The following is a 56628-nucleotide window of genomic DNA, read 5'->3' as shown; positions in this document are numbered from 1 at the left end:
GCGGCCGGTAACGACGGCCGCCCAATATGCCGCAACCGGCTTCGGCTGGCCGCGATACGAGAATTGGTTGGCCGCCGTCCGGCGCCGCCGCGCTGATCGACGTGTGGCAGGGACCCGATCAGGCGAATCCTGAACTGCGACTATCGGTCTCGGTGAGCACACCGGGGCGGGTGGGTGACTCCGCTCCGTCAACTCCCGGCAGGTGCGCCTTCCGGTGAAACCGGTTCAATAGCAATGCCGCTGGGTCAACCGTGGTGGTAGTCGGACGCGCACCTTCGGCCGATGACTAGTCGGCCCATGCCGGAATATGGTGAGTAGGTGTGGTCGGTGGCAGTATCGAGACGGCGGCTCGCTGCGGCGCTGCCGCCGATCTGCGACATCGGCGGGCCATTGGTTTTCACTGCGGCCGTGATGCTAGCAGCCCATACCAACTACGCTACCGGACCCAAGCAGCTCGATCTGCTGGGCATTGTGCTGATTGTCGCCTCGAATTTTCCTGTGGTGCTACGGAATCGGGCTCCGTTAGCGACGTTCACGGTGTGTTGTGCCGGCTTGGCCGCGTTCGCGGCGGCAGGCTATTGGGAAGCGTTGAACGGCATCGGGTCGCTCCTGGCGCTGTACACGGTCGCTGGACGGTACCCGCCGAGTAGATCTGTCCCAGCGGCCGTGCTGCACTCGATCATTCAGGTCTTCGCCGCGCTGATCACCGGCGGGGCGGCGCTGTGGATGATTCTGATACTGGCACCGCAGTTCAGCTTGACCGCATGGACGCTGGGCAACCTCACGCGAGTGCTCGCAGCCCGCAATGCGGAGCTTGCGGCGCTAACCGAACGACTGGACCGGGATCGGACCGCGCGGGCCCGCCGCGCGGTCGTCGAGGAGCGCGTCCGCTTGGCGCGCGAGCTGCATGACGTTGTGGCTCACCACATGTCGGCGATATCGATCCAGGCAGGGCTGGCCCGCTATGTCTTTCGCAGCGATCCCGACACCGCCTATACGGCGGTCCGGGCCATCGGCGATGCCAGCGGCAGGGCGCTGGAAGACATGCGGCGGTTGCTGACCCTGCTCCGCCTCGATCCCGAGCATTCACCGGACGCGCAGCTGCTCGACGGCGGTCTCGATCAACTCCATGAGCTCGTCGAGCGAGTCTCCGCGGCCGGCGTCCCGAGCACCCTGGCGGTCACCGGGAAAGCGTGTCGGCTACCGCCGGGCGCCGAGCTGTGTATCTATCGAATCGTTCAGGAGTCGCTTACCAACGTGCTCAAACATGCGGGCGATGCCCGTGCCACCGTGATCGTGGACTACGGCGAGTCCGAAACCGCGGTCCAGGTGATCGACGACGGCATGGGCCCCGTGCGTACCAGGACCGCGACGGCCGAAGGACATGGGTTGATCGGGATGCGGGAACGAGCGAAGCTCTATGGCGGTACGCTAACGGCAGGTGCTCTGGCGCAGAAGGGATTTCGTGTCATGCTGACCCTGCCGATGACTGCGGAGACAGTGCCTGATGAGCCGCGTCCCGCACAGGGCATTCCGCGCGCGGGCGACGGACAGCCGGATGATCAACGTTCTGGTTGTTGACGACCAGCCACTAGTCCGAGGTGGGCTCGCCGCGTTGATTCGCACCAGCCCCGAGCTCGACGTGGTCGGCGAGGCCGCCACGGGTGACGAGGCGGTCGCCCTGGCCGCGACCCACCGGCCGGATGTGATTCTGATGGATATCCGGATGCCCGGCACAGACGGGATCACCGCCACGGAACGGATACTCGCGACCGGGAACCCACCGCCACGGGTGCTCATCTTGACCACCTACGACCTCGATGAATACGTTTACACCGCGTTGCGAATCGGAGCGTCCGGGTTCTTACTCAAAGATGCCTCGCCCGAACAAGTCCTGGCCGCCATCCACGCCGCCGCCACCGGTGACATCCTCATCGCGCCGACCGTGACTCGCCGCTTGATCGAGGAATTCGCGGGCAGCACCACCTCGCACGACAAACCACACCCGGACCTCGACATACTGACCGCCCGCGAGATAGAAGTGCTCAGATTGGTCGGTACCGGGATAACGAACACCGAAATCGCCGCCCGGCTGTTCCTGAGCAGCGGCACCGTCAAGACTCATCTCTACCGTGTCATGAATAAGCTAGGCCTGTCCAGCCGCGCCCAAGCCGTCGTCACCGCCTATGAATCCGGCTTGGTCACACCGGGCCGCGCCTGATGCCGACTGGACGTCAACGGGCAATGGTGTGCCCGCTCGGTTTGGGTCGCCGGCTGCCGGCGAGCAGTACAGCGGCCACGCAGACCATGAGCACAGTGACCGAGAAACCGCGCCACACACCCCACTGATCGGCGAGTGCACCGAGACCGAGCGGAGCCGACCCGATCGCCAAACCGACCAGTAGTTGGCTGCGTGCGGCCGCGCGATCGGTCTGGCCTTCTGCGGCCGCGACCGCGAGTGCCAGCGACAGCGGAAACAAGTTGGCCAGCCCGAGGCCGGCCGCCGACAGCGAAACCAGCGCGAACCATGGTGTGCTGGCAAGCCAAATGCCGAGCACGCCAAGGCCGGTGAGCGCCAGTGAGCCGACGAGCAGCCACCATTCCCGGCCCGACCGACGAGTGAGTCCGCTACCGGCCACCCGGCCGATCAGTTCCCCCACGTAGAACAGCGCCATCGCGGTGGCCGCCTCGACCGTGCTTATCCCGGTAGTGACGGGCAACAGTTGGGCACCGTAGAAAACGACACAAAACTCCACTCCCACAACGACACTGACCAGAATGCAGCGCAGCACGCACAGTCGTGGCAGTTTTGCCGCGATGCCGGTGGCTTGCTTCGTGTCGGCGCGCGCCGCCAACCGCTGGCTGCCGAACAGCATTCGCAGCGCCCCGAATGCCAGCACCGGCAACAACATTGCCGCCCGCCAGCCCAGCGGCCCGTGCGCCAGCCAGCCCAATGCCAGCGGCGCCAGCACCGCCGCGGCACTGGCGATGGTGTTGGCTTCGACCAGTGCCCGGTCTCGGTGGATGCCATGCTGGTCGGACAGCATCGCGAAGGTAGTTGTCTGCACCAGTGCACCTGCCGTCCCGAGTACCACCGCGGCAGACACGGTCACCGCGACCGTGTGCCCAGCCACGAACATCAGCGCACCAACGGCGGCGCCCACCGACGACAGCCAGAAGAGTTGATGGCGGCCCACATGCGCGGCCAGCCGGTGGTAGATGAGCCCGGTCACCACAGTGCCTGCCGCCCATGCCGTTGTGTGCAGGCTGACCATGGCGAAGGAAAATCCGAGCTCGGTCCGCAGCAGCGCGAGCAGTGGTCCGAGGGCATAGAGGCAGTAGGCGAAGGTGCCGAGCGCGGCGTAGCCGAGCACCGTGCCACGGTCACGGTGAAATGCCGTCATGCCGCGAGCATGTCGTGTACCAGCGAGCTCCAGCCGAACATCTGAGCTCCGTGTCCGGTTGCCGTCAGCGGGCCGTAGCACTCGCGCATTCCGGATTGCGCGGCCATTCTCGCCGTCCGCGATGCCAGTTCGGCAGCGATGTCGTTCCTGCCGTGCACGCGCAAGCCTCGGTGCAGGTACCAGTTCAGATTGACCCAACTCGAACCACGGAAGATCGCGCCGGTGGCGAAATCCGCGTCGAAGGACGGCTCGCTGGCCGCGACACTTGGCACGGGGTGGGGTAGCCAGAATTCGTTCTCGTCCAGCAGATGTGCCACCAGCCTGGTGGCGACCGGGCCGGGCAGGTCGGGCAGCACCAACGGGAAAAGGCTTGACGCCGTGAGCACCTTCGCCGGATCGCCCGTGAGAGCATCGATGTCCCAGAAGACGCCGCGCCGCTCATCCCAGCAGGTGTGCAATAGTGAACGCAGCACCTGGTCGGCGCGCCGCCTGAACCGCTGCCCATGGTCACCGGCGAGCTGGGCCAAGCAGCGCAATCCGTCGGCATAGATAGTGTTGACCAGTACATCGATCCACGCGAACCGACGGTGCCCGATCAGGTTCTGATCGGGCGTACGTACCGCCGGATAGCCGCTGATCAGCTCGCGCATGGCCTGGTGCCAGTCCTGGCCGGCCCGCGATGACGTCGTCGAAAGTCCTAGTGCACCATCGTATTTAGGGCTGCTGTCGAGGCCGGACTCGTCGGGCTGAAAGATCACGAGCAGCCCGTCGGGACCGGCTCGTCGCTCGGCCAGCCAGTCGAACAGCGCTACGACCGCGGGGAGCACCGAGGCCAGCCACCGCTCGTTACCTCGCTCGCTCGCGCCCGCGGCGTGGACCCGGTGTACCGCCCGGGCCAATACGGGCGGGGCTATCGTCGGTGTCCGCCACCTGCCCCACAGCGCGATCCGGAAGTCAGCGACGGCCCGCTCCCGCAAATCGTCCTGCCACAACAGCATGTGTGGCAGAAACCCGCCACGATCGGCGCCACGCAGCAACGATGTGATCTCGCTTCGTGCCCGCTCCGTATCCACCTGGGTCAGTGCGATCGCATGAAAGCAACTGTCCCAGTTCCATTGGAACGGATAGCTTTCCGGGGACGGGCAGGTGTAGTCGTAGTCGAGCGCCAGCTCCGACGAGCGCCCCTGCCTGCGGTTGCCCGCCAGCACGGATATGGCGGCCGACCGGGCCGACTCGGCGATGTCTGTGGTGAATGTGCTCATGTCAGCCTATGAAGCCTTGTCGGTTGATGTCGATAGCGCGTCCGCCAGCCGCAGTTCCTTGGCCATCAAGCGATGGTCGAACAGGACCGAGGTCTTCAAGCCTCCGGCTGCGCCGTAGTTCGCGAACGCGTCGTCGACATCGGCGACATCGGTAGACAGCACGGTCCGGGTGATCAGCGAATCGACGTCGACGACCCCGTCGTTGACCAAGGCCAGTGCGATCCGTGCGACATGCGCCGAGCGGCTCATGGGGAACAACCGCACATCGAACGGTGTCGCCTGCATCCGTAATCCTTTGGCGAGCAATAGCCAAGTGCTGATCGGCTGCGGAACCGCCGTCGCCCCATAGAGGACATACGTGCCGCCGGGGCGGAGCAATCCCATGGCTAGTTGCCGTACATCTTCTACGGGCCCGACAGCCGCGACATGTGGGAGCGCATCGAGGACGTAGTCGGCGTAGTGGTCGTGGTGCCGGCGGACGAAATCGGCGAGCTCACCGGATTGACAGACAACGTTGAAGCCGAGTTCGGCACCCATCCGTTCGGCCATGCTGATTCGTCGGGGATCCTTGTCCAGCACGATGATTCGGCCCGCGCCAAGCAGCCGATGCAGCACCTGCACGGCCAGCAGCGCGCTGGGGCCGCAGCCGAGGACCACGCAGACATCGCCGGGCTTGGGCGGGTTGACCAGCAGGCAGCGCAGGACTGAGGTCAGTGGCTCGATAAGGGTCGCGATTCTAGAGGGCAAGCGATCAGGGACGACCACCGCGGCAGCCTGGTCGGCGTCGTAGAAGTTGCGCTCGGTGTACCAGGAGGTTTCACCGCCCTGGTTGGGCAGTAGCGGCCGGATCGTACGGTACTCGGCAAGACCGCCGAAGTCGGACTGACCCCAATAGACGAGCCGGTCGCCGATCTCGACGCGACGCACACGGTTGCCGACATGTACTGCGCGACCGACGTATTCGTGGCCGGGCACGATCGGCCACGCGGGCGGGCTCAGATGCGCGCGATAGTAGGACACATCGGTCGAGCAGATGGTGACCGCTTCGGTGCGGAGCAGGACCTCGTCGGGGCCACAGTTCGGTATGGGCAGCTCGGCAGGTTCGATGACACCAGGTGCCATCATGGTGTAGGCATGCATGATTTCTCCAGAAATGTCTGACGGCCGCATTTGTCGGCGCGAGAGGGTGTTACGTGGTGGCTACGGCCCGTATCCGGTCCAGCGTCCTGGCCACGGCCAGTGACTCGTCCAGGGTGACGAGGTAGGCGTCCTCGCCTCGTACCGCGGCCGAAACCTGTTCGACCATCAACAGATACGGATTGATCGCAGGGAATTCGACACGACCCCCAGGTGTCATCAAGCTGCACGGCGAGGCGCCTGCGGTGAAAGCGGGCTGTTGCAGCTCGACTCTGCCGACCGCACCGTGGACCACGAAGTGTTCGGTCAACTCGCCGGTAAGGCCGGCTCGCACCGTCGCGGTACCGCTGGGAAAGGCCAACTCGGCGATGGTGAGCACGTCGGTGCCACGCGGCGTCAATTGACTGTGCGCCGTGAGCGAAATCGGTTGCCGCCAACTGAAAGCCAGCAGCACGGCGGCAACGGCGTAACAACCCACGTCATACAGCGCTCCGCCGCCCATTGTGGGATCGTCCCGGTAACCCCCGACCGGTGGCACTACGCCGAGGAACGAGGCCGACGCAGAACGGATTTCACCCAATTCGCCGCTTCCGATGGCTCGTTCCAACGAGCGGGTGCGTGGATGCCAGCGATTCCAAGACGCCTCGACCAGCAGGCGATTCGCGGCACGCGCCGTCGTGATCATCTGCTCGACCTCGTCGGCGTGTAGACCGAGTGGCTTCTCGCACACCACATGCTTGCCCGCGTTCAGTGCGCGCAGCGTCCAGGTGAGGTGACCGCTGTTATGCAGCGCCACATAGACGATGTCGACATCGGGATCCTCGACGAGAGTCGCGTAGTCCCGATGGATGCGGTGGGGATCCAGTAGTTCGGCTCGACGGTGATCACGGGAGGCGACCGCGTGCAGCCGCGCGGTCGGCTCGTCGTGTACCGCAGGTGCCAGTGCGGTCCGGGCGATTCCGCCCGCACCGAGAAACCCCCAGCTGACCATGCTATTTATTGCGTTGGACACTCTTCCCCCCTGCCCCGCCGAGAGTGTCGTCAGTCTTGACTGATCATCGATCTCGGTGGTGAATTCATAAGAACCTCGAACCATGGGGTTCGAGGCCGTCCCGAGCCCCGCGGTCCAGCCTTGCAGCGGCTCGTACGCTGCGCAACCGGCAGAAATCGGGGCTCCGTGCCTTATCGGGCCACCCTGAAAATTACGCGATCAGACGCGATAGGAAATCAGCCGAGCGTCGTGCATCGGTGAAACCAACTCGGTAGCAAGGCATTCTGGTCAACCACGGCCTCAAGCGAAGCACGACCGCCGGATAGCACTCGAGCTCGTTATGCCTGATGTATTGATCAGTCGAGTCCCATTACCGTGCGCAGGCTGAAGCCGCCGACAGGGTTCGAAGATCATTGGGGCAGAGAGCGTCTCCGGTAGCTCAGCGCAGACAGTGCCTACGAAGCAGGCGGTCGAAGGTTCAAATCCTTTCGGGCACAGCAACCTTGCGGACCGCCAATGGCTAACCGAGCAGGTCCCGGACGGCGGGCGCCCACCCGTGCAGCACCGCGATTTCAAACCAGATCCACAGTGCGACAGGGCCTCCTGAAGCCAGCGCCACGTCGGCTCGGTCGCTCCGCCGAAAGACACGCAGTAGCGAGTGCGGGGACATCACACGGCCTGCAGCGGGCCCGCGAACGACTTACGCAGCGAGGACGGCCCGACCAGCGGCAGCAACAACGCCAAGAGCTTGCCTTTGAACGCCTGCGGGGTCCGTGTCAGCTCGACCTCCACCCGGCTGCCGCTCGGCTCGGGTGTGGCGCGGAACACCCAGCCGCCGCCCGCGCCGAACAGCTTCGAATTCAGCGTCGTGACGGTGACGGTGGTACCGGCCGGACCCGACTGGTAGCTCGCCGCCCTGACCGTGCTGGCCGACGCGGCCGCCGATCGGCCGCTGCTGGTCGTCGCCGAAGACGCGCACTGGCTCGATCCCGCAAGCGCCGAAGTGTCCGCCTTCCTGGCCCGCCGCATCGATGCCGAACCGCTTGTGCTCGTCGCCACGCTGGCTGATTCCTAGTCGGACTCCTCCGGAGGTGGCTCGTCACCACCGCCGCGGATGGTCCACAGCAAACCATCCAGCTCGTCGGGCTTGATGAGGACGTCGCGGGCCTTGGAGCCCTCGCTGGGGCCGACGACGCCGCGGGTTTCCATCAGGTCCATCAGGCGGCCCGCTTTGGCGAAGCCGACGCGGAGTTTGCGTTGCAGCATCGAGGTGGAGCCGAATTGGGAGGTGACGACGAGTTCGACGGCTTGGATGAAGACGTCGAGGTCGTCGCCGATGTCGGGGTCGACGTCTTTTTTCTCGCCCTGCTTGGCTGCGGTGACGCCCTCTTGGTATTCGGGCTCGGCCTGGTTCTTGGCGAAGTCGACGACGGCGTGGATTTCCTCGTCGCTGATGAACGCGCCCTGCAGGCGGGTGGGCTTGTTCGCGCCCATCGGCAGGAAGAGGCCATCGCCCATGCCGATCAGCTTCTCGGCGCCGGGCTGGTCCAGGATGACGCGCGAGTCGGTCAATGACGACGTGGCGAAGGCCAATCGGGACGGCACGTTGGTCTTGATCAGACCGGTGACCACGTCGACCGACGGGCGCTGGGTGGCCAGCACCAGGTGAATGCCTGCGGCGCGGGCCTTTTGGGTGATCCGCACGATCGCGTCCTCGACGTCGCGGGGCGCGGTCATCATCAGGTCGGCGAGCTCGTCGACGATGGCGAGGATGTACGGGTAGGGCCGGTACACCCGCTCGCTGCCAAGCGGCGCGGTGATCGCGCCGGACTTGACCTTCTTGTTGAAGTCGTCGATGTGGCGAACCTTGTTGGCCTGCATGTCCTGATAGCGCTGCTCCATCTCCTCCACCAGCCAGGTCAGCGCGGCGGCCGCCTTCTTCGGCTGGGTGATGATGGGCGTGATCAGATGCGGAATGCCCTCGTACGGGGTGAGTTCCACCATCTTGGGGTCGATCAGGATCATCCTGACCTCGTCCGGTGTGGCCCGGTGCAGCAGCGAGACCAGCATCGAGTTCACGAAACTCGACTTACCCGAGCCGGTGGAACCGGCGACGAGCAGGTGCGGCATCTTGGCCAGGTTCGCGGCGAGGTAATCGCCCTCGATGTTCTTGCCGAGCCCGATCACCAACGGATGATGGTCATTTCGGGTCGACGGCGCTTTGAGCACGTCGGCGAGCCGGACCAGCTCACGGTCGGAGTTGGGCACCTCGATGCCGACGGCGGACTTGCCGGGGATCGGGGCGAGCAGGCGGACATTCTCGGTGGCAACGGCATACGCGATATTGCGGGCCAGCGCGGTGATCTTCTCGACCTTCACGCCGGGTCCGAGCTCCACCTCGTAGCGGGTGACCGTTGGACCGCGCACGAAACCGGTGACGGCGGCGTCGATCTTGAACTGCACCAGCACCTCGGTGATCGCCTCGATCATCGATTCATTGGCGGCACTGCGCTTCTTGGGCGGATCGCCGTCGGTCAGCAGCGACATCGGCGGCAGGATGTAGTCGCCCTCGACCTCCCGGTCCGCGACGAATTCGAGCTGCTTCGGCGGCGGCGGGGTCTGGTCCTCGACCTTCACGACCGGGCGCTGCTTCTTCGGTTTCGGCTTGGCGGCAGGCTCTTCCGTCGCGATCGGCTTGGCGTCCTGCAACGGCGGCTCGCCGATCACCTCGGTCACCGCGTCGGGATCGCCGAATTCGTCGGCCGGGTAGTTCTCCACCGGGGTGCGGCCGCGGCGCTTGGCCTTGGCGGAATGCAGCGGGAACCCGTCGGCGTCGTATTTGGCCGGGTCGTACCCGAATTCGCCGTCGTACTCACCGTATTCGTCGCCACCGCTGCCGGTGCCGAAGTACTCGCGCAGCCTGGCAGGCACCTCGCGCACCGTGGTTCCGGTCAGCAACAGCACACCGAAGACGATGGCCAGCAACAGAATTGGCACCGAGAGCCAGGCGGTGAGGCCATTGGTGAGCGGCCCACCGACCACGAAGCCGACGAAACCCGCGGCGCGCGAACGCCCGTGCGGATCGGTCGGCGCCCCGGCGATGACGTGCCACAGTCCGAGAATCGGCAGCCCGACCAGCAGGCCGCCGAGCACCAGCCGCGGCCGGATCTCCGGATGCGCCTCGGTCCGCATGAGAATGACCGCGATCGCGGTGGCCACGAACGGCAGCCCGGCCGACGCCGAACCGGCCACCGCACGAATGGCTTCGCCCACCCAGTGCCCCACCGGACCGCCCGCCGACAACCACACCGCCGCCGCGATCACCGCGCTCAACGCGATCAGCGCCAGCGCGATGCCATCCCGGCGATGGCCGTGCTCGATCTCGCCCGCCTTGCTCAGGGTCCGGGTGGTGGCGCCTAGGCCGCGCGCGAGCATGTTCCAGCCGCCGCTGATGCCGCGGGTCAGCACCGCGAGCGGCGCGGTGTTCGACTTGCGTTGAACCGGCCTGCGAGCGGGCGGGCGACGCCCACGCGGGGTCGCCGTGGTGCGGGGCGTGGCCGCGCGGGACCGAGCCGCCGTGGTCCTCCCCCGCGCCGATCCCGCCCGCGCCCGAGTAGTCGTGGTGCTGCGGGACTTACCTGCCATGGACCCAGGCTAGCCGCAAACGCCCCTCCCAGACCATCCGCAACACTGGTGCTGTTCCGCCACTCCGGGAATTCAGGCCAGACTCAGGTGCGGAAACAGTGTCGTCGGCGGCCGAGTGTGATCAAGAAGGCAAGTTACCCGGTACCCGGCGAGTTACCCATGTTCTTACGAAATCAGTCCTTACGTTTTGCGAGGCAATCGTAATGATTCGCCTTGCACCTCAGCTCTGATCAGCTCAGACGGAGCGATCCAGCGCCAAAACGGCTTTGACGGCTTCCGGAGTGCCGGTGGTCTCGATGCGAACCTCATCGCGGCCGAACGAGTGCAGCAGCAGCTCCGACGGGGCGCCGGTCAACACGACCTCCTCGCCCGACTTCGACCGAACGACCGCCCGCCTTTCGTCCAGCGTCTCCAGCACCACCTGAACCGGCGATTTACGGTAGGACCGCCGGGCCATCCGGCTGACCAGCGACCAGTATTTGTCCTCGTCCTGCTGCGACAGCGCACGCGGCTCCCAGCCGGGGCCCCCGCGGCGCACGTCCTCGTGGTGGACGAACATCTCGGTCAGATTCGCGAGCGCGTCGACCGGTCGCAGCGGTGACCACCACGGCGGCCCGGTCCGCACCAGTTCCAGCAGCTCGGGGAACGGCTGGCCGGCCACTTTCGCCTGCACGCCTTCGAGATAACCCGCGAACGGCTTCAACATGATGCCCGGCGCGGCATCGAGCCGCCGCTCCCGAACCACCAAGTGCGCGGCGAGGTCTCGCACCGTCCAGGTGCCACAGAGCGTCGGCGCGTCCGGCCCGACCGCCGTCATGGTCTCGACGAGCTTCTGACGTTCCCGCTGCGCGATGCTCACCCCCTGAACATACCGACCACCGCACCGTAATACAGGCGCCATCGCCGCCCGAGGCCCCGAATTCTTGGGTAGCGCAATGAGTGTTCGCTATGTACTTTGTCACTCGGTCCATCGGGTCGTGGACCTAATGACAAGAAGGGCAAATTCCCTGTGAAGAAGTTTGTTACTGGTGCAGCCGTTGTCGCGGCCGCCAGTTGCGCGCTGGCTATCAGCGCGCCTGCCGCTCAAGCCAAGGCGTACAACTACGGCGCGATCGCGTTGTCCACCTCTACCGGACTGATCGGCTACTCCTACGACTACCCCGATTCGGGGGCGGCGCAGGCGCGCGCGATCCGCAGCTGCGGTGCCGACGACTGCGAGACGGTGGTCTGGTTCGCCAATGGCTGTGGGGCGGTAGCCTATTCCAGCCGGACCGGCGCCTACAGCTGGGGCTACGCCGCCTCGCGTAGCGGCGCGCAGAGCAAGGCGCGGGCCAGCAATTCCTCCGACGCCTACATCGTGCACTGGAACTGCACGTCCAACCACGGCTGACGTCCACGAATCGATTCAGGGGAAACATCGTGAAACACCGCACTTTCCGGACCGCCGTGGCCGTCGTGCTGACCGCCGCCGCGTGCACGCTCACCGCCTGTGCCTCGGGCGACAAGGAGACCGCGTCGCCGAGCACCACCGCCAATGCCGACACCAAACCCGGCGAGCTCCAGGGCGGAAGTGACAAGGGCGACAAGGAAACCGGCTCCGCGCCGACCACTCCGTCCTCGCCGGTGCTGGCCAAGCCTTCGACCCAGCAGCTGAACGACCGCCTGACCAAGGCGTTCGATCCGAACGTGCCGAACAAGGAAAAGATCAGCTGGATCCAAGCCGCGGAGCAGGATCCCTACCTGGTCGCCAACCTCGTCGACGCCGCCAAGAAGCAGGGCGTCAAGGTCGAGATCACCAAGGTGAACGACCCGAGCGACGGCAAGCTGAAGGCCGACGCGAAGGTCACCATCAACGGCAGCCCGGTCGACGACGCGTTCGTCTCCTTCGTCTCCGAGGGCGGCGAATGGAAGGTCGACCACACCTTCGCGTGCAACATCGTCAAGAGCGCGAAGATCGCCTCCGCGGCCTGCGAGGAATGAGCTAGGACAACCGAAAAGCGCCGGAAGCCATTGGCTTCCGGCGCTTTTCAGTATCCGTCGATCAGACGCCGATCACCGTCGGCACGATCATCGGGCGCCGACGGTAGGTGTCGGCAACCCAGCGGCCGACGACGCGCCGCACGCTCTGCGCGATCCGGTGGATGTCGGTGACACCCTCGGTGGCCAGCCGCTGCAATTCCGCGTCGACCAGCTCGGCCGCGACGGTGAGCGCCGTCGGGTCGTCGGAGAAGCCGCGCCCGTTGACCTCGGGCGCGCTCACGGCCTTGCCGGTGGTCTCGTCGATCGCGACGGTGATCGAGATGAAACCACCCTCGCCGAGCACCAGCCGGTCCGACAGCGTCGATTCGCCGACGTCGCCGACCGAGAGGCCGTCGACATACACGTGCCCCACCGGCACCCGGCCCACGATCGAGGCGATGCCGTCGACCAGGTCGACCACGACGCCGTCCTCGGCGAGCATGACTCGGTCCTCCGGCACGCCGGTCGCGATGGCGAGCGCGGCGTTGGCGCGCAGGTGCCGCCATTCGCCGTGCACCGGCATGGCATTGGTGGGCCGCACCGCGTTGTACAGGTACAGCAGCTCACCGGCGGACGCGTGCCCGGAGACGTGCACCTTGGCGTTCTGCTGGGTGATCACCGTGGCGCCGAGCCTGGCCAGGCCGTTCACCACCGCGAAAACCGAGTTCTCGTTGCCAGGGATGAGCGAGGAGGCCAGCACCACGAGGTCGTCCTCGCGGATATTGATCTGGCGATGATCGCCGCGGGCCATCCTGGACAGCGCCGAGAGCGGCTCGCCCTGGGAACCGGTCGAGATCAGCACCAGTCGATCGCCGGGCAGCGTCGCGGCCTGGTCGAGGTCGACGACCACGCTCTCCGGCACCGTCAGATAGCCGAGGTCCTGCGCGATCTGCATGTTGCGGACCATCGAGCGGCCGACGAAACAGATTCGCCTGTTGTACTTTTGGGCGACGTCGACGACCTGCTGGATGCGATGCACGTGGCTGGCGAACGAGGCGACGATCACCCGGTTGCGCGCCTTGCCGATCACCGTATCGAGCACGCCGCCGATCTCGCGTTCCGGCGTGACGAAGCCGGGCACCTCGGCATTGGTGGAGTCCACCAGGAACAGGTCGACGCCCTCGTCGCCGAGCCGGGAGAAGCCGGCAAGGTCGGTGAGGCGGCCGTCCAGCGGCAGCTGGTCGAGCTTGATGTCGCCGGTGTGCAGCACGACGCCCGCGGGGGTGCGGATGGCGACGGCTAGCGCGTCCGGGATGGAGTGGTTGACGGCGAAGTATTCGCAGTCGAACGGGCCGTGCTCGGTGTGCTGGCCCTCGATGACCTCGATCAGCTTCGGCTGCTGGCGGTGCTCCCGGCACTTCGCCGCGACCAGCGCGAGGGTGAACTTCGAGCCGACCACCGGAATGTCGCCGCGCAGCCGCAGCAGGAACGGCACCGCGCCGATGTGGTCCTCGTGGCCGTGCGTGAGCACGACGGCGACGACATCGTTGATCCGATGCTCGATGGGCCGGAAGTCGGGCAGGATCAGGTCGACGCCGGGCTGCTGGTCCTCGGGGAACAGCACGCCGCAGTCGACGATGAGCAGCTTGCCGCCGTACTCGAAAACGGTCATGTTGCGGCCGATTTCGCCGATGCCGCCGAGCGCGAAGATGCGCAGGCCGTTCTTGGCGAGCTTCGGCGGGGCGCCCAACCGCTCGTGCGCGAGCGATGCGGGACGCGAATCCTGTTGCGGCGCGGACTGATCGGCGCGGCCACGGCCGGACTGCGGACGGCCACGGCCGGATTTCCTCGCCTGCTGGCCGTTTTGCGGCGCCTCGGCCCGCGGACCCGACTTCTTCGCAGGCGCGGACTTCTTCGCCGCGGTCGCCTTTCTCGGCTGCGAAGTCTTCGCCGCCGCGGGCTCGGATTGCACGGTCACTTCGGACCGCACGACGGCAACCTCCGCCTGCACCGTAACCTCGGGCTGCGGCGCGGCTTTCGGTTGCTCGACGGGCGCGGGCTGCTCGGCCGGAACAGGCGGCGGCGCGCCCGCGGCGCGGGACGCGGTCCGCCTGGGACGACGTGCGACAGGCTCGGTCATGCCCGCACCTCGCTAGCCCTCGTGCACGAGGCACCCTGGGTAATTAGCTCACTCTGCTGTGTGGTGATTCGCTCGCTCCGCTCTCTCATCCGAGCACCCCCGCTGCCCGTAGATCAGCAGCAAGGAGCTCGAGTTGTTCAGGATTCGGCATCAACTGCGGCAATCGCGGCTCGCCCGCGTCGATTCCGAGTAGGCGAAGGCCGCCTTTGCTCATCGCGACACCGCCCAACCGGAACATTGCCGAGTTCAACGGCACCAGGGCCGCGTTGATCTCTCGGGCGCGCGCCACCGCGCCCGAGGTGTAAGCAGTAAGCAACTCGCGCAGCCGTTCGGGCACGAGATGTCCGATGACGCTGATGAATCCGGTCGCGCCGATCGACAGCCACGGCAGGTTCAGCGTGTCGTCACCGGAGTACCAGGCCAGGCCGGTGTTCGCGATCAGGTCAGCGCCCGCGTTCATGTCGCCCTTGGCGTCCTTCACCGCGACGATGCGCGGATGCTCGGCCAGGCGGCGGATGGTGTCGCTGGCGATCGGCACCACCGAACGCGGCGGAATGTCGTAGAGGGTGACCGGCAGGTCGGTGGCATCGGCGACCGCGGTGAAGTGCGCGAACAGGCCCTCCTGCGAAGGGCGCGAGTAGTACGGCGTCACCACGAGCAGGCCGTGCGCGCCCGCGCGCTGGGCGTTGCGGGCGAGTTCGATGGAATGCGCGGTGTCGTAGGTGCCCGCGCCCGCGATCACGGTGGCACGGTCGCCGACGACGTCGACGACGGCGCGGAGCAGGTCCGCTTTTTCCTGTTCGCTGGTGGTCGGCGATTCGCCGGTGGTGCCGGAGATCGCGAGGAGATCGACACCGCGATCGACCAGGTGGGCGGCGAGCGAGACGCCGGCATCGATATCGAGCTTGCCGTCGGCACTGAACGGGGTCACCATCGCGACACCCACGGTGCCGGACGCGTGCGGCTCCGACTGACGCGCGGTGCTCGCTGCCACTCCGTGATTGCGCACGCTGCCGCCTTCGGCGCCCACGCTCGCATCGCGGGGTGGCGTCGATTCACCGTTCGTCATGGTCAGAAAGGCTACCCGGTCCAAGGAACGCCCTCGACACCGTCGTCACCGAATGGACCGGCCGGTCGGGTGCACGGTCATCCGTTGCGCGTTCATGACGCCACCCCCGTCCTTGCGTGACACCAAATTTGGCGTCACACTGATGTCATGGATCTGAACAAGTACACCGCCCGCCTGCGCGAGGACCTGATCGCGGCCGCCGCCCTCGGCGACGAAAAAACCCAGGCCACCGCGGCGGCGTTGGCCGCGGCGACCGAGAGCTCGGCCCGGCTGGTGCTGCTTGCCGCGCTATCCGAACTCGCCACCGAACTCAGCACCGAACTGGGCGACCGCACGGTGCACCTCTCCTTCGACGGCACCGAAGCCAAGGTCGACCTGCGCAAGAAGTCCGCCGCCGACGATCACCCCAGCTTCGACGAAATGACCGGCGACATCAGCCGAGTCACCCTGCGCCTGGTCGAAACGTTGAAATCCAAGGCCGAAGAAGCTGCCGCACAGAGCAACCAGTCCCTGAACTCGTGGTTGTCCGGCGCGGTCTCGGGCGCCCTCCGCGACCAGATGCGCGGCTACGGCCAGAAGCGCGACGTCTGACCGACAGCCGCACTCTTTCTCGGGATCCGCACTCGCTCTCGGCGCCCAGAGTTACAGCAGTGGGGCGAGATTGCCTCGGGGCCCGATGACCACCTTGTCCAGTTCTAGCCAGTCGGCCATGTCGCGCAAGGCCTCGGTGAGGGCGTGGGCGGTGGCGGGGGTGCCGTGGCCTGGTTCGGCGAAGGCGGCGGGGACGGAGAGGCGGCCCGCGGCGCGTTCGGCGCGGAGGTCGACGCGGCCGACGAGTTCGCCGTTGAGTAGGAACGGGAAGACGTAATAGCCGTGTACCCGTTTGGGTTCCGGGGTGTAGATCTCGATGCGGTAGTGGAAGTCGAAGAGTCGTTCGGTGCGGGCGCGGAAGAAGATCAGCGGGTCGAACGGGCACAGCAGGGCGGCACCTTCGACACGGCGCGGGATGGGTGTGCCGCCGCGCAAGTAAGCGGGCTTGTCCCACCCTTCGACCTCGACGGGGAGGAGTTCGCCCGCGTCGACGAGGTCGGCGATGGCGGGTTCGGTTTGGCTGCGGTGTAGTCGGTAGTAGTCGCGCAGGTCGGTTTCGGTGCCGATGCCGTGCGCGGTGGCCGCGCGGAGCACCAGTTCGCGCACCGCGTCCTCCTCGGAAACGTTGCGCGCCAAGACGTCCGGCGGGATCACCCGTTCGACGAGGTCGTAGTGCCTGGCGAAGCTGACGCGCTTGTCGACCGAGAGCGCACCGGAGGCGAACAGCTGCTCGCAGATCATTTTGGTGTCGCTGAGATTCCACCAGGAACCCTTGGCGCGCGGCTTGTCCAGCTCGAGGTGCCGCTCCACCTCCCCGGCGGTGCACGCGCCGACCTCGGCGATCACATCCAGAATGTCTTTGCCCAGGGTGGGATTGCGCTCCACCACCTTGGTGGCCGAGGACCACCGGCCGTTCTCGAACCGCTTCATCCGCCACCGCATCAACGGCCAATCCTCGACCGGGATCAGCGCCGCCTCATGTGCCCAGTACTCCACCAGCCGCCGCGGCCGCCGCGCGTTGTGACTCCACGCCGCCTCGTCGAGCAGCGCCCGATCGTAGGCCCCGATCCGGCTGAACACCGGCGCGTAGTGCGCCCGCACCACCGCCGACACCGAATCCAACTGCAACAGTTGCGTTTTCTCGACCACCCCGAGCACCGACCGCCGCGTACTCCGCACCGGCTTCCGCGCCGCGAACCCCTGCGCCGCCAGCGCCACCCGCCGCGCGACCCCCACACTGATCTTCCGCATGCGTGCACAATGCCACGCGGGTCCGACACCTTTTCCCGCCACGTCAACCGGCCGGGCCCTAGGTGGAGATTTTGATGCTTCCCGCGGCGTCTATCTCGGTGCGGCGGTCCTGGTGGGGTGCGTTGGCGAGGACGGTGGCGAGGATGCGGCGGCCCATGGGCAGCACTCGGACGGTGACCGAGCCTACGTTGGCGGCGTCCAATTCCTTTGTCGCCGCTTCGATCACCTGCTGGCGGACCCAGCGGGGTACGCCGGCGAAACCGCCGTCGTCGAGTAGCACCACCTCGACGCCGCGGCTCCTGGCGCCGCGGGCGGCGCTGCTCAGTTCGTCGGTGACGAGTTGGGGGGCGCGCAGGCCGTCGCGAAGTTCGGCTTCGAGCAGTCGGCATTGCTCGCGTTCGGTGGCGGTGAGTTCGACACCGTCGGCGATGCGTTCCAGGATCGGCCTTGCCACCTTGTCGAGGCGGGCCAGCTGACGATCGCGTTCGCCGTTCTCCGCGGCCATGGTTGCCTCGGCGGCGGCGCGCATCGTCGACTCCTCCCGCAGCAACCGCAACGAACGCTGGGTGGGTCGCATGATCACCGCGAAGAGCGAGACGCCGGCCACCGTGGAGATCGGCACGATCGAGCCTGCGATCACCTCGCCGCGCAACCCGTTCACCACGCCGACAGTCGCGATCACCACCGCGACACCACCGACCCCGAGCCACGCCGCGCCCAGCCGACCGCGCAGCACCAGCACCGCGAGCACATAGGACGACGCGAACGCGGTCCACACCTGCTTCGACCAACCGTGCTCGGCATCGAACGAGGTGAGCGCGGTCGCCAACGGACCGGAGGCGGCGACGAATATCGTCGCGGGCAACGGCAGCGGATCGACCGGGATCACCAGCACCAGCACCCCGGCCGCGGCCAGCAGCACCAGCGCGGCCACCGCCGCGACCAGCGGCGAGTCACCGAAATTGCGGACCATGTACAGCACGATGGTCGCCTGCAGGATGAGCAGGAAAAGCCCGGCCGCCGGATCCCGCAGTCCGAGCAGATCGCGCAGCCCGAATTCGGTATCCGTATCAGCCATCACTGCCCCACACCAAGGTCACCGTGGTGCCCTCGCCCGGTTGTGATTCGACGAAGCCCGCGCCGCCGGCCAGCTGCCGCATCCGCCCGAGAATGCTCACCGAGATGCCGAGGCGATCGGCGGGCACCTGCCCCATATCGAAACCCGCACCGTCGTCACGGAATACGACCCGGATGCCACCCGCGCTGATCGTCACCGTGACGGTGCGCTGCACCTCACGACCCGGCAAAGTGGCGTGGCGCAAACTGTTGCGCACCGCCTCGGTGAGCGCCGCGGCGATGGTGCCCGCCGCGTCCACCGGCAACCGGAGGTCGTCGAATCCGGACCAGCGCCGAGCGGTGAAACGGATACCGGAGTTGACCTCGTGCACCGCCGAACGCAGGAAACCGGTGGCGGACTGGGCATCCAGCCGATTCGGTTCCACATCGCCGACGCGGCATTCGTCGAGCTGTTCGAGTGTCCGTTCGGCTTGCCGACGCAGCACCGGCGAATCGGTGCCCGCGCGGGACGCGTCCAGCAGGGTGGACAGCACCGCGTCGTGAATCAGCGCGGCGAATCGCGCGCGTTCGCGGTCGCGGGCCGCGGCACCGGCCACGGCGGCGGCGCGCCTGCTCTCGATCGCCGACTCCCGGTCGACCCGATCGGCGGCGGCCTTCGCGTAAATGGCGCACCACAGGAACAGCGCGCACAGTCCCGCCGCGCGCACGAAGTCACCGGCCCACACCACTGGCGTCGCGTCGGGCAGCACGAAGACGTTGGCGAACGCCGACAGCGCGGCACCGATCACCAGATAGCCGACCGCGAATATCGGACGCCACGCCAGCACCGCCGCGAGCACACCGAGCGCGAGCACGCGGTACAGCCACACCGAGGAGGCCTGGGGCACCGGATCCGGATACGCGAACGGGATCACCGCCATCGCCGCGAGAAAACTCACCGCCGCCGCGCCGGAAACCAGTTGGATGAGCTGCCTGCTCGAGGCGATCGACACCGCGGCGAGCACCGGGAACAACCCGAACGCCAATATCACCGTGAGGATCGTCCAGCCGCCCGCGATCATTCGGCTTTGGTCCGCGATCTCCGGCAGTTCGACCACCGCGACGATCACCCCGGCGATCCCGATCGCCAACCCGAAGCGACGCAGGATTCGATCGGACGCGCCCTCGTACCCACTCTTCTTGGACACCTGAGTCGCTCCCCTGCGCCAACGGCTCGGTGCGATGCGATCGAGCGACACAGGAGCGTGGGTGTCCAGCATGCTGGACGCGGTCATGACTGCGCCTCGCTACCGCTCGGCTCCGTCATGCTGACGCTCGACTCCATCACGCGCACGTGAGCGGCTGTGCCTACGCGCTCGCTGCGCTCACTCATCCGCGTGGATGCCGCTCGGGCACTGGGAGCCAGCCGTCCTCGACCGCCCGCTTGTACAGGTCGGTCTTGGTCGGCGCAGGGCGTCCCGCGTCGGCGTACTTCTGCCGGATGCGACCGAGGTAGTCGTTGACCGTCTGTTCGGACAGACCGGTCAATCGTGCTACCCGAGAAGCCTTCTCACCAGACGCGTACAGGGTGAGCACCTCTTCCTGACGCGGGCTGAGCCCGACGTCGGACAGCTGCGGATCGCCGTCGATGGCGGCGGCCCAGTCGGTGGTCACCACCTGCTCGCCGGAGCCCGCGCGGCGCACGGCCGCGACCACGGTCTGTACGTCCTCGGATTTGCGCACCACGCCGAGCACCCCGGCCCGCGCGGCGGACCGCACCAGAAACGCGTTGTCCGCGCCGGTGAAAATGAGCACCTCGATGCCACGGTCGCGCAGGGCGCGCACGTTGTCCTCGGGCGTCGACCCATCGGCCAAGCGCAGATCGAGTACGACCAGATCCAGTTGCGGTAGATCTTGAGCGGCGGCCAATAATTCCGGTACCGTGCCCGCGGTCAACACCAGGTCGAGATCGGGTTCCGGCGCCAGCATGGCTGCCAGTCCGATCGCTACTGATTCGTGGTCCTCGACCACTCCGATCCGGCGCGGTGCGTTATTGCCCCCTTCGGCCAACGTCACCTGAAATCTCCATTCCCGAGCAAACTCGTCACATCCCCACCGCAACAACGTTCTGTCAGTATGCCGGGCCGAAGCACCGAATGGTCAGACACCAGAAATCGGGGCCGTCCCGAAATCGCTTCCGGCAGCGATTGTCACGGCCAGCTATTTCGGGGACAAAAACTGTCAGTCGCCCATTAGTTGCGCGGCAATGGTCGCGCCGAGCTCCCAGCAGCGCTGGATGTCGTCTTTGGTCGGCGGTCCGGACACGATGACCGGCGCGGCCGCCTGTTGCCAGCCGAGGCCGGTGGTGACGCGTTCCACACCTCGTTCGGCACCCTCGGTCCCTTCGTTGCCGTGCAAGTAGAAACCGAATGGGCGGCCGATGGTGGAGTCTAGACATGGGTAGTAGAACGTGTCGAAGGCATGCTTGAGTGCGCCAGACATGTAGCCGAGGTTAGCCGGGCTGCCGAGCAGATATCCGTTGGCGGCCAAGACATCCGAGGCCGTGACGGCGAGCGCCGCGCGGCGCACGACCTGCACTCCTTCGATCTCCGGGTCGGTCGCGCCGGAGACCACCGCCTCGAACATGGCCTGCATGTGCGGGGACGGCGTGTGATGAATGATCAGCAACTGCGTCACAGGAATGAGCGTAGTGCGCGTGGTGCGACGCACGATCGACGCGGCCCGTCCAGACGCCGCGAAGCCGCGTTCGAATCAACGCGCCGAGTCGGTGCGGGATATCGGCCGCGGCACTCCGCAACGGACGCTATGTCCTGGCGGTGGGCTGATACCGACCGCGAATATCCGCAGACGAGAGCGAATTTGCCGGTCGTTTGACGCTACCCTGCCGATTCGGCCAGCCCCCGGCGCCGAGCTCGTAGCAGCTGGCCCTCGCCGCGTCGACTTTGTCATCGGCGAAGTTCGCGTCGGTCGAATATCCGCGGCATCGTTCCGAATTGCGCAACGGCGGCGGGTCCACTCGTGCGGAATGTCACCGATCGGTGCGCGCGGTCTGCTACCCGGCTTGGTCGCGTTCCAGTTTTTCCAGTGCTACCGCGCGACGCATGGTGTCGCGGGCTCGGGTGCGGTCGCCGGCGTAGTCGTAGGCGCGAGCGAGGCGGTAGGAGACGCGCCAGTTGTCGGGGTCGGCTTCCCACTCGGCTTTGACCTGGGCGAACAGTTCGTCGGCCGCGTCGCGTTCGATGCGACCGGAGGGGCGGTGGGGTAGGTCGGAGGTGTCGAGTTCGCGGCCCTCCTCGTGGATGCGCCGGGCCAGGCGCTGGTGGGCCAGGGCGGCGCGCACGGTGGCCGCGACGACCCAGACGCCGACCAACGGCAGGATCAGCACGCCGATGCCGATGAGGATGGCGGCGACACCGCCGGTGCCGATGAGGCTGAACGCGATTCGGCCGAGGAGCAGGAAGTAGAAGCCGAGCACGAGTACCAGCACCGCGAGGAACGCGACGACCTTGACGACTTCCCGGTTCTGCTTGGTCCCGTCCGCGGCGTTCATATCCGGACCTCGATGCTCCGCGCCGCCCGCTCGCGCACTGCGTTCGCGGTCGGCTCGCTACCGGCCACGCCTCGGCGTCGCGCGGCCGTTCCGTGCACGGTGTCGATGGTTCGATTGCTCACGACCCACCCCCGCTCATCCGCGGTTCTGCTATGCGCGAGAACGCATGACGTTGCCGGTTCGCCCGCTGACGCTCGCTCACAACCCCGCTCACGCGCTCCCGCCGGTGCGCTCGTTGACGCTCGTTCACAGGTCGAGGAACGGGTCGAGCCCGACGGTGAGGCCGGGGCGGTGGGCGATCTCTCGCACGCCGAGCAGCACGCCGGGGGCGAAGGAGGTTCGGTCGATGGAGTCGTGCCGGATGGTGAGGGTCTCGCCCTGGGTGCCGAACAGCACCTCCTGGTGGGCGACCAGACCGGCCAGCCGCACCGAGTGCACCCGCACGCCGTCGACGTCGGCGCCGCGCGCGCCGTCCAGTTCGGTGGTGGTGGCGTCGGGGCTGCGGCCGACACCGGCCTTGTCGCGAGCCGCGGCGATCAGGCCCGCGGTGCGGTAGGCGGTGCCCGAGGGCGCGTCGGCCTTGTTCGGGTGGTGCAGTTCGATGACCTCGACCGATTCGAAGAACCGGGCGGCTTGTTCGGCGAAGCGCATGGAGAGCACCGCGCCGATGGCGAAGTTCGGTGCGATCAGCACGCCGGTTTCGGGGCGGTCGGCCAGCCAGCCGCGGACTTCGTCGAGGCGGGCTGCGTCGAAGCCGGTGGTGCCGACTACCGCGTGGATGCCGTTGCGCACCAGGAACTTCAGGTTCCCCATCACTACGTCCGGGTGGGTGAAGTCCACGACGACCTGCGCGTTCGCCTCGGTGAACGCGTCGAGCGAATCGTCCTTGTCGACGGCGGCGACCAGTTCCAGATCGGCCGTCGCGGCTACCGCCGCACAGATGGCCTGTCCGACTTTGCCGCGCGCTCCGAGCACTCCGACCCGTATGGTCACCGCACCTCCTCATTCCGCTTTCGTCGGTGTCAGCCTATCGACCGTGTCGGGGCGGCGGTCCGCTGACCTCTGTGATTTGCATTGCTACATGCGCATGTTTGCGCATGGAAGCTCACCCCTCTACCGTCGCGGGCGTGACTTCGATTCGGGAACGGGCGGCGATCTTCCTACGGCAACACGACCGCAAGAAACTTGCTGCCGGACAGCATGATTGGCAGTACTACGTGGGTGGCGCGGGCGATCCGGTACTGCTGCTCGGCGGCGGCTCTGGCATCGGCATCGGCTGGCTCGATGTGGCGGATGCGCTGGCGCCTCGATTCCGAACGATCGCTCCCGATTACCCGTCGAGTGTCGGGTCCTGCGCTGAGCTGGTCGACGGTTTTGTCGCGATACTCGATGCGGAGGGGGCCGATCGGGTTCACGTGGTCGGCCAGTCGGCGGGCGGCATGTACGCGGAGCTCCTTTCGCGTCGTGCGCCGGATCGGGTCCGGTCGCTCACCTTGTCGAGCACCGGGTTGTACGGGGCGGAGGATGTCGATCGATTGCGGATGCGGGTGGAGACCGCCCTGGCGACTCCGTGGCCGGAGACGCAGGAGGCGATTCGTACCGCGTTGCGGAGCACCTGGCGGGACTCCGATGACGCCGAGTTCTGGATCGAGCAGGTGGTAACGGCCACCGATGCGGCCGGGAGTGCCGGTGCCGCCAATTCCTATCGGCTACTTCTCGAACTTGCCGAGGGGGTCGACGAACTCCTGCGGGGTCCCGCCTGGGATGGCCCCACGTTGATCTTCCGCGCGGACGACGATCCGCTGATCACCAGTACCCACACCGGACGCCTGCGCGACCTGCATCCCGGCTGCGAATTCCGCACCTTCCCCGCGGGCGGCCATTCCTTGCTGATCAGCCGAACGGCCGACTACATTGAGATGGTGACCGAGTCCCTCACCCGCACATGGCTATTCATCCCACGGGCACAATAACCGCACTCCGGTGCCACGAAAGTCCTTGCGGTTGCGCGTGACAACGGCGAGTCCGTGCGCTTCGGCCGTCGCCGCGATGAGGGCGTCCACCGCGTCTACGCGCTGCCCGACACCTTCGGCTCTGGCGCGGATTCGTCCCCACGCCTGCGCGACACCGAGGTCCACCGGCAGTAGTCGCTGATCGAATCTGTCGGCGACCTGCTCCGATAGCCACGTGGTCAGGCGAGCCTTCCTACGTCCGTCGGATATCCGATCGACGCCGCGGCGGATCTCGCCGATCGTGATGACGCTCAGGAACATTCGTTCCTCGTCGGCTTCGTGCAGCCAGCCGATCAGCCCCGGGTCGGGTCGCGGTTTGATCCATTCCGAAACGGCGTTGGTGTCCAGCAGATAGCCTGCGGGCTCGACTTCGAATGCCGTGCTCACAGGGTCACGTCGCGGTGCTGCGGATCCGTCCTGTCACGTTCCACCACTAGACCCGAATCGCGTAGCGGCGAGTCGGCGAAGAACTCGGCCAGGCTCCCCTGCCGCGCGTTGCGACGACGCCATTCATCGATGGGTACGACAACGGCGACATCGCGACCGTGCTTGGTGATCACTTGCGGTCCCTCCCGTTCCACGGTGTCGATCAACTCGGACAATCTGGCCTTCGCGTCGGCGAGGGGCCATGCGATATCAGGCCGCTCCGACCGTTTTCGAGCCATGACCACTCCGTTTCGACCATTTTGACTACTCTGACCAGATCAGGTTACCTATCGCGCCGACTCGGCGCCAGACATATTCGCGGCCATCTTTTCCAGCACCCGCATGGTCTCGGCGAACTGCTCGTCGGTGATGCCCTCGGTCATCTGCCGACGGCGCGCGCCGATCCGAATCCAGGCCTGGTCGTGCACATCTCGACCCGCGTCGGTCAGCGAGAGTGTGCCCGACTCGTCGACCACGAGCCCCCTGGTGACGACCGCGGCAAGCTCGGCGTCCCACTCCGCCTGGCCGTTCAGGAAGGTGTCGAGCGCGGCGTGCAGCTCGCTCGCCTGCTGCGGACCGTCCGACAGCGAATGCAGGATCTGCCAGTGTCTGCGGCTCAGTTCGCCGGCGGCGAGATCCTCGTCGAATCGCTCGGTGATCAGTCGATCGAGCTCTACGAGCCAGTAACCGATGTGGCGCCGAACGGCCATGATGTCCTCCAAAAGCATGTAGTTAAACAACTGCATGTACTATTACATGAAACTCCGGCGGATGGAAGAGCGCACGACAGGAGACACCGATGAACGAGCACGACGCGATCACCGAGGCTGTCGAAGCGGCGATGGTCCGGATCCGGCGCAGACAGACCCGCGGGGCACTCGCCGGCAACTCGTCGATCCCGATCGCCCTGCACCGACTCCTCGACGCGGTCGCCGCCACCGAATCCCCGACCGTCAGTACCCTGGCCCCCACCCTCGGCGTAGATCAGCCCCGAGCGAGTCGCCTTGTCGCCCAGGCTGTTTCGCACGGCTTGCTGGAACGCGTCGCCGACCAGCACGACGGACGCCGCGCCGTACTCCGCCTCACCGCCGACGGACAGCAGGCCATGACAGCCGCCAGCACCGGCCGCCGCACCGCGATGGCCGCCGCCATGTCCGACTGGACCGCCACCGAACGCCGCGAATTCGCCCGCCTCCTCGAACGTTTCGTCGACGCCATGGACGCGCCGAACTCACCATGACCGCCGCGCACCTGACGTCCCGCCGCGCACCAATCAATGGGCAAATCCGCGCGCGCAACACACAAAACCGCGCGCCACTTGCCGCAGTCGAGCACGAGCGACATACCACGATGCGGGGTTCTCGCTGACCGCCGCGCATCTTCCAACCGCCGCGCACAGTCAGCGAATCCGCGCGCGCCACACAACCAGTGCGCACCACGCGAATCCGCGCGCGGCACAGCCTAGAGTCGAGCACGAGTGGCGCAAATGGCCTGGGTCGCAGCGTTTACCGCCGCCATTGGGCCACTCGGAAGCGGTCAGTCGAAGATGATGACCTGACGCAGGGCATGGCCCGCGGCGAGTTCGTCCATGGCGTGGTTGATTTCGTCGAGGCCGATGTGGGCCGACACCAGGCGTTCGACGGGCAGGCGGCCCTCGCGCCACATCTGGACGTAGGTGGGAATATCGCGGGCTGGCACGGCCGAGCCCAGATAGCTGCCGATAATCGAACGGCCCTGTGCGACAAGGGCAAGCGGGGAGATACTGGCGCGGGCATCAGGGGCGGGCAGTCCGACGGTCACCGTGGTGCCACCGGGAGCCGTTGCGGCGACGGCGGTTTCGAATGCGCGGATATTGCCCGCGGCCTCCACCACGATCTCCGCCTGCACGCTCGACTCGGCCACCTGCGCTGGGGTGTAGGCCGCGGTAGCGCCCAATTCCTTTGCCAGCGTCAGCTTTTCCGGAACCGTGTCGACGGCGATGACCTCGTGACCAGCGGCGGCCAAGGACACCGCGACCAGCACCGCCGCCATGCCGACACCGCCGAGCCCGACCACCATGATCCGATCTCCCGGCCCCGGTCGCGCCGAATTCAACAGCGCGCCACCGCCGGTCAACACCGCACAGCCGAGCACCGCCGCGACCTCGGGCGGCACGTCGTCGTCCACCGGAACCACCGACCTGCGGTCCACCACCGCGTGCGTCGCGAAGGCGGACACCCCGAGATGATGGTGCACGTCCTCGCCGGCCCGGCTCAACCGCCGCCCCCCGCCGAGCAGCTCGCCCGCGTTGTTGGCGACACTGCCGGGCACGCACGGCGTCCGCCCCTCGGTCGCACAGCCCGCACATTCACCGCAGCGCGGCAGAAAGGTCATCACCACGCGCTGCCCGACCGCGAGATCGCTGCCGCCCGGCCCGATCGCCTCGATCCGTCCCGCCGCCTCGTGACCGAGCAGCATCGGAACCGGCCGCACCCGGTTGCCGTCGACCACCGACAGGTCCGAGTGACACAGCCCCGCCGCCTCGATCCGAACCAGCAGCTCCCCTGCCCCCGGTTCGTCGAGCTCCAACTCACCCACACTGATCGGCGCCGACTCGGCGAACGGCACGGGCGCCGCGATCCGCTCCAGGACCGCCCCACGAATCTTCATTCCGCCGACGCTACCGTCCCCACTGTCCCAGGCACAGAGATCACCCATCACCGCGCAAACTTCGCTGCCGCGATGACCACGCCTCGTCGCTGCGAATCGACATTCGCGCGGCTATCGCACACGGTCGGCTACGGACGTTGCTCTGTGGAGCAGCCACTCCAACGGGCCGCGCTGGAAGAAGCGGCTCCAGCAGTAGGCGAACATCATGATGATCGCGCTCAGGCCGAGCAGGACCGGAAGGCTGCCGGCGGGCAGGACGTCGAAGCCGAGCACTGCGATCGCGACCACGTGGAATACGTAGGCGGTCAAGGACATGCTGCCGACCGCGATGAGTGGCGTGGCCAGCCGCCGGAATTGCTGGAATCGGTCGCAGGCGGCGAGGCAGGCGATCAGGACCGTGAGCGCGACACCGGTGTTCGCGACGATCGACAACGTGGTTTCGCTGTGCGGCATCGCCACCACCAGTTGTCGCCAGCCTGTCGGATCGTCGGCCACGTCGGACCACCATGGCGCGTACAGGATTCCGGGCCGCGCCGCCGCGCCGGGCGCGAGTTGCAGGGCTAGCGCCGAGCCGCCGTAACCGAGCACCATCAGTCCGAGGCCGGTTATCGCGAGACGACCGCGAATCACGGTGTCGGACAAGTCGAGTCGAGCGACCGCCATGCCCGCGAGCACGAACGGCAGCCAGCTCAACGCGGGATAGGCGCCGTTGAACAGCAGCCCGATCAACCCGTTGTTGCTCGAGCTCGGATCGCCGCGGCCACTCAGCCAGGCCAGCGGATCGAACCGATTGACGGCCGCGGTCCAGCCGGAGTCGGTCGCGATCACCGTGAACACGATCTGCGGCAACACCAGCACGCTCGCCACCGCGCTCACGGCCAGCGTGTCGGCGCGCAGCCGAGCCAGCGGCAGCGCAAGCAGGAAGTACAGCCCGTAGTAGGCCAGGATCACCTCGACCTTCGTCCCGGACGCGGTCAACGCGGTACCGAGCACCAGCAGGATGGCGGCCCGAATCAGGATCTTCACCCGCGCCTGCCGACCGGCCTGCCCGGTCTTCGGCACGCGCCGCCCAGTGATCAGAAGAATGGAGAATCCCGCGAGGAACGCGAACAGCGCCGAGGACCGCCCGTGCGTCACCTCCATGACGAACCCGATTACCCCACCGTCGCCCGGGTTCGGCCCCACATGCGCCGCATACATCCCGAGCACCGCGAGACCACGCGCGAGGTCGACGCCGACCAACCGGGTAGTGGTCCGTACCGCGTCGCCAGCCGGTACCACATCCCCCACCGCGTCCTTTCCCCCTTCTGCCACCCGAGCCGACTGACCGACGCCACCACCAGGGGCCGGAAGTCCGTTGTGTCCCATGCTTTCAGCGTCGAGAACGCCCGATCCATCCGGTATCCGGCACGCGTCCAGTCCCGCTCCGCCCATCAGCCGCCGGTACCCCGCCGAGCGGCTGGACCATCCCCGCCGATCGGCCGTCCGACCGCCTCGCCGACGGGTCGCCCGCTCGACCGGATCTAGGCTCACGTGCGGAAATGACAATATGGTGCAGGAGGTGTGGCGGGTGATCCGGGTGGTGGTCGTCGACGACGAGGCGCTGGTGCGCTCCGGCTTCGAGTTGATCTTGAACGCGGCCGCCGATATCGAGGTGGTGGCGACGGCGACCGGTTCGGCGGCGCTGCGGGCGGTCGAGTCGACCCGGCCGGACGTCGTGTTGCTCGATATCCGGATGCCCGACGTCGACGGCCTGACGGTGCTGCGGCAGCTGCGCGCCCTGCCCGACCCGCCGGTGGTCGCGATGCTGACGACCTTCGACACCGACGACTACATTCTGTCCGCGTTACGTTCCGGCGCAGCGGGTTTCGTACTCAAGGACACCGAACCCGAACAGCTCGCACAGCTGACGCGCACCCTCGCCACGGGCGGCGTCGTGCTGTCGCCGAAGGTCTCGGCCGCCCTGCTGCGCAACGCGGAGCCCGCCACCACCGCGGACATCGACGCCGACGCCGCACGCGTCGAACGGCTCAGCGAACGAGAACGCGCGGTGCTCGTGCTGATCGCCACCGGCCTGTCGAACGCCGAGATCGGTCAGCGGATCCACCTGAGCGTCGGCACGGTCAAAGACCATGTCAGCGGGATCTTCACCAAACTGCGGGTGTCCAGCCGCGTGCAAGCGGCGCTGCTCGCCCAGCGGGCCGGGCTGCTGCCGTGAACCGGCTCCCGCCGTGGCTGATCGACCTTGGGCTGGTCGCCGTGGCCGTAGCCGACGTGCTCGTCGACGGCCAGGACAACTCTCGGATCGAGTTCGCCGCAGGCATTGTCGCGTGCGCCGCCCTGCTGCTGCGCCGTCGCTACCCGCTGCTGGCCTTCGCGCTGACGCTGCCCGCCAGCTGGATGCTCGCCAACCTCGCCGCCCCCGCCATCGCGCTGTACACGCTGGCCCAACGCAGCAATAATCGCCCGCTGCTGTGGGGTTCCGTACTCGCCACCTCGATCGCCGCGTCCGCGCCCTGGCCGCCCGGGCACAGCCAGGACCAGCGCGGCATGATCGTCACGTTCGCGTACTCGCTGGCCTGGGCGGGTGCCCCGGTGCTGCTCGGTCAGCTGGTGCGGACCCGCCGCGACCTGTCCGTCCGGCTGGTCGAGATCGAGGAGGCGCGCGACCACGAGCGACAACTGCACGCGCAGGCGGTGCTGGCCCGCGAACGCGCGCAGATCGGCCGCGAAATGCACGACGTGGTCGCCCATCAGGTCAGTTTGATCGCGGTGCGCGCGGGCGCGCTCCAGGTCGCCGCCACCGACCCCGACGCCGCCGAGGCCGCGCGCACCATCCGCAGGCTCAGCGTCGACACCTTGGACGAGCTCCGCCACATGGTCACGCTGCTGCGTGCCGCGGGCGGTCAGAGCACCGAGCTCACGCCCCAGCCGACGCTCGCCGACCTGCGAAAGCTGCTCGACTCCAGCGGCATTCAGGTCGAGCTGAGCGGCGAGCTGCCCGACGAGCTCGCCGCGCCCGGCCAGCGCACCATCTATCGGACGGTGCAGGAGGCGCTCACCAACGTGCGCAAACACGCACCCGGCGCGACCGCGACCGTGACGCTGTGGCATGACAGCGACCACGTCGGCGTCACCGTCACCAACACCGAGCCGACCCGTCCCGCGGTGGCGCTGCCCAGCTCTCGGCACGGGCTGATCGGCCTCGCCGAACGTGCGGAACTGCTCGGCGGCAGCTTCGAGTCCGGGCCGACGGCCGATCGCGGCTATCGCGCGGTGCTGCGCCTGCCGCGCTGACGCGAAACATGTTCTGGGTCACTGGATGGTGGCGAGATCCATGGGATGTTTGCTAGCGTCGTTGACCGTGACGGTGCTCCCGTTGGCCGCCTTGTACCGAGCCCGGGGTCGGGACCGTCACGGCACAAGGAGAAATTCCACTGTCAGTACAGTTCAATCACACCATTGTCGGTTGCCGCGATAATCGAGTAACCGCAGAATTCTGGGCAGACATCCTCGGCACGGAACTCGGCACCGAATGGGGCCCATTCATTCCGCTCCCGCTGGATAACTCGGTAACCTTCGATTTCGCGAACGTGCCACCGCATGTCACCGAAATCTCGCCCCAGCACTACGCATTCCTGATCTCCGAACCCGAATTCGACGTGGCCTACGCCAAGATCCAGCGCTACCAACTGGACCACTGGGCCGACCCACGTCAACAGGGCGTCAACGAGATCAACCACAACGACGGCGGCCGCGGCGTCTACTTCCTGGACCCCAACGGCCACTTCATGGAATTGATCACCGTCCCGTACGGCGGCTGGCCGAGCTGATAGCCCCGGGGACGCGTAACCCTCACTCGCCGGACAGCTCCGGCGGCCACGGGTTGGGTTTGATGTTGGCCGGCTTGCGAGTCGGAATGTCGTCCCAGTCGAAATGAGTGCCAACCCAGGCCGTCGGGCGATCGAAGCTGACCTCGGTGGCGGTGAAGCGCGCGTCGACAAAGGAGATGTCGCCGAAGAAGTCGCCCTCGGCGAAATCGACGAATCGACCGGCGAAGGTGGTACCCGCGAAGGTGATCGTGCCGTGGAATTCGGCTCGGCTGAAGTCTGTTTCGCGGGTGCCGCGGTTGCGCATGCGCGCGGGGGTGCCGATGCGGGTGTCGTCGAAGGCGACGGCGCCCGCTTCGAACTGGGCGCCCGCGAAGGTGATTCGCGGGCTGGCGAGTTCGGCACCGGTGAAGGCGAGGTGCTGACCGTCCAGGGTGGCGCGCTCGAACGAGGTGAGTTCGGCGTGGAACTTCGTGTCCTGGAACGAGGTTCGAGCGCCGGCGGTACGAATACCGACGAAGGTTGTTCGCGACCCGACGAAGGTGGCCTTTTCGAACGACACCGAACCGTCGAAGGTCGCACCGTCGAAGGTGGTGCCGTACCCGGCGCGTTGGACCTTCTCCGGGCGGGTCGACCCGAATTGCGCGTGGTCGAACAGCACGGGACCGTCCTCGAAGACCGCGTCCCGGAAGGTGACATGCGGACCGGCGAAGATCGCGTGCTCGAAGCTGGTGCGGCCGATGAATACCGCGCGGGCGAACGAGACGTTGCGCCCGGTGAATACCGCGTGCCGGAAGTCCGCGCGTTCGATGACGGCATTGGTGAAGGTGAACTCACAGTCGGACCAGGAGATGTCGGCCGAGCGCTGCAGATGATCGGCGATCACCTGCACGATGGTGCGGCGCACCTCCCGATCGTTCTGCCGGAACTGGTAGACCCGTTCGACCTTCAAGCCGGACTCGTCCACCGTTTCCACCTGCGACACAAGGTGATTCGCACCGGCCACCGGATCGTAGGGCAGGCGCAGGTAGGCACAGAGCACGTCGACACATTGTTGGCGTCGGCTCGGTGAACGGAACTCGTCGGCGATCCCGGTCATCGCATAAACCCCGGCGATCCGCACCGCGACGTCGGAATCGCCGAGCTGCCGCGACGCCGCCCCGAACAATTCGGCGAACCGCCCGCGTTCGAGGTCGCGCTGCCGCCGGTACGCCACCACCAACGCGACCGCGCCGCCGACGCCCGCCGCCACCGCCAACGCGATCTTGGTGAGATCCAGCTGATTCGGCGTCTCGGCCTTCGCCCCGAGCGCCAGCCACAGCAGCCACCAGGTGAGCGCCGCGATGCCGAGGCCACAGGCAACCGCCACCAGCACCGCAAGCAGCAACGCCGCGCGGTGCAGTCGGTCGCCCAACCTCCCCCATCGCATTAGCGCATGGTAGCCGCATTGCCGCCCGTCGACTACCGGACAAGATCGGCTATTGCTGCGCCCCAAACGCTTTCGAATGTCCTCTATCCATACGTCACACACCATGGTCAGCTGTGCCGCAACCAGGCGCGACTCGTAGGCGCCGGATGACGCAATACGGACAGTAGGCAGCCGCGTCGCTGGGTTACTCGGACAGCTCACTCGAGTAGTCTGCGGACATGACTGCTTCCGATTCGCTCGATCCGGCGGCCGAGGTCGAGGCCGTGCACGCACTGCTCGCCACGTGGCTGGGGACCGAGGCGGAGCCGGATGTCCTGGAACGTTTCGCCGCCACCCAGCACGACACCATGTCCATGGTCACCACCTCTGGCGCTCGGTTGAGTCGCTCCGAGCTGCTGTCCGGACTGCGGCGCGCCCGCAACTCCCGGCCCGGCCTCGATATCGAGATCTCCGAGGTCGAGGTGCTGTTCACCGAAGGAAATGTGACCGTTGTTCGATTCATGGAACGCCATCACTTCTCCGGCAAACACGCCGATCGCTGGACGACCGCGGTACTGACCACCGAGTCCATCCCGCCCCGCTACAGCTGGCGGGTGCTGCACGAGACCGAGACCCCCGGCGACTGATCCGCGCCGATGTCACCCGGGTCCGGTAGAAAGGCGTCGAGCGAACGTGTGGCACCCAGTCCGCGCACCGGACTGTCCCAGCGCACCGGAGGCTGTCCATGAAATGTGTGGTGTTCGGCGCGACCGGCTACATCGGCGGCCGATTGGTCCCGGAACTCGTGGCGGCGGGCCACTCGGTGCGGGTGCTGGCGCGCACCCCCGGCAAGCTCGACGACGTGCCGTGGCGCGAGGACGTCGAGATCGTCACCGGTGATGTCACCGATCCGGCCTCGGTGACCGCCGCGCTGGAAAACCAGGACGTCCTCTACTACCTGGTGCATTCGTTGACCCAGCGCGACTTCGTCGACATCGATCGCCGCGCCGCGCGCATCGTGGCGACCGCGGCCTTGACGGCCCGACTGTCCAGGATCGTCTATCTCGGCGGCATCATCCCGCAGGGCGAGCGATTGTCGCCGCACCTGTCGTCTCGGGCGGAAGTCGGCGAAATCCTGCTCGGCTCCGGCGTTCCCACCGTCGAGTTCCGCGCCGCGGTGATCATCGGATCCGGCTCGGCGAGCTTCGAGATGCTGCGCTACCTATCCGAACGGCTGCCCGCGATGATCACGCCGCGCTGGGTGCGCAACCGCATCCAGCCGATCGCCATCCGCGACGTGCTCTACTACCTGACCCGCGCGGGCACGCTCGGCGCAGCGGTGAACCGTTCCTTCGACATCGGCGGACCCGACGTCCTCACCTACCTCGACATGCTGCGCAGATATTCGGTGATCGCCAAGCTGCCGCGGCGCGCGGTGCTGCCGGTTCCGGTGCTGACGCCGTGGCTGTCGGCGCAGTGGGTCAACCTGGTTACCCCGGTGCCGCGCGGGATCGCCGTGCCGTTGATCGAGTCGCTGGTGCACGAGGTGGTCTGCGGCGAACACGACATCGCCGAGCACATCCCGGACCCGCCGGACGGGCTGACCGGCTTCGAACGCGCGGTGGAACTCGCGCTGGCCCGGATTCGCGACTTCGACGTGCCAACCCGCTGGTCCGACGCCGACACTCCGGGCGCACCGTCAGACCCGCTACCCAGCGACCCCGACTGGTCCGGCGGCACCCTCTACCAAGACGTGCGCGAACGACACACCGACGCCGCGCCGGACACCGTCTGGCAGGTCATCGAATCCATCGGCGGCGAACACGGCTGGTATTCGTTCCCCCTGGCCTGGTCGATCCGCGGCTGGATAGATCGGCTCGCGGGCGGCGTCGGACTGCGCCGCGGACGACGCGACCCACACCGCCTACGGGCGGGCGAAGCACTCGACTGGTGGCGCGTAGAACACCTCGAACGCCCACAACTGCTTCGTTTACGCGCCGAGATGCGAGTGCCAGGCGACGCCTGGCTGGAACTATCCGCAACCCCCGACCCCAACGGCGGCACAACATACCGTCAACGCGCGATCTTCGAACCCCGCGGCCTATCCGGCCATGCCTACTGGAAGGCAATCTCCCCCTTCCACGAAATCATCTTCGGCGGCATGCTCCGCAACATCACCAGCGCAGCCGAAGCAACTGAACGTCAACGCGATTCGTAACCAACCATCCTCGGAACCCCTCGGCGGACAGGCCGAACAACCGCCGCCACCCGAATCCCGTTGCTGCTGAGCACTTCCCACCCCCTCAGGCGCACTTGACGTAGGTTGCACCCTCTTGACGCACGCTGCAACCTACGTCAAGAGCACCCTCGCTACGTCAAGTCGACGGGCGGATCGGCGCTGGGCGGGCGCGCAAGGGCGTTGCTAGGCGCTTCATGCGCGACGGCTGCTTGCCCGCGTGTGTTCGCCGAGCGCGGTCCCGCGCACCAATTGTTCGCCTGCGCGTGAAATTGCTGGCGGTTTCGTATGGGGCTCAGCGACTCGTGCGCGGCTGGTTGTCTCGTGCGCGGGGCGGGGTGTGGGGTGTGTGCATTCGTTCTTTCCAAGGTGGAGAACGGGATTCGTGGGTACCGTCGCGAATATGGCTAATGATGTGTTGGTGTTGGGGGCGGGTGTTATTGGTTTGACTACCGCGGTCTGCCTCGCGGAGGAAGGTCATCGGGTTCGGGTGTGGGCGGAGCGGCCGCCGGAGCGAACCACCTCGGCGGTGGCGAGTGGATTGTGGGGGCCTGGTACTAATCCAAGGGATTCGGCGTGGAGTCGGGTTACCTTCGACGAATTCTCGGAGCTGGCCGATGATCCCGCGTCCGGCTTGCATTTCGAACGCGGACTGCAGGTTTCGAGCTCCTGGTCTGAACCGCCTTCTTGGGTGCATGATTTCGTCGACGTGGACATGTGTGCTCCCGATGAACTGCCCGATGGCATGCTGTTCGGCTTCTGGTGCACGGCCCCGCTCATCGATCTGCCGCGCTACCTGCGTTATCTGACCGACCGGCTGGCGGCGCGGAATGTCGAGATCGAGCAGCGGACGGTGCGCGATCTCGCCGAGGCCGCGGCCGCCGCCCCCGTGGTGGTGAACTGCACCGGCGTGGCCGCGGGCAAACTCGCCGCTGACGATGCCGTGCAACCGGTGCGCGGACAGCACGTGATCGTGCGCAATCCCGGTCTGGCCGACTTCTATGTCGAGATCGGCGGCGAATGCGAATGGGCAGGCTTCTTCCCGCACGGCGATCGCCTGATCCTCGGCGGCGTGCGCCAACGCGGCGAGTGGAGCCTGGACCCGGATCCCGAAGTGGCGGAACAGATCCTGCGCCGCTGCATAGCGGTCGAGCCGAAACTCGCCGACGCGGAGGTGATCGGTCACGAGGTCGGCCTGCGCCCCGGCCGCACCGAGGCCAGACTCGACGAGGAGCGCATCGGCGATTCCAGGGTCGTGCACAACTACGGTCACAACGGGCTCGGCGTGAGCCTCTCGTGGGGCAGTGCGCGCGAGGTCGCGAAAATGCTCGCCGACTGATCGTCGCGCAACTGAATCGTTGACTCTGACACAGTGGCAGGCCATAGACGTGGGTGGTCACCATTCCGATCGGAGGGCCACGTCCATGACCATCATCACCGAACTCGATATCAGCTACTACGCAACACAGAGCAAGTTCACCGATCCGGGCAAGTTCGTGGAGTGGGTCGCCGCGCTGAACCCTGACTCGGCCGCGCTTCGCGACGTCGCCTCCGGGCTGGTGTTCCACTTCTGGGGCAACGGCGACGTCACCGAGCACGGCTTCGCCGCACAGCGACGCGAGGAGATCGATCTCCGCTACGCGGACAACATCTTCGCCAGACTCCATGCCCTGAATCCGGCACCGCTCGATACCGAACGCGCGCCCACCGAGCGGGTGGTCGGGTGCTGCCGTGACTTCACGCTGCTCTACGTCGCCATGGCCCGCCACCACGGGATTCCGGCCCGGAGCCGCACCGGTTTCGCCACGTACTTGATACCGGGTTGGGCCGCGGACCACACGATCGCCGAGGTCTGGGATGCCGAGCACCGTCGTTGGCGGCTGGTGGACCCGCAGTTCACGCCGGGCTATCGAGATCCCACCGACGGCACGGAGATGGACCTGCTCGACGTCCCGAGGGACCGCTTCCTCGTAGCGGCCGACGCCTGGAACAATTGCCGCACATGCGAAGCCGACCCGACCCGCTTTGTCGTCTCCCCCGACCAGCCCGCCCCGTTCCTACGCGGCTGGCCTTACCTGTTGCACAGCCTCATCCTCGACCTGGCCGCGCTGAACAAGCACGAGATGATCCTCTGGGACCTCTGGTGCCCGCTCGATATCTCCACCGAAGTCGATGCCCGAACGATCACGGAAATGGACGCGCTGAGCGACCTACTCCGCGACCCCACCACCGAAATCGACCGACTCTGTGCGGCTTTCGAGGACAGCGCGCTGCGCGTGCCCGCAACGATTCGCACCGCGACCCCACCCGCCGGAATACCGCGCGAGATCACCCTGCGCTGAGCTCGCGATCGACATCCGAAATCCGGGACGCCGCGGTCATTTCCAGATCGAGTAATCGCTCGGCCCTCGGCACGACGAAGGTGCGGTTGATGAACAGCCACAGTCCGATCAGCACGATCAGTGGTAGGCCGGACACCAGAGACGACTCTGCTGCCTGGTCGGAGGAGTAGCTGTAGATCACCACGACGCGCAGGACCGCGTCCGCCAGCAGCACCGCACCTAATGTCGCGGTGACGAACCGATAGATCAACCGGAACCGCGCCGATTTGAGCCAGGTTCGGTCGAATCCCTCGGCGCGCAGCGGATCACCCTTTGCGGCAACAGGTTTGAGTGCGTCGCGCATGAACGGATGTTGGGTCCAGGCGCTGGCGAGGATGACGATCCCGGCGACGGCGATGTACAACGAACTCCGTGCCAGCACGAACCGGGCGTCGCCACTGATCGAGGTCAGCACGATACCGACCGCGACCTCGGCGAGCACCAATACCGCGAAACGGTCGACCGGGTGTGTTCCGCTGTCCCGCAACCGGGTTCGCAGGAGATCACCGACGATGATCAGCCCGGCAACAACTGTGTTCAGCACCATGCTCGTCGTGTTTCCGAGGCCGCCGAGATAGCACCCGATGAGCGTCGCACTGCCTGCCAAGGCCACGACGATCGCGAATCGCCACCGGAACGCACCGTTCTGCAGGCCGCCGCCGAGGGCTTTGGCAGCCAGCAACGTCCCGCCGAGGGACAGTCGGATCACGGCAGGCAACCCCGTCGGCGCTAGCAGCGCGAACACCACCGTCGGAAGGAACAGATCGATGGCCGTGTTCGCGACCATCAGGGCCAGCCAGCTGACCTTGCGCCGCTTCTCGATCGTGCCGTGCATGGAGCTCCCCAATTCTCTCAGCGAATAATCTTTTTAGTTACTAAGATAGCGAGAGACTAAGGTAGATTGTGGGCATGACGCAAGAGCTGCCAGCACCGGAACCCGCGGACCACACCATCCTCGGCCGCGAATTCGCGTCGGCCATGGTGAACTTCCATGCCGCGACGGGCAAGCTGCTCGGACTCAGCGCGGTCGAGCGCAAGTGCATGGACACGCTGCGCATTCTCGGCCCGGTATCCGCGGGAACCATCGCCGAGCACACCGGCCTGACCACCGGCGCGGTCACCGGTTTGGTGGATCGACTGGAGAAGGCCGGTTACGCGAAGCGCACCCGCGACCCGCACGACAGGCGCAAGGTCGTCGTCGAGCTCGTCCCAAACGAGCGGGTCGACGCACTAATGGCCGCGGTCTTCGTCCCGTTTGCCACGGAGATGACCGAACTGATGTCGAGGTACTCCCCTGCGGAGCTGCAGGCGATCAGCGACTGGATCGACCGAACCACCAACATCTTGGTGACCAACACCCATCGGATCTCCGACCCCGATTTCCACCGGACGGCTGGGCTCGAATCGACCTGACGCTATGCGGCAGAACAGAACTCGTTGCCGATCGACACAGCCACGGCGAGGTAGCCGGTAACTTTTCACCTGCGTGAACGAACTCTCTGAGAGCGGATGACGGGATTTGAACCCGCGACCCTCACCTTGGCAAGGTGATGCGCTACCACTGCGCTACATCCGCGTTCGCATCCCGGGTGACTCCGTGATGCGAGAAAAACTTTAGCCGATCGACGGCGGAAAATGCCAATCCGCGCTCATGCGACCTGTTCGACGTCCGCACGGGTGCGGCGCAGGCCGAGTCCGGCGGCGGTCAGGCAGGCCAGCGAGACGACCACGACGAACCAGGGGAACACCGTGCTCAGGCCCCAGGTGGTGGCGGCCCAGCCGGCCAGGATGGTCGGCAGCGCCATGGCCGTGTAGGCGAGCAGGTAGTACGCCGACATGGTTTCGCCCCGCTTGTGTTGCGGCACAACCTCGGACAGGTGGCGCAGCGATCCGCCGAAGCCGAGCCCGAAGGTGGCCCCGAGCAACACACCGGCCAGCAGCACCACGATCCAGTTGCCGGTATGCAGCGCGGGCACGGTGAGCAACAGCGCCACCGCCATACCGGTGTCGCCGCCGATGGCCGCACGACGAGCCGGAATCTTGGTCGCGAACAGCTGCGCGGTGGCACCGGCCAAGGCGGTCGACGCGACCACGGCGCCGCCGAAAACCAGGTTGTGGATACCGGTTTCGGCCGAGGCCAGCGACGGGTACAGCGACAGCAGCACGCCGAGCACCGACCAGGCCGCCATCACGCCGAGCGCGGAGAACCAGAAGTCGCCCCGAATCTCCTGCGGCACAGACGGTTTCACGATCCGGATGCGACCGGGCAGGCGACCGGTGTGCGGTTCCTCCAGCGCGATGACACCGATGCCGATAAGCAGGCACACGACGGTGATGACGACGTAGGGCGTGCGCAGCGGATACGGCGCGTACTGCGCGAGTAGCGCCGAGCCCAGAATCGCAACGGCCATACCGACATTGAACGCGACACCGGTCAGCTGACCGGACCGCGCACCGTGCTTGGGCCGCAGATCCAGCAGCGCCGCCGCGCCGGCGACTACCGTGGCGCCGACCGCGAAACCGTGCAACGCGCGCGCCACCAACAGCATCACCACGTTATCGGCCAGCAGAAAGACCGCAAGCCCGGCGATCATCGTCACGAACGCCCCGAGCAGCACCGGCTTACGCCCGACTACATCGGAGACCTTGCCGGACACCAGCACCGCGCCCAGGGCAGCGAACGCGTACACCGCGAACACGAAGGTCGTGGTCAACGGCGAAAAGTGCCATTCCTTCTGATACATGCCGTACAGCGGGGCAGGCACCCCGGACACCCCGAGCGCGACCCCACCCGCAGCCAAGATGAGCCCGTAGGCCCAGCGTTGTGATGTCCGCTCGGTCGCGGCCGGTACCGCCGTCGTCGCTGCCATCGAAACCCCCGATCAGGTAAGTTTGATAATGATCGAACCTCGTACGACAGTACAGTTAGTATGACGATCATCAAACCCCCGAGTGAGGTAGATCATGACCGATGCTAAAGAGGCGGCGGCCGAGGCCCCGCCGGTGGCCCCGCTGGCCACCGTGCTCGGCGCGATCCAGGACCCCATCCGCCTGGAGATGGTGCGCAGGCTGAGCAATGCGGGCACCGCGGTCCGCTGCAACGAGCTCTACGAGGTGATCAACAAATCGACCGCGACGCACCACTTCAAGATCCTGCGCGAGGCGGGCGTCATCGAGCGGGTGATCGTGGACGGCCAGATCTGGCAGCGCCTGCGCGCCGCGGACGTCGAAACGGCGCTGCCCGGCCTGCTCACCTCAGTGGTCGACAACGCCAATCGCGCCAGCGACGCCTGACCCGGGCCGCAGCGTTCGTGCGGGGCCAGCCACACCCGTAACGCGGTGCGCGCCCGCGAATTTCAGCGAAGAGAACTAACCCCTCAACCCTCGACCAACCGTCGCACTGCGGCGGGCAGTTCACGAGTTCGCTTGTACGGCCCGGCAATCGACGCCGCGAAGGGCCGCGACAGCAACGTGTTCGCAACGGCGGAGACCTCGTCGGTGGTGACCGCGTCGATCCGCGCCAACGTTTCCGAAACGCTGCGGTGATTGCCGTAGCTGAGTTCGCTGCGCCCGATCCGATTCATCCGGGACGCGGAATCCTCAAGGCCGAGCACGAGCCCGCCGCGCAGCGACCCCTTGGCACGAGCGCATTCGGCATCCGTAATGCCGTTCGCCGCAACCTCTTCGAGCACGCCACGAGCCAACGTGGCGACCTTGCCGAGGTTTTCCGGCTGACAGCCGATATACACCGAGAACGCACCGGTATCGGCGAAGGTGTCCACGCTGGAGTACACCGAGTACGCCAGCCCGCGTTCCTCCCGGATCCGTTGGAACAGCCGGGAACTCAGCCCGCCACCGACCACCGTGTTGAGTACCGAGAGCGGCCAGCGCCGCTCCCCCTCGTGCCGCCCGAAGGCGCGCACACCGAACGCCAGGTGCGCCTGCTCGCTGTCGCGGTGGCTCCAGTGCAGTTCCGGATCGCTGGCAGGCCGGAACCGGCCCTCGCGCCGCTTGGCCGGCGTGGCGGCGGGATCGAGCCGATTCTGGAACGCGCGGTGCACCAGCTCCACCGTGTGATCGTGTTCGACATTGCCCGCGACCGCGACGACCATCCGGTCCGGCCGGTAGCGCCGCAGATGGAAGCCGCGCAACTGCCCCGCGTGCATCGACTCGATGGATTCGATGGAGCCGATCACCGGCCGCCCGATCGGATGGTCACCGAACAGCGCGGACAGGAACGCGTCGCCGACCAGGTCCTCCGGGTCGTCGTCGCGCATGGCGATCTCTTCGAGCACCACCTGACGTTCCAGGTCGACGTCCTCGGCCCGGCACAGCCCGTTGAGCACCACGTCGGAGACCATGTCCACGGCCAGCGGCAGGTCCTCGTCGAGCACGTGCGCGTAGTAGCAGGTCTGCTCCTTCGCGGTGAACGCGTTGAGCTCACCGCCGACGGCGTCCATCGCCTGCGCAATGTCCAGCGCCGTCCGCGTTGGCGTCGCCTTGAACAGCAGGTGTTCGAGGAAGTGTGCCGCACCGGCGACGGTGGGCCCCTCGTCGCGCGAGCCGACCCCCACCCAGACGCCGATCGACGCCGAGCGCACGCCGGGGACATGCTCGGTCACCACACGCAGCCCGCCTGGTAGCACCGTGCGTTGCACGCCGGGATCGATCATGTTGGCTCGCAGCTCCAGTGACGAACCCCCCTGCTCGCGTCGGAGCAGAGGGGCTGTCGTCTTCTTCGTCGTCACAAAGACAAGTACTACTCGGTCGCTGCCGCGCCCGCATCAACGGTCTCGGCTTCGGCCGGCTCTTCGGCGTTCTCCTCGACCGGGACCAGCGAGATCTTGCCGCGGTTGTCGATATCGGCGATCTCGACGCGCAGCTTGTCGCCGACGTTCACCACATCTTCGACCTTGGCGACGCGCTTGCCGTTGCCGAGCTTGGAGATGTGCACCAGGCCGTCGCGGCCCGGCAGCAGCGAGACGAACGCGCCGAAGGCGGTGGTCTTGACGACCGTGCCCAGGAAGCGCTCGCCGACCTTCGGCAGCTGCGGGTTCGCGATGGCGTTGATCATGTCGATCGCCGCCTGCGCCGCGGGGCCGTTGGTCGCACCGACGTAAACCGTGCCGTCATCCTCGATGGAGATGTTGGCGCCGGTCTCCTCGGTGATCTGGTTGATCACCTTGCCCTTGGGCCCGATCACCTCGCCGATCTTGTCGACCGGAATCTTGATCGCGGTGACGCGCGGCGCGTACTGGCTCATCTCGTCCGGGGTGTCGATGGCCTCGGCCATGACCTCCAGGATGGCGGTGCGAGCGTCGTGCGCCTGGCTGAGCGCACCGGCGAGCACCTGCGAGGGGATGCCGTCGAGCTTGGTGTCGAGCTGCAGCGCGGTGACGAAGTCACGGGTGCCCGCGACCTTGAAGTCCATGTCGCCGAAGGCATCTTCGGCGCCGAGGATGTCGGTGAGGGCGACGTAGCGCACCTCGTCCTCACCCTTGTCGTTCTTGATCGTGTCGGACACCAGGCCCATGGCGATGCCCGCCACCGGCGCCTTCAGCGGCACACCGGCGTTGAGCAGCGACAGGGTGGAGGCGCAGACCGAGCCCATCGAGGTGGAACCGTTGGAGGACAACGCCTCCGACACCTGACGGATGGCGTACGGGAACTCTTCCTGGCTCGGCAGCACCGGCATCAGGGCCCGCTCGGCGAGCGCGCCGTGGCCGATCTCGCGACGCTTGGGCGAACCGACGCGGCCGGTCTCACCGGTCGAGTACGGCGGGAAGTTGTAGTGGTGCATGTAGCGCTTGCTGGTCTCCGGGCCGAGCGAGTCGACCTGCTGGGCCATCTTCACCATGTCGAGGGTGGTGACGCCGAGGATCTGCGTCTCGCCACGCTCGAACAACGCCGAACCGTGCGCCCGCGGCACCACGGCGACCTCGGCGGACAGCGCGCGGATGTCCGCGAGACCGCGGCCGTCGATGCGGAAGCCATCGGTCAGGATGCGCTGGCGCACCAGCTTCTTGGTGACCGAGCGGAACGCGGCACCCAGTTCCTTCTCGCGGCCGACGTAGTCGTCGCCGAGGCGGGACAGCACGTCGAGCTTGATCTCGTCGATCTTCGCCTCGCGCTCCTGCTTGTCGGCGATGCCCAGCGCCTCGCCCAGCTCGCGCTTGGCGGTGCCCTCGACGGCCTCGTACACATCGGACTGGTACGGCGGGAACAGCGGGAACTCGCCGACCGGCTTGGCGGCCAGTTCGGCCAGATCCTGCTGCGCCTTGCACAGCCGGGCGATGAACGGCTTGGCGGCCTCCAGGCCCTCGGCCACGACGGCCTCGGTCGGCGCCTGCGCGCCGCCCTCGATCAGCGAGATGACCTTCAGGGTGGCCTCGGCCTCGACCATCATGATCGCGACGTCACCGGACTCGACCACGCGACCCGCGACGACCATGTCGAACACGGCGCCCTCGAGCTGCTCGACGGTCGGGAACGCGACCCACTGGCCCTCGATCAGCGCGACCCGCACGCCACCGATGGGGCCGGAGAACGGCAGACCGGAGATCTGGGTGGACGCGGACGCGGCGTTGATCGCGACGACGTCGTACAGGTCGTTGGGATCGAGGCTCATGATGGTGACGACGACCTGGATCTCGTTGCGCAGGCCGTCGACGAACGACGGGCGCAGCGGACGGTCGATCAGCCGGCAGGTCAGGATCGCGTCGGTGGACGGACGGCCCTCACGACGGAAGAACGAGCCGGGGATGCGGCCCGCGGCGTACATGCGCTCTTCGACGTCGACCGTCAGCGGGAAGAAGTCGAACTGGTCTTTCGGGTGCTTGCCCGCGGCGGTGGCGGAGAGCAGCATGGTCTCGTCGTCCAGGTAGGCGACGACCGCGCCTGCGGCCTGACGGGCCAGTCGGCCGGTCTCGAAGCGGACGGTGCGGGTGCCGTAGCTGCCGTTGTCGATCAGCGCTACGGATTCGAACACACCGGGCTCGACCTCTACGGCCGAGGACTTGCGTTCAGTTGTTTCGGTCATTCTCTTCTCTCAACCTCTCGTCTTCGCCGGATCGAGCGCCATCTGGCGCGATCCGGCTCTTCGTCAGCCGTACCTGGTACGGACACGCGGCAACCATCCTGGCTGCGGCACGAGCACCCGGCCGGATCCCCTTGGATCACGGCGACGCGGAGGCGGTCATCGATCGAAGCCCGCCGGCGGTGTTTGCCCTGCCGGGAGGCCACTACCGAAGACCGACGCCACGCGGGCGGGTGCTTACGGCTGTGCACTGTCGTCGTATTTCCGGGCTCGCTCGAAGGCGACGGCCCGCATACACGAATAGCCAACGGGGAGATTGTACGTCCCCCCGTTGGCCGGGTCTGCGGCTACCTCGGGCAGCCGCCGTGTGGAGCTATCAGCGGCGCAGGCCGAGACGCTCGATCAGCGAACGGTAGCGGTGGATGTCGTTGGCGGCCAGGTACTTCGACAGCCGACGACGGCGACCGATCAGCGCGAGCAGGCCGTGCCGGGTGTGGTGATCGTGCTTGTGCACCTTCAGGTGCTCGGTGAGGTCGGAGATACGCTTGGACAGCAGCGCGATCTGGGCCTCCGGCGAGCCGGTGTCCTTCTCGTGCAGGCCGTATTCCTTGAGAATCGCCGACTTCTGCTCAGTGGTCAGAGCCATGAGGCATCCACTCCCTATTTCAGTCCCGCGCTCGAGTGTCCGGTTACCCGGGTCGGGTGCCACCGCGGACCGCAGCAAACCCGAGGATCCACCTTACCGGATCGAATTCGGCAGACCGAATCGGCCTGGGCTTATCCCCTGGCTACCGGTCGTCGACGGCGGCGAGGATCTTGCGCGCGTTGTCCACGTCGCGGCCCATGTGTTCGATGAGCTCGTCGATCGAGTCGAACTTGCGCTGACCGCGGACGTGGTCGACGAAATCGACCGCGACGTGCTGGCCATAGAGGTCGGCCTCGCCGTCGAGCACGTACGCCTCGACGGTGCGGGCGCGGCCGGAGAAGGTGGGGTTGGTGCCGACCGAGATGGCGGCCATCGCCCGCTCGCCCGGCGTGACGGTGCCGATGGTCGGGCCGGGGCCGAGCACGGTGAACCAGCCGGCGTACACGCCGTCGGCCGGGATCGCGGCGTGCATCGGCGGCGCGACGTTCGCGGTCGGGAAGCCGAGCTGGCGGCCGCGGCCGTCACCGTGCACCACCACGCCCTCGACCCGGTGCGGGCGGCCGAGCGCCTCGGCGGCGGCGGCCATGTCGCCCGCGTCGACGCAGGCGCGAATGTAGGTGGAGGAGAAAGTGACCGCGTGTTCGCCGAGCAGCTTCACGCCGTCGACCTCGAAGCCCCAGCGTCCACCGAGCTCACGCATGGTGTCGATGGTGCCCGCGGCCTTCTTACCGAAGGTGAAATTGTCGCCGACCACGACCTCGACCACATGCAGCCGCTCGACCAGCAGGTCGTGCACGTAGCGCGCCGGGGTCAGCTTCATGAAGGCCTGTGTGAAAGGCATCACGCAGAACACGTCGATGCCGAGTTCCTCGGCCAATTCCGCTCGCCGGGTCAGCGTGGTGAGCTGCGCCGGATGCGAGCCGGGCCGCACCACTTCCATCGGGTGCGGATCGAAGGTCATCAGTACCGCGGGAACCCCGCGCGCGGCGGCCGATTTCACCGCTCTGCTGATCAGCTGCGCGTGACCGCGGTGCACGCCGTCGAACACCCCGATCGTGAGTACACATCGGCCCCAGTCCGCGGGAACGTCGTCCAGCCCTCGCCATCTCTGCACAGTCGGCAGCTTATATCGCGCAGCTGAACGGGGTTCGACCGAAGCCCGCGATGTCACACGACGCTTCCGGTGTCGTGTACGGGCGGTGAATCCGGAGATTCCACTGTGCGGCGAGCTGTGTCATTCGGCAGGCATGTGCTTAAGCTCGAGTATGTGCCCGGTAAACGAGACATCGCCACCCGCCGTGAGCTAGCCGCTACCGCCGCGCCGAAAACAGCCACCGGCGGCACCGCGACGATCGCGCCGGTGCTCTCCTCGGTCGCCCAGGACTATCTCAAGGTGATCTGGACCGCACAGGAGTGGTCGCAGGAGAAGGTGTCGACCAAGCTGCTCGCCGAGCGCATCGGGGTGTCCGCGTCCACCGTCTCCGAGGCCGTGCGCAAGCTCGCCGATCAAGGACTGGTCGAGCACGCCCGCTACGGTTCGATCACCCTCACCGAGGGCGGGCGCCTGGCCGCGATCGCGATGGTGCGCAGGCATCGGCTGATCGAGACGTTCCTGGTCAACGAGCTCGGCTACGGCTGGGACGAGGTGCACGACGAGGCCGAGGTGCTCGAGCACGCGGTCTCCGAACTGCTGATGGCGCGGATCGACGCGAAACTCGGCTACCCCGACCGTGATCCGCACGGCGACCCGATCCCGTCGGTCGATGGTGCCGTGCCGACGCCGCCGGCCCGTCAGCTCAGCGACTTCCGGGCGGGCGAGTCCGGCCGGGTGGCGCGCATTTCCGACTCGGATCCCGACATGCTGCGCTACTTCGATTCCGTCGGCATCGCACTGGACACCGCCATCACCGTGGTGGAACGCCGAGACTTCGCCGGTACCATCGCGATTCGCATCGGCACCGGCGAAACCCCTACCGATCTGGGCAGTCCCGCGGCGGAAGCCATCTGGCTCACCGCCTGAGGTTCGCTCAGCGCGGTTCGGCGCTTACCGCGTCGACCAATTCGGCTGCGCGACTTGCGATGGCCGTGGCCAGCTCCGTAGTTGTCGCGGTGCCACCCAGGTCCGGAGTGCGGACCTGGCCCGCGCCGAGTACGTCACAGACGGCCCGGTCCACCGCCGCGGCCGCGGCGTGTTCGCCGAGATGGTCGAGCAGCATCGCGCCCGCGAGAATCTGCGCGACCGGATCGGCGATGCCCTGCCCGGCGATATCGGGCGCGCTGCCGTGCACCGCCTCGAACATGGACGGACAGGCGCCCTCGGGGTTGATGTTGCCCGAGGGTGCCAGTCCGAGCCCACCGGTCACCGCGGCGGCCAGATCGGACAGGATGTCGCCGAACAGGTTCGAGCCGACGATCACGTCCAGGCGGTCCGGGTGCAGCACGATCTCGGCGGCCAGCGCGTCGACATGCATCTGCCGGGTCCGCACGTCTGGGTATTCGACGGCGATCTGGTCGAACACGCTGTCCCAGTACGGCATCGAGTGGATGAGGCCGTTCGACTTGGTGGCCGAGCACAAGCGGCCGCCGCGTTCGCGGGCCCGCTCGAAGGCGTACCGGATGATCCGTTCGCAGCCGACCCGGGTGAAAACCGACTCCTGCAGCACGAATTCGTCGTACCGGCCCGGATTGTGCTTACCGCCGATCTCGGAGTATTCGCCCTCGGAGTTCTCTCGCACGATGAGGATGTCCAGGTCGGCGGCGGTCCGGTCGCGCAATGCCGATTCGGTGCCTGGCAGCAACCGGACCGGACGCAGGTTGACGTACTGACTGAACGCGCGCCGCAACGGAATCAACAGGCCCCACAGCGAAACATGGTCCGGCACACCGGGAAACCCGACCGCGCCGAGCAGGATCGCGTCGAACCCGGCCAGCAGTTCCGGCCCGTCCGGCGGCATCATCTGACCGGTGCGCAGGTAATTCGCGCAGGACCAATCGAATTCGGTCCACTCGATCCCGGGCAGCACGGTGTCGAGCACCGCGACGGCGGCCGCGGTCACGTCGACGCCGATGCCGTCGCCGGGGATGGTCGCGATGCGGTAGCGGCAGTCGTTCACAGGCGCACTCCGATGTATTTGGTCTCGAGGAACTCGTCGATGCCGACCGAACCGCCTTCGCGGCCGAGCCCGGATTCTTTGACGCCGCCGAAGGGCGCGGCGGGGTTGGACACGACGCCCTGGTTGAGACCGACCATGCCGGTTTCCAAGGCCTCGCACACGCGCAGCCCGCGACGGAGGTGCTCGGTGAAGACGTAGCCGACCAGTCCGTACGGGGTGTTGTTGGCGCGCGCGACGACCTCGTCCTCGGTGTCGAAGACGGCGATCGACGCGACCGGTCCGAATATCTCGGTGTGGCACATCGCCGCGTCGTCGGGCACCCCGGTCAGCACGGTCGCGGGATAGAAGTTGCCCGGCCCGTCGATCGCGGCACCGCCGGTCAGCATTCGCGCGCCGCGGCGGCACGCGTCGGCGACCAGCTCGCTCACCTTGGTCACCGCCGCCGCGTCGATGAGCGGACCGACGATAACCCCGGGCTCGGTACCCCGGCCCATCGGCAACGCGGCCATCCGGGTGGCGAGACGCGCCGAGAACTCGTCGATGATGCCGCGCTGCACGAAGATTCGGTTCGCCGCGGTGCACGCCTGCCCGATATTGCGCATCTTCGCCGCGAGCGCGCCTTCGACGGCCTCGTCCAGGTCGGCGTCGTCGAACACGATGAACGCCGCGTTGCCGCCCAGCTCCATCGAGGTGCGCAGCACCGTCTGCGCGCACTGTTCGAGCAGCCGCTTGCCGACCGCGGTCGAGCCGGTGAACGACAGCTTGCGCGACCGGCTGTCCAGGATGAGCGGCGTCATCAGCGCGCCGGGGTCGGCGGTGGTGAGCACGTTGACGACACCGCGCGGCACGCCGACTCGATCGAGCAGATCCGCGAGCGCGAGCATCGACAAGGGTGTCTGCTCAGCGGGTTTCACCACGCAGGTGCAGCCGGCGGCCAGCGCGGGCGCGATCTTGCGGGCGCCCATCGCCATCGGGAAATTCCACGGCGTGATCAGCAGGCTCGGGCCCACCGGCTGCTTGGTCACCAGGAACCGCGCGCCGCCGGTCGGCGCGGGCAGGTAGCCGCCGTCGAGGCGGACGGATTCCTCCGCGAACCAGCGGAAAAACTCTGCCGCATAGGCGATTTCGCCGCGCGCCTCGGCCAGTGGCTTGCCCATCTCGAGCGTCATGATCAGCGCGAGGCGGTCGGTGTCGTCGAGTAACGCGTGGTGTGCGCGCATGAGGATTTCGGCGCGCTGCCGGGGCGGTGTCCCCGCCCACGCCGATTGAGCCACGGCTGCCGCGGCCAACGCGTCGAGTCCGTCCTGCGGGCCGGCGTCGGCGACCGCGCACAGCGGCTGGCCGGTGGCCGGATCGAGCACGGGCAGCTCGGCGGTCGTCTCGCACCACTGGCCGTCGATATACAAACCCGTTGGCACAGTGTCGATTACGGCCCGCTCCGCGGCGGACAAGGTCTCGGTGAGCATCGGCGCCGGACTCCTTTCGCTACCGCAGGCTATTGCTGCGGCCTCTGTCGCCATGTTATGCATATTGTCAACAATCCGACAATATGCGATCTACGGATGTTGAGCGCACCACTTCCCGGGAGGCGGATCACCATGACCGAACTTTCGCCCGTTCTGCGGCAGGCCACCCCGGTGACCGTCGACCACGGATCAGGCTGCTACCTCTACGGCACCGACGGGCGCCGCTATCTCGACTTCACCGCGGGCATCGGCGTCACCAGCACGGGGCACTGCCATCCGCAGGTGGTCGCGGCGGCTCAAGCCCAGGCGGCCAGCCTGATCCACGGCCAATACACCACCGTCATGCACCGGCCGATGCTGCAGCTCATCGAACGCCTCGGCACGGTGCTGCCGGACGGCTTGGACACGCTGTTCTTCGCGAACTCCGGCAGCGAGGCGATCGAGGCGGCGCTGCGACTGGCCCGCCAGGCGACCGGACGGCCGAACGTGGTGGTCTTCCACGGCGGCTTCCACGGCCGCACCGTCGCGGCGGCGACCATGACGACCTCGGGCACCCGATTCTCCGCCGGGTTCAGTCCACTCATGTCCGGCGTGCACGTTGCACCCTTCCCGACCGCGTACCGCTACGGCTGGACCGAGGCGGCGGCCACCGCGTTCGCGCTGCGCGAGCTCGACTACCTGTTCGCGACCATCGCCTCGCCCGCGGAAACCGCCGCGTTCGTGGTCGAGCCGATGCTCGGCGAAGGCGGCTACATTCCGGGCAATACGGAGTTCTTCGGTGGGCTGCGGGAACGGGCCGACCGGCACGGCATCCTGCTCGTCATCGACGAGATCCAGACCGGCTTCGGGCGCACCGGAAAGTTCTTCGGGCATCAGCACTTCGGGGTGCGGCCCGACATCATCACCATCGCGAAGGGACTCGCCAGCGGGTTCCCGCTGTCCGGTATCGCGGCCTCGCGCGAGCTGATGGCCAAGGCGTGGCCCGGCTCGCAGGGCGGCACCTATGGTGGAAATGCCGTGGCCTGCGCCGCGGCGGTGGCGACCCTCGAGGTGATCGAAGCCGAGCACCTGGTGGACAACGCGGCGGCCCGCGGCGAGCAGCTGTTGACCGGGCTGCGGACGAACGCCACCAAGGCGATCGGCGACGTGCGCGGCCTCGGACTGCTGGCCGGTGCCGAATTCACCACCGCGACAGGCGAACCCGACACAGAGACGGCGAGCGCCGCGCAACGGCTTGCGGTCGAGAAGGGGTTGCTGCTGCTCACCTGCGGCGCGCACATGAACGTGGTGCGGATGATCCCGCCGCTGATCGTGACCGATACTCAGATCGAGGACGCGCTCGCGATCTGGACCGAAGTACTGGCCGAGCTCTAGGCGCAGCGGCCACGAGCTACCCGGCCGCTGCCTCGCAGGGACTGGTTGCTTGCCCACCGCGCCACACCGGGTCCGCCGAGGCGCACGGCGGCCGCGCTCAGCCGACTGGCCGCACCGCTCGACCTGAATGCCCCGACCGACGACCAGAAAGCAGAATCCGATGGCCCGCTATATCACCATCACCCTGACCAAGGCCGCCGTAACCTGCCGTGCCCGGCTTCTCGACGCGGAGGCCCCACACACCTGCGCCGCGGTGTGGGACGCGTTGCCGCAGGAGGGAGACGCGTTCCACGCCAAGTACGCCCGCAACGAGGTGTACACGCTGGTCCCCCGCATCAGCGCGGCCCCGCACCGGGAGAACCCGACCGTCACCCCCATCCCCGGCGACGTCTGCCTGTTCGATTTCGAAGCCTGGGAAATCGGCAACCCCGCCTACGGCTACGAACCCGGCTCGACCGCCCACCACGACCAGGGCGCCACCGATCTCGCAATCTTCTACGGCCGCAACAACTTACTCATCAACGGCGACATGGGCTGGGTCCCCGGCAACGTATTCGCCACCATCGAGGACGGGCTCCCCGACATCGCCGCCGCCTGCAACGACCTCTGGCTACACGGAGTCTCCGGCGAAACCCTCTCCTTCGCCCGCGCCACATAGCTGCCAGTTGAGGTGCGTCAAAAGGTCGCTATCAAAGATCAATAAGCAACCATAAGACTCACCTCAACTTCTCCACCCTCAGCGGCGCACAGAGCCCCGCAGCCTGACCGACGGGGCCGCGACCGCATACATCCGAGGTGAGTCATATGGTCGCTGCCAAAGATCAACAAGCGACCATATGACTCACCTCGGATGTCGAAACTTCTAGCGCCGCAGCGGCGGGCGGATACGTGTGGAGTGCGGCGCCGGTTACGGGGCCAGGATGTGTTCGGCGTAGCGGGCTACTGCCATGACCAGGTCGTCGGAGTGGCGGGGGCCGATGATTTGCATGCCGACGGGGAGGCCGGCTTTTGTGGTGCCGACGGGGATGCTGATGGCGGGTTGCTGAGTCATGTTGAAGGGGTAGGTGAACGGGGTCCACTGGGGCCAGGTTGTCTGGTCGCTGCCCGGGGGGACGTTGTGGCCTGCTTCGAAGGCGGTGATCGGCATCGTCGGGGTGATCAGGACGTCGTAGGCGGTGTGGAAGGCGCCCATGGTGATGCCGATTTCGGCGGCTACGTTGCGGGCGTCGAGGTAGTCGACGGCCTTGACGGCATCGCCCTGTGCCCAGACCTCGCGCAGTGCCGGATCCACCCGGTCGCGCGAGCCCTCGGGGAACTTCGACAGCATCGTGGCGGCACCCGCCGCCCACAGCAATTCGAACGCTTCGCGGGGATCGGCGAAGCCGGGATCGCTTGCGACGACCTTTAATTCGGCGTCGGCGAGCTTCTGTACCGCCGCGTCGACCAGCTCGGCGACCTCGGGGTCGACCGTCGCGTAGCCGAGCGTCGGCGAGTAGGCGACGGTGAGGCCGCGGACATCGCGAACGACCTGCCCGCGGAACGTCGTCAGGGTCGGCGCGAGGCTCGTCGGGTCGCGCGGATCGGGCAGTGACAGAATGTCCATCAGCAGCGCGGCGTCCTCGACGGTCCGCGTCATCGGCCCCGCGTGCGCGAGCGGACCGAACGGGCTCGCCGGATACAACGGGATCCGGCCGTGTGTCGGCTTGAAGCCGACGATGCCGCAGAACGCCGCCGGAATGCGGATGCTGCCACCACCATCGGTGCCCACCGAGACCGGTCCCATACCTGCGGCGACGGCGGCGGCACTACCACCGGACGAACCGCCCGCGGTCGTTCTCGGGTCGACGGGATTGCGGGTGATACCGGTCAACGGACTGTCCGTCACCGCCTTCCAGGCGATCTCCGGCGTCGTCGTCTTGCCGAGGAACACCATGCCGTCCTCGCGCAGCCGAGCCGCGACCGGACTGTCCACGGTCCACGGTCCGGCCGGATCCACCGAGGTGGACCCGCGCCTGGTCGGCCAGCCCTCGGTGAGGAAGATGTCCTTGATCGAGATCGGGACGCCGTCGAGCAGCCCGCGAGCGTGCCCCGAGTGCCATCGCGCCTCGGAATCCTTGGCCTGCACCAGCGCTCGATCGGGGTCGACCAGGCAGTACGCGTTCACGTCCGGATCGCGGGTGGCGATGGCGTCGAGCACGGCCTCGGTCGCCTCGACCGGGGAGAGCGCGCCCGCCGCGTAGGCCGAGACCAGTTGGACGGCGGTCATCGCCGCCGGGTCGGTCGGAATATTGATGTCGGGGTAGCTCATCTAAAGGCTCCTTCAGCCGGGCACGTACCCCAGCTCCTTGTCGACCACGTTCCGCAGTGGCCGGCCGGCGATCCAGTTGTCGAAGTTCTCGGCGAACGCGGTGACGATATCGGTCCGCCAGCCGATGAAATCGCCCGAATTGTGCGGTGTGATCGACACATTCGGCAGATCCCACAGCGGGTGGTCGGGCGGCAGCGGCTCGGGGTCGACCACATCGAGCGCCGCTCCCGCAATCGATCCGGCGCCGAGCGCGGCGACCAGATCTTCGGTAACTACGAGTTCCCCGCGGCCAACGTTGACAAACCTCGCGTGTGGCTTCATCGCGGCGAATTCTCTGGCGCCGAACATCTTCCGGGTCTGCGGCGTCAGCGGGGCGATCGCCACCACATAGTCGGCCACCGGTAGCTCGGCGTAGAGGTCCGTGCCCACCGTGCCGAAATCTGGGTCGTCCGAGCGCATTCGGCGGCCGACCGCGCGAAGGTTCATCCCGGCCGCGCGCAGCAATCGCGCGATGGCCCGGCCGATCGAGCCGGTGCCGACGATGAGCACCGTGCTGCCCGCGACCCGTTCGTTCTCGCGATGCTGCCACTCGTGGCGCAACTGCCTGCGCATCGATCCAGGCAGGTCCTTGGCGAAACCGAGGATCTGCCCGAGCACGTATTCCGCGATGGCCGTGTCGAACAGGCCGCGCGTGTTGGTGACGACGACGTCACTGGCCCGCAGTTCGGGGAACATCGCCGGGTCCACCCCGGTCGATCCCATGTGCAACCATCGCAGCCGATCGGCCGACGGCCACGCGGCGGGGATCGCGCGGGTCAGGAAGTCGTAGACGAACAGCACGTCGGCACCGCGCAGCGCCACCGCGAGGCCGGCGGCCTCGGTGTAGCGCACAGTCGCCCGAGCTGACACGGCGGCCATCAGATCCGCCTCGGGCACGCGGTCACTGTGCAGGACGGTGACAATGGGGCCCGTTTCCACATTGACACAGTAAGATCGCATCGTATGATTGTCAACAATCCGACTCTGCTCGGAGGTCAATCCAGCTGAGTGCGAGAGGGGCCGGAGTGGAACTCAGCTTCCCGGATATCGAGGGCCCCGTCGCCCAACGGGGCATCGGCATCATCGCCCCGTTCGACCTCGCGCTCGAACGTGAGCTCTGGCGCTGGGCACCGATGGAGGTCAGCCTGCACCTGGCCCGAACGCCATATGAGCCGGTCCCGGTCTCCCTGGCGATGGCCGAACTGGTATCGAACCCAGCGCATTTGACCACCGCCACCCGCGATGTGCTGCACGTGGAACCGGAAGTCGTTGCCTACCTGTGCACTTCGGGCAGCTTTATCAAGGGCCTGGAGTACGAGCGGTCGCTGCGCGAAACCATCTGCGCGGCAGGCGCGTTGGACGCGGTCACCACCTCGGGGGCGCTGATCGAGGCGATCCGTCATCTCGACATCAGCCGGGTCTCGGTGCTCACCCCGTACGACGAGATCCTGACCAACAAGCTGCACGACTTCCTCGGCGAAGCGGGCTGCCGTGTCATCCGTTCCGACCATCTCGGCTTGGGCGGTGGTATCTGGAAAGTGAACTACCGCACCATCGCCGAACGCATCGTCGGCGCCGATGACCCGGCAGCCCAGGCCATCTTCGTCAGCTGTACCAACCTGCCAACCTATGACGTCATCGAACCACTGGAACAAGCACTCGGCAAACCCGTGCTCACCGCGAATCAGCTCACCATGTGGGCCTGCCTCGGCCGGATGAAGCTGCCGATGATGGGTCCTGGCAAATGGCTACTGAACGTCTTCTGATCGGGAGAACAGACATGCGGACACCCACCATCGGCTTCATCTACCCGGATCACGCGGCCGAGGACGACTACCCGCTGGCCGCCGCCGCGCTCGGCGCCGGCCTGCCGGTGGCACATATCTACGGCACCGATTTGCACGCCATCCCCGAGCTGCTGGATCTGGGCAGCCCGGACAAGCTGCGGCACGGGGCCGAACTGCTCGCGCCGCACGCACCCGAGGCAGTCGTATGGGCCTGCACCTCAGGCAGTTTCGTCTACGGACCGCGCGGTGCCCGTGATCAGGTCGACGCGCTGGCCGCGGCCGCAGGCGTGCCGGCGACCAGCACCAGCCTCGCCTTCATCGACGCGGTGCGCGCGCTCGATGTGCACACCGTCGCCATCGCGGCCAGCTACCCGGACGACGTCGCGGCGCTGTTCGTCGAATTCCTCGCCGATGCCGGGATCAAGGTGGTCTCGATGCGCAGCGCCGGGATCGACACCGCCGCCGAGGTCGGCACCTTGGACGCCGACCAGGTGCGCCAGCTCGCGGTGGCCAACGATCATCCCGACGCCGAGGCGCTGCTCATCCCCGATACCGCCATGCATACTCTTGCCGTGCTGCCCGAACTCGAAGCCGCCCTCGGCAAGCCCGTACTCACCGCCAACCAGGTCACCATCTGGGCGGGGCTTCGGCTGGCCGGCGCCGCCGTGACCTGCCCGGCCCTCGGCACCCTGTTCACAGAAAGGCACGCGCATGCCGCTCGTTGAGATCGAGCCGGTCAGCAGACAGTCGACGGCGGAGGTGATCGCCGACCGGCTCCGCGAGGCGATCATGCGCGGCAGTTTCGCACCGGGCGACCAGCTCGGCGAGGCCGACCTCGCGGCCCGCTTCGACGTGTCCCGCGGGCCGGTGCGCGAGGCGATGCAGCGACTCGTCTCCGAGGGGCTGCTGCACAGCATTCGTCATCGTGGCATCTTCGTCATCGACCTGACCATCGACGACGTCGTCGACATCTACCAGGCCAGGACCGCCATCGAAGGTGGTGCGCTGGAACTGATCCTGGACGGCCGCCGCGATATCGCCTACGCGGCGCTCGGCGAGAGCGTCACCCAGATGTGCGCGGCCGCCGAAATAGGCGATGCCGCCGCACTTTCCGACGCCGACCAGGCCTTCCATGTGGCGCTGGTAGACAGCGCAGGCAGTCCCCGGCTGGCCCGCGCCGCCCGCACCCTGCTGATCGAGACCCGAATGTGCCTGGGCGCCTTACAAACAACAAACCCGGACTTGACCGAACAGGCCCGCGAGCACGTCCACCTGCGCACCGCCATCGGCACCGGCCCCGCCCCCCGAGCCAGAAAACTACTCATCGACCACATGCAAGACGCCGTCCGAGCCATAACCGCCGACCGCACCTCCGTACCAGCCAAGACCTAGCCCCGCTCACCGCGAACGGGACATGAGGGCGGGCCATTCGGCATGCCGCCGCCACCATGTCCCGCTCGACGACCCGAATCCCCCGGCGGCCACGGCGGCGCGCTCCTTAGCGTCGCCGAACGGGACATGAGGGCGGGCCATTCGGCGTGTCCCGCCACTATGCCCCGTTCGACGACCCGAATCCCTTGGCGGCCAAGCCGTCCCGCGCAGCGGGGTGCTGCCTACCGCCGTCAACGGGACACGGTGGCACGGGTGCCAGCGCGTCCCCGCCACCATGTCCCGGCGGCGAACCGCTCTCCGTCGCCGAGCGGGACGTGAGGGCGGGGCGATCGGCGTGTCCCCGCCGCTATGTCCCGTTCGACGACCCGAATCCCTTGGCGGCCAAGCCGTCCCGCGCAGCGGGGTGCTGCCTACCGCCGTCAACGGGACACGGTGGCACGGGTGCCAGC

At 67.2% G+C, this 56628-nt stretch carries 55 protein-coding genes and 1 tRNA gene; 22 read left to right on the top strand and 34 right to left on the bottom strand.

The genetic code is table 11. From position 1 onward, the window contains the following. The first annotated feature begins 327 nt into the window (after positions 1–327). Both ACIA8C_RS29440 and ACIA8C_RS29435 read left to right on the top strand, forming a co-directional pair. The gene (locus tag ACIA8C_RS29440) at positions 328–1581 is read left to right on the top strand and encodes a sensor histidine kinase (RefSeq protein WP_397140221.1); all 1254 of its coding nucleotides are present in this window, start codon (positions 328–330) and stop codon (positions 1579–1581) included. After that, on the top strand, positions 1559–2221 hold the full coding sequence (locus ACIA8C_RS29435) for a response regulator (protein ID WP_397140219.1): 663 nt from the start codon (positions 1559–1561) through the stop codon (positions 2219–2221). The genes ACIA8C_RS29440 and ACIA8C_RS29435 overlap by 23 nt, the downstream gene beginning before the upstream one ends. 13 nt (positions 2222–2234) lie before the next feature. Here the strand turns inward: ACIA8C_RS29435 and ACIA8C_RS29430 are convergent, their stop codons facing one another. The 7 genes from ACIA8C_RS29430 to ACIA8C_RS29400 form a co-directional block, all read right to left on the bottom strand. Continuing rightward, the gene (locus tag ACIA8C_RS29430) at positions 2235–3404 is read right to left on the bottom strand and encodes an MFS transporter (RefSeq protein ID WP_397140217.1); all 1170 of its coding nucleotides are present in this window, start codon (positions 3402–3404) and stop codon (positions 2235–2237) included. Continuing rightward, entirely contained in the window at positions 3401–4666 is a 1266-nt protein-coding gene (locus ACIA8C_RS29425) for an amylo-alpha-1,6-glucosidase (protein ID WP_397140215.1), read from the bottom strand. The genes ACIA8C_RS29430 and ACIA8C_RS29425 overlap by 4 nt, the downstream gene beginning before the upstream one ends. 6 nt (positions 4667–4672) lie before the next feature. Further along, positions 4673–5806 carry a zinc-binding dehydrogenase gene (locus ACIA8C_RS29420; RefSeq protein ID WP_397140213.1) on the bottom strand — a complete coding sequence of 378 codons (1134 nt, stop codon included), beginning with the start codon at positions 5804–5806 and terminating at the stop codon, positions 4673–4675. Between the two features lie 49 nt (positions 5807–5855). After that, positions 5856–6794, bottom strand: coding sequence for a Gfo/Idh/MocA family protein (locus ACIA8C_RS29415; protein WP_397140211.1), 939 nt, complete (start codon positions 6792–6794; stop codon positions 5856–5858). Between the two features lie 669 nt (positions 6795–7463). Next, positions 7464–7853 (bottom strand): hypothetical protein, encoded by a 390-nt coding sequence (locus ACIA8C_RS29410; RefSeq protein WP_397140209.1) that lies wholly within the window; start codon positions 7851–7853, stop codon positions 7464–7466. Positions 7854–7865: 12 nt separating this feature from the next. Next, positions 7866–10439, bottom strand: coding sequence for a DNA translocase FtsK (locus ACIA8C_RS29405; RefSeq protein ID WP_397140207.1), 2574 nt, complete (start codon positions 10437–10439; stop codon positions 7866–7868). A gap of 235 nt (positions 10440–10674) precedes the next feature. Continuing rightward, a complete protein-coding gene (locus ACIA8C_RS29400) occupies positions 10675–11298 on the bottom strand; it encodes a TIGR03085 family metal-binding protein (RefSeq protein WP_397140205.1) in 624 nt (207 codons plus the stop codon). A gap of 150 nt (positions 11299–11448) precedes the next feature. On the opposite strand from ACIA8C_RS29400, the gene ACIA8C_RS29395 reads away from it, so the two are divergent. Continuing rightward, positions 11449–11829, top strand: a complete 381-nt coding sequence (locus ACIA8C_RS29395) for a DUF4189 domain-containing protein (RefSeq protein ID WP_397140203.1) — start codon at positions 11449–11451, stop codon at positions 11827–11829. A 29-nt stretch (positions 11830–11858) separates the two neighbouring features. After that, on the top strand, positions 11859–12419 hold the full coding sequence (locus ACIA8C_RS29390; RefSeq protein WP_397140201.1) for a hypothetical protein: 561 nt from the start codon (positions 11859–11861) through the stop codon (positions 12417–12419). Positions 12420–12480: 61 nt separating this feature from the next. Here the strand turns inward: ACIA8C_RS29390 and ACIA8C_RS29385 are convergent, their stop codons facing one another. Both ACIA8C_RS29385 and dapA read right to left on the bottom strand, forming a co-directional pair. Further along, on the bottom strand, positions 12481–14538 hold the full coding sequence (locus tag ACIA8C_RS29385; RefSeq protein ID WP_397140199.1) for a ribonuclease J: 2058 nt from the start codon (positions 14536–14538) through the stop codon (positions 12481–12483). An 85-nt stretch (positions 14539–14623) separates the two neighbouring features. Continuing rightward, positions 14624–15472 (bottom strand): 4-hydroxy-tetrahydrodipicolinate synthase, encoded by an 849-nt coding sequence (gene dapA / locus ACIA8C_RS29380; protein ID WP_397140319.1) that lies wholly within the window; start codon positions 15470–15472, stop codon positions 14624–14626. A gap of 282 nt (positions 15473–15754) precedes the next feature. Here dapA and ACIA8C_RS29375 point away from each other — a divergent pair, with 282 nt between their 5' ends. After that, the gene (locus tag ACIA8C_RS29375; RefSeq protein ID WP_397140197.1) at positions 15755–16198 is read left to right on the top strand and encodes a hypothetical protein; all 444 of its coding nucleotides are present in this window, start codon (positions 15755–15757) and stop codon (positions 16196–16198) included. 51 nt (positions 16199–16249) lie between these two features. Here the strand turns inward: ACIA8C_RS29375 and ACIA8C_RS29370 are convergent, their stop codons facing one another. The 8 genes from ACIA8C_RS29370 to dapB form a co-directional block, all read right to left on the bottom strand. After that, entirely contained in the window at positions 16250–17449 is a 1200-nt protein-coding gene (locus ACIA8C_RS29370; RefSeq protein WP_397140195.1) for a winged helix-turn-helix domain-containing protein, read from the bottom strand. Positions 17450–17507: 58 nt separating this feature from the next. After that, entirely contained in the window at positions 17508–18527 is a 1020-nt protein-coding gene (locus tag ACIA8C_RS29365; RefSeq protein WP_397140193.1) for a hypothetical protein, read from the bottom strand. After that, a complete protein-coding gene (locus tag ACIA8C_RS29360) occupies positions 18520–19800 on the bottom strand; it encodes an ATP-binding protein (protein WP_397140191.1) in 1281 nt (426 codons plus the stop codon). The genes ACIA8C_RS29365 and ACIA8C_RS29360 overlap by 8 nt, the downstream gene beginning before the upstream one ends. A 94-nt stretch (positions 19801–19894) precedes the next feature. After that, the gene (locus tag ACIA8C_RS29355; protein ID WP_150405770.1) at positions 19895–20581 is read right to left on the bottom strand and encodes a response regulator; all 687 of its coding nucleotides are present in this window, start codon (positions 20579–20581) and stop codon (positions 19895–19897) included. Positions 20582–20746: 165 nt separating this feature from the next. Further along, positions 20747–21202 (bottom strand): flavodoxin family protein, encoded by a 456-nt coding sequence (locus ACIA8C_RS29350; protein ID WP_397140189.1) that lies wholly within the window; start codon positions 21200–21202, stop codon positions 20747–20749. A gap of 376 nt (positions 21203–21578) precedes the next feature. Further along, positions 21579–22076, bottom strand: coding sequence for a hypothetical protein (locus ACIA8C_RS29345; RefSeq protein ID WP_397140187.1), 498 nt, complete (start codon positions 22074–22076; stop codon positions 21579–21581). Beyond that, entirely contained in the window at positions 22073–22198 is a 126-nt protein-coding gene (locus ACIA8C_RS29340) for a hypothetical protein (protein ID WP_397140185.1), read from the bottom strand. The genes ACIA8C_RS29345 and ACIA8C_RS29340 overlap by 4 nt, the downstream gene beginning before the upstream one ends. A gap of 124 nt (positions 22199–22322) precedes the next feature. Next, the gene (gene dapB, locus ACIA8C_RS29335) at positions 22323–23069 is read right to left on the bottom strand and encodes a 4-hydroxy-tetrahydrodipicolinate reductase (protein ID WP_397140183.1); all 747 of its coding nucleotides are present in this window, start codon (positions 23067–23069) and stop codon (positions 22323–22325) included. 134 nt (positions 23070–23203) lie between these two features. Between dapB and ACIA8C_RS29330 the strand changes: the two genes are divergently transcribed. Continuing rightward, positions 23204–24049, top strand: a complete 846-nt coding sequence (locus tag ACIA8C_RS29330) for an alpha/beta fold hydrolase (protein WP_397140181.1) — start codon at positions 23204–23206, stop codon at positions 24047–24049. On the opposite strand, the gene ACIA8C_RS29325 is transcribed toward ACIA8C_RS29330, so the two are convergent. From ACIA8C_RS29325 to ACIA8C_RS29315, 3 genes are read right to left on the bottom strand one after another with little or no spacing between them, the layout of a single operon-like run. Then, entirely contained in the window at positions 24026–24475 is a 450-nt protein-coding gene (locus tag ACIA8C_RS29325; protein ID WP_397140179.1) for a type II toxin-antitoxin system VapC family toxin, read from the bottom strand. The two genes, ACIA8C_RS29330 and ACIA8C_RS29325, sit on opposite strands and share 24 nt — an antisense overlap. Further along, positions 24472–24753, bottom strand: a complete 282-nt coding sequence (locus ACIA8C_RS29320; RefSeq protein WP_397140177.1) for a type II toxin-antitoxin system Phd/YefM family antitoxin — start codon at positions 24751–24753, stop codon at positions 24472–24474. Before ACIA8C_RS29320 ends, ACIA8C_RS29325 begins: the two co-directional genes overlap by 4 nt. 48 nt (positions 24754–24801) lie before the next feature. Beyond that, positions 24802–25224, bottom strand: a complete 423-nt coding sequence (locus ACIA8C_RS29315; protein WP_397140175.1) for a MarR family winged helix-turn-helix transcriptional regulator — start codon at positions 25222–25224, stop codon at positions 24802–24804. 89 nt (positions 25225–25313) lie between these two features. Between ACIA8C_RS29315 and ACIA8C_RS29310 the strand changes: the two genes are divergently transcribed. Next, the gene (locus tag ACIA8C_RS29310; protein ID WP_397140173.1) at positions 25314–25754 is read left to right on the top strand and encodes a MarR family winged helix-turn-helix transcriptional regulator; all 441 of its coding nucleotides are present in this window, start codon (positions 25314–25316) and stop codon (positions 25752–25754) included. 296 nt (positions 25755–26050) lie between these two features. Here ACIA8C_RS29310 and ACIA8C_RS29305 read toward each other — a convergent pair whose 3' ends face one another. Together ACIA8C_RS29305 and ACIA8C_RS29300 are read right to left on the bottom strand one after the other, a co-directional pair. Next, entirely contained in the window at positions 26051–27163 is a 1113-nt protein-coding gene (locus tag ACIA8C_RS29305; RefSeq protein WP_397140171.1) for an alcohol dehydrogenase catalytic domain-containing protein, read from the bottom strand. A gap of 111 nt (positions 27164–27274) precedes the next feature. After that, on the bottom strand, positions 27275–28531 hold the full coding sequence (locus ACIA8C_RS29300) for a DUF418 domain-containing protein (protein ID WP_397140169.1): 1257 nt from the start codon (positions 28529–28531) through the stop codon (positions 27275–27277). 181 nt (positions 28532–28712) lie between these two features. Here ACIA8C_RS29300 and ACIA8C_RS29295 point away from each other — a divergent pair, with 181 nt between their 5' ends. The 3 genes from ACIA8C_RS29295 to ACIA8C_RS29285 all read left to right on the top strand — a co-directional run bounded on the left by ACIA8C_RS29295 (position 28713) and on the right by ACIA8C_RS29285 (position 30996). After that, on the top strand, positions 28713–29381 hold the full coding sequence (locus tag ACIA8C_RS29295) for a response regulator (protein ID WP_397140167.1): 669 nt from the start codon (positions 28713–28715) through the stop codon (positions 29379–29381). Then, positions 29378–30460, top strand: a complete 1083-nt coding sequence (locus ACIA8C_RS29290; protein WP_397140165.1) for a sensor histidine kinase — start codon at positions 29378–29380, stop codon at positions 30458–30460. Before ACIA8C_RS29295 ends, ACIA8C_RS29290 begins: the two co-directional genes overlap by 4 nt. Positions 30461–30600: 140 nt before the next feature. Next, positions 30601–30996, top strand: a complete 396-nt coding sequence (locus ACIA8C_RS29285; protein WP_397140317.1) for a VOC family protein — start codon at positions 30601–30603, stop codon at positions 30994–30996. 22 nt (positions 30997–31018) lie between these two features. Here the strand turns inward: ACIA8C_RS29285 and ACIA8C_RS29280 are convergent, their stop codons facing one another. After that, positions 31019–32422: a pentapeptide repeat-containing protein gene (locus tag ACIA8C_RS29280; RefSeq protein ID WP_397140163.1), complete on the bottom strand. Its 1404-nt coding sequence runs from the start codon at positions 32420–32422 to the stop codon at positions 31019–31021. 218 nt (positions 32423–32640) lie between these two features. Here ACIA8C_RS29280 and ACIA8C_RS29275 point away from each other — a divergent pair, with 218 nt between their 5' ends. From ACIA8C_RS29275 to ACIA8C_RS29260, 4 genes are all read left to right on the top strand, one after another. Next, entirely contained in the window at positions 32641–33048 is a 408-nt protein-coding gene (locus ACIA8C_RS29275; RefSeq protein WP_397140161.1) for a hypothetical protein, read from the top strand. 98 nt (positions 33049–33146) lie between these two features. After that, a complete protein-coding gene (locus tag ACIA8C_RS29270) occupies positions 33147–34619 on the top strand; it encodes an SDR family oxidoreductase (protein WP_397140159.1) in 1473 nt (490 codons plus the stop codon). A 421-nt stretch (positions 34620–35040) separates the two neighbouring features. After that, a complete protein-coding gene (locus ACIA8C_RS29265) occupies positions 35041–35976 on the top strand; it encodes an FAD-dependent oxidoreductase (RefSeq protein WP_397140157.1) in 936 nt (311 codons plus the stop codon). A gap of 85 nt (positions 35977–36061) precedes the next feature. Beyond that, positions 36062–36979, top strand: coding sequence for a transglutaminase-like domain-containing protein (locus ACIA8C_RS29260; protein WP_397140155.1), 918 nt, complete (start codon positions 36062–36064; stop codon positions 36977–36979). Here ACIA8C_RS29260 and ACIA8C_RS29255 read toward each other — a convergent pair. Continuing rightward, positions 36966–37853, bottom strand: a complete 888-nt coding sequence (locus ACIA8C_RS29255) for a VC0807 family protein (protein ID WP_397140153.1) — start codon at positions 37851–37853, stop codon at positions 36966–36968. The genes ACIA8C_RS29260 and ACIA8C_RS29255 overlap by 14 nt on opposite strands. 74 nt (positions 37854–37927) lie before the next feature. On the opposite strand from ACIA8C_RS29255, the gene ACIA8C_RS29250 reads away from it, so the two are divergent. After that, positions 37928–38431: a MarR family winged helix-turn-helix transcriptional regulator gene (locus tag ACIA8C_RS29250; protein WP_397140151.1), complete on the top strand. Its 504-nt coding sequence runs from the start codon at positions 37928–37930 to the stop codon at positions 38429–38431. A gap of 91 nt (positions 38432–38522) precedes the next feature. Here ACIA8C_RS29250 and ACIA8C_RS29245 read toward each other — a convergent pair. Both ACIA8C_RS29245 and ACIA8C_RS29240 read right to left on the bottom strand, forming a co-directional pair. After that, positions 38523–38594 (bottom strand) — tRNA-Gly (locus tag ACIA8C_RS29245). Positions 38595–38667: 73 nt separating this feature from the next. Further along, entirely contained in the window at positions 38668–39888 is a 1221-nt protein-coding gene (locus ACIA8C_RS29240) for an MFS transporter (protein ID WP_397140149.1), read from the bottom strand. A gap of 94 nt (positions 39889–39982) precedes the next feature. On the opposite strand from ACIA8C_RS29240, the gene ACIA8C_RS29235 reads away from it, so the two are divergent. Continuing rightward, the gene (locus ACIA8C_RS29235; RefSeq protein ID WP_397140147.1) at positions 39983–40312 is read left to right on the top strand and encodes an ArsR/SmtB family transcription factor; all 330 of its coding nucleotides are present in this window, start codon (positions 39983–39985) and stop codon (positions 40310–40312) included. Positions 40313–40395: 83 nt separating this feature from the next. Here ACIA8C_RS29235 and ACIA8C_RS29230 read toward each other — a convergent pair whose 3' ends face one another. The 4 genes from ACIA8C_RS29230 to ACIA8C_RS29215 form a co-directional block, all read right to left on the bottom strand. Further along, positions 40396–41691, bottom strand: a complete 1296-nt coding sequence (locus ACIA8C_RS29230) for a M16 family metallopeptidase (RefSeq protein WP_397140145.1) — start codon at positions 41689–41691, stop codon at positions 40396–40398. An 86-nt stretch (positions 41692–41777) separates the two neighbouring features. Further along, positions 41778–44057, bottom strand: a complete 2280-nt coding sequence (locus tag ACIA8C_RS29225; RefSeq protein ID WP_397140144.1) for a polyribonucleotide nucleotidyltransferase — start codon at positions 44055–44057, stop codon at positions 41778–41780. 373 nt (positions 44058–44430) lie between these two features. Next, the gene (gene rpsO, locus ACIA8C_RS29220) at positions 44431–44700 is read right to left on the bottom strand and encodes a 30S ribosomal protein S15 (protein ID WP_397140142.1); all 270 of its coding nucleotides are present in this window, start codon (positions 44698–44700) and stop codon (positions 44431–44433) included. Between the two features lie 142 nt (positions 44701–44842). Next, a complete protein-coding gene (locus ACIA8C_RS29215) occupies positions 44843–45814 on the bottom strand; it encodes a bifunctional riboflavin kinase/FAD synthetase (protein WP_396992405.1) in 972 nt (323 codons plus the stop codon). Positions 45815–46051: 237 nt separating this feature from the next. Between ACIA8C_RS29215 and ACIA8C_RS29210 the strand changes: the two genes are divergently transcribed. Then, positions 46052–46720, top strand: a complete 669-nt coding sequence (locus tag ACIA8C_RS29210) for a metal-dependent transcriptional regulator (protein WP_397140315.1) — start codon at positions 46052–46054, stop codon at positions 46718–46720. Positions 46721–46727: 7 nt separating this feature from the next. On the opposite strand, the gene ACIA8C_RS29205 is transcribed toward ACIA8C_RS29210, so the two are convergent. Both ACIA8C_RS29205 and ACIA8C_RS29200 read right to left on the bottom strand, forming a co-directional pair. Then, a complete protein-coding gene (locus ACIA8C_RS29205) occupies positions 46728–47813 on the bottom strand; it encodes a tartrate dehydrogenase (RefSeq protein WP_397140140.1) in 1086 nt (361 codons plus the stop codon). Further along, positions 47810–49279, bottom strand: coding sequence for an NAD-dependent succinate-semialdehyde dehydrogenase (locus tag ACIA8C_RS29200; RefSeq protein WP_397140138.1), 1470 nt, complete (start codon positions 49277–49279; stop codon positions 47810–47812). The genes ACIA8C_RS29205 and ACIA8C_RS29200 overlap by 4 nt, the downstream gene beginning before the upstream one ends. 132 nt (positions 49280–49411) lie before the next feature. On the opposite strand from ACIA8C_RS29200, the gene ACIA8C_RS29195 reads away from it, so the two are divergent. Next, entirely contained in the window at positions 49412–50653 is a 1242-nt protein-coding gene (locus ACIA8C_RS29195; RefSeq protein ID WP_397140136.1) for an aspartate aminotransferase family protein, read from the top strand. Positions 50654–50813: 160 nt separating this feature from the next. After that, complete coding sequence (locus tag ACIA8C_RS29190) at positions 50814–51311, top strand: DUF3830 family protein (RefSeq protein WP_397140134.1); 498 nt, start codon at positions 50814–50816, stop codon at positions 51309–51311. Positions 51312–51560: 249 nt separating this feature from the next. Here ACIA8C_RS29190 and ACIA8C_RS29185 read toward each other — a convergent pair whose 3' ends face one another. Beyond that, on the bottom strand, positions 51561–52946 hold the full coding sequence (locus ACIA8C_RS29185) for an amidase (protein WP_397140313.1): 1386 nt from the start codon (positions 52944–52946) through the stop codon (positions 51561–51563). Between the two features lie 27 nt (positions 52947–52973). After that, positions 52974–53939: a D-2-hydroxyacid dehydrogenase gene (locus ACIA8C_RS29180; protein ID WP_397140132.1), complete on the bottom strand. Its 966-nt coding sequence runs from the start codon at positions 53937–53939 to the stop codon at positions 52974–52976. Between the two features lie 86 nt (positions 53940–54025). Between ACIA8C_RS29180 and ACIA8C_RS29175 the strand changes: the two genes are divergently transcribed. The 3 genes from ACIA8C_RS29175 to ACIA8C_RS29165 are packed head-to-tail and all read left to right on the top strand — an operon-like array spanning position 54026 to position 56179. After that, positions 54026–54766: an Asp/Glu/hydantoin racemase gene (locus ACIA8C_RS29175; protein ID WP_396992399.1), complete on the top strand. Its 741-nt coding sequence runs from the start codon at positions 54026–54028 to the stop codon at positions 54764–54766. 14 nt (positions 54767–54780) lie between these two features. Further along, positions 54781–55512: a maleate cis-trans isomerase gene (locus ACIA8C_RS29170; RefSeq protein ID WP_397140130.1), complete on the top strand. Its 732-nt coding sequence runs from the start codon at positions 54781–54783 to the stop codon at positions 55510–55512. Then, the gene (locus tag ACIA8C_RS29165; RefSeq protein ID WP_397140128.1) at positions 55499–56179 is read left to right on the top strand and encodes a GntR family transcriptional regulator; all 681 of its coding nucleotides are present in this window, start codon (positions 55499–55501) and stop codon (positions 56177–56179) included. Before ACIA8C_RS29170 ends, ACIA8C_RS29165 begins: the two co-directional genes overlap by 14 nt. Positions 56180–56628: the final 449 nt, after the last annotated feature.

The organism is Nocardia sp. NPDC051321, assembly GCF_044455225.1.
Lineage (GTDB): Bacteria > Actinomycetota > Actinomycetes > Mycobacteriales > Mycobacteriaceae > Nocardia.
Note: the sequence above shows the minus strand (reverse complement) of the source record. Positions and strands in the feature narration are given on the sequence as shown.

Coding starts and splice junctions, on each gene's coding strand:
- ACIA8C_RS29250 (WP_397140151.1), top strand. CDS start 37,928: ATGACGCAAGAGCTGCCAGCACCGGAACCCGCGGACCACACCATCCTC.
- ACIA8C_RS29425 (WP_397140215.1), bottom strand. CDS start 4,666: ATGAGCACATTCACCACAGACATCGCCGAGTCGGCCCGGTCGGCCGCC.
- ACIA8C_RS29420 (WP_397140213.1), bottom strand. CDS start 5,806: ATGCATGCCTACACCATGATGGCACCTGGTGTCATCGAACCTGCCGAG.
- ACIA8C_RS29370 (WP_397140195.1), bottom strand. CDS start 17,449: ATGCGGAAGATCAGTGTGGGGGTCGCGCGGCGGGTGGCGCTGGCGGCG.
- ACIA8C_RS29200 (WP_397140138.1), bottom strand. CDS start 49,279: ATGCTCACCGAGACCTTGTCCGCCGCGGAGCGGGCCGTAATCGACACT.
- ACIA8C_RS29190 (WP_397140134.1), top strand. CDS start 50,814: ATGGCCCGCTATATCACCATCACCCTGACCAAGGCCGCCGTAACCTGC.
- ACIA8C_RS29235 (WP_397140147.1), top strand. CDS start 39,983: ATGACCGATGCTAAAGAGGCGGCGGCCGAGGCCCCGCCGGTGGCCCCG.
- rpsO (WP_397140142.1), bottom strand. CDS start 44,700: ATGGCTCTGACCACTGAGCAGAAGTCGGCGATTCTCAAGGAATACGGC.
- ACIA8C_RS29435 (WP_397140219.1), top strand. CDS start 1,559: ATGATCAACGTTCTGGTTGTTGACGACCAGCCACTAGTCCGAGGTGGG.
- ACIA8C_RS29430 (WP_397140217.1), bottom strand. CDS start 3,404: ATGACGGCATTTCACCGTGACCGTGGCACGGTGCTCGGCTACGCCGCG.
- ACIA8C_RS29310 (WP_397140173.1), top strand. CDS start 25,314: ATGAACGAGCACGACGCGATCACCGAGGCTGTCGAAGCGGCGATGGTC.
- ACIA8C_RS29230 (WP_397140145.1), bottom strand. CDS start 41,691: ATGATCGATCCCGGCGTGCAACGCACGGTGCTACCAGGCGGGCTGCGT.
- ACIA8C_RS29255 (WP_397140153.1), bottom strand. CDS start 37,853: ATGCACGGCACGATCGAGAAGCGGCGCAAGGTCAGCTGGCTGGCCCTG.
- ACIA8C_RS29265 (WP_397140157.1), top strand. CDS start 35,041: ATGGCTAATGATGTGTTGGTGTTGGGGGCGGGTGTTATTGGTTTGACT.
- ACIA8C_RS29165 (WP_397140128.1), top strand. CDS start 55,499: ATGCCGCTCGTTGAGATCGAGCCGGTCAGCAGACAGTCGACGGCGGAG.
- ACIA8C_RS29295 (WP_397140167.1), top strand. CDS start 28,713: ATGGTGCAGGAGGTGTGGCGGGTGATCCGGGTGGTGGTCGTCGACGAC.
- ACIA8C_RS29405 (WP_397140207.1), bottom strand. CDS start 10,439: ATGGCAGGTAAGTCCCGCAGCACCACGACTACTCGGGCGCGGGCGGGA.
- ACIA8C_RS29385 (WP_397140199.1), bottom strand. CDS start 14,538: ATGACCGAGCCTGTCGCACGTCGTCCCAGGCGGACCGCGTCCCGCGCC.
- ACIA8C_RS29300 (WP_397140169.1), bottom strand. CDS start 28,531: ATGGGACACAACGGACTTCCGGCCCCTGGTGGTGGCGTCGGTCAGTCG.
- ACIA8C_RS29240 (WP_397140149.1), bottom strand. CDS start 39,888: ATGGCAGCGACGACGGCGGTACCGGCCGCGACCGAGCGGACATCACAA.
- ACIA8C_RS29415 (WP_397140211.1), bottom strand. CDS start 6,794: ATGGTCAGCTGGGGGTTTCTCGGTGCGGGCGGAATCGCCCGGACCGCA.
- ACIA8C_RS29260 (WP_397140155.1), top strand. CDS start 36,062: ATGACCATCATCACCGAACTCGATATCAGCTACTACGCAACACAGAGC.
- ACIA8C_RS29195 (WP_397140136.1), top strand. CDS start 49,412: ATGACCGAACTTTCGCCCGTTCTGCGGCAGGCCACCCCGGTGACCGTC.
- ACIA8C_RS29275 (WP_397140161.1), top strand. CDS start 32,641: ATGACTGCTTCCGATTCGCTCGATCCGGCGGCCGAGGTCGAGGCCGTG.
- ACIA8C_RS29270 (WP_397140159.1), top strand. CDS start 33,147: ATGAAATGTGTGGTGTTCGGCGCGACCGGCTACATCGGCGGCCGATTG.
- ACIA8C_RS29345 (WP_397140187.1), bottom strand. CDS start 22,076: ATGAACGCCGCGGACGGGACCAAGCAGAACCGGGAAGTCGTCAAGGTC.
- dapA (WP_397140319.1), bottom strand. CDS start 15,472: ATGGTGACCCCGTTCAGTGCCGACGGCAAGCTCGATATCGATGCCGGC.
- ACIA8C_RS29365 (WP_397140193.1), bottom strand. CDS start 18,527: ATGGCTGATACGGATACCGAATTCGGGCTGCGCGATCTGCTCGGACTG.
- ACIA8C_RS29225 (WP_397140144.1), bottom strand. CDS start 44,057: ATGACCGAAACAACTGAACGCAAGTCCTCGGCCGTAGAGGTCGAGCCC.
- ACIA8C_RS29305 (WP_397140171.1), bottom strand. CDS start 27,163: ATGAAGATTCGTGGGGCGGTCCTGGAGCGGATCGCGGCGCCCGTGCCG.
- ACIA8C_RS29315 (WP_397140175.1), bottom strand. CDS start 25,224: ATGGCCGTTCGGCGCCACATCGGTTACTGGCTCGTAGAGCTCGATCGA.
- ACIA8C_RS29280 (WP_397140163.1), bottom strand. CDS start 32,422: ATGCGATGGGGGAGGTTGGGCGACCGACTGCACCGCGCGGCGTTGCTG.
- ACIA8C_RS29360 (WP_397140191.1), bottom strand. CDS start 19,800: ATGACCGCGTCCAGCATGCTGGACACCCACGCTCCTGTGTCGCTCGAT.
- ACIA8C_RS29320 (WP_397140177.1), bottom strand. CDS start 24,753: ATGGCTCGAAAACGGTCGGAGCGGCCTGATATCGCATGGCCCCTCGCC.
- ACIA8C_RS29170 (WP_397140130.1), top strand. CDS start 54,781: ATGCGGACACCCACCATCGGCTTCATCTACCCGGATCACGCGGCCGAG.
- ACIA8C_RS29375 (WP_397140197.1), top strand. CDS start 15,755: ATGGATCTGAACAAGTACACCGCCCGCCTGCGCGAGGACCTGATCGCG.